Below are 48,978 nucleotides of genomic sequence, written 5' to 3' on the forward strand. Positions count from 1 at the left end.
GGTGCACGCCGTGCTGCCGCACATGATCGAAAAGCAGAGCGGCGACATCATCGTCACCAGTTCGGTGGCCGGCTTCGTTCCGGTGGTCTGGGAGCCGATCTACACCGCTTCGAAATTCGCCGTGCAGGCGTTCGTCCATACGGTCCGGCGCCAGGTGCTGAAGCACGGCATTCGCGTCGGTGCGGTCGCTCCCGGTCCGGTGGTGACGGCGTTACTCAGCGACTGGCCAAAGGCCAAGATGGAAGAAGCGCTCGCCGCCGGCAGCCTGATGGAGGCGAAGGAAGTGGCGGACGCCGTGCTGTTCATGCTGACGCGACCGCGCAACATCACCATTCGCGACCTGGTCATCCTGCCGCAGAGCGTGGACATCTGAGCGCCTCGCCCCTCGCAGAACGGAACCGCCGCCCTGATCTTCGACCGCTTCCGACTGGACGACAAGGTCGCGCTGGTGACCGGCGGCACGCGCGGCATCGGCCTCGCCATCGCGAAGGCGCTCGGCGAAGCCGGCGCACGCGTCGTCGTTGCGGGCCGGACGATGAAGGATGATGCGCGGCAGGAACTCGCGGGCCTCGCCTTCGACTTTCACGCCGCCGAGATGCTGGACGAGAAAGCGCCGGACAGGCTGGTCGCCGACACGCTCGCCAAGGCCGGCCGCCTCGACATCCTGGTCAACAGCGCCGGCATCGCCATCCATGGCGACAGCGGCGACTATCCGGAGGGCATCTGGCGGCAGACGATGGCGATCAATGTCGATGCCGTCTTCCGCTGCTGCCGGGCGGCGCTGGCGCCGATGCGGCGCCGGGGAGGGGACGCGATCCTCAATGTCGGCTCGATTTCCGGCATCGTCTCCAACATTCCCCAGAACCAGGTTGCCTACAACAGTTCCAAGGCGGCGGTGCATATGATGACCAAGAGCCTCGCCAGCGAGGTGGCGGTCGATAACATTCGCGTCAACGCCGTCGCGCCCGGATATATCGAAACGGACCTTTCGCGCGGCGGCATCGAGAATCCGGAATGGTTCCCGATCTGGCGCGGCATGACGCCGATGGGCCGCGTCGGCCAGCCGGAAGAAGTTGCGGCGGCCGCACTTTTCCTGTGCTCTCCCGCCTCGAGCTACGTCACCGGCGAGGTGCTGGTCATCGACGGCGGCTATACCACACGCTGAGATGGCGCTGAGCCAGGGCGCTGAGACAGGAGAATTGCCATGAAACTCAAGGACAAGGTCGCCGTCGTCACCGGCGGCGCGCAAGGGATCGGCGCAGCCATCGTGCGCGGTTTCGCCGCCGAAGGCGCCCATGTCGTGATCGCCGATATGGCACTAGGCAAGGCGGAAGCGCTTGCGCGCGAGCTCGAAGGCAAAGCTACCGCTCTGCAACTCGACGTGCGCGACCTCGCCTCGATCGAGGCGATGGTCGCTTCGGTGACGAGGACGCATGGCGGGATCGACATCCTGGTCAACAATGCCGCCGTCTTCGACATGGGGCCGCTTCTCGAGATTTCGGAGAAAAGCTTCGACCTGCAATTCTCGGTCAATGTGAAAGGGCTGTTGTTCACTCTGCAGGCGGTGGCCAAGCGTATGGTCGCCCAGGGGCGCAAGGGGAAGATCATCAACATGGCCTCGCAGGCGGGTCGGCGCGGCGAGGCGCTGGTCGCCGTCTATTGCGCCACCAAGGCCGCCGTAATCAGCATCACGCAATCGGCCGGCCTTGCGCTGATCAAGCACGGCATCAACGTCAACGGCATCGCGCCGGGTGTGGTCGACACACCGATGTGGGACCAGGTCGACGCCCTGTTCGCGCGCTACGAGAACCTGCCGATCGGCGAGAAGAAGCGGCAGGTCGGGCTGGCGGTGCCGGCGGGGCGCATGGGTGATCCCGACGATTACCGGGGTGCGGCCGTCTTCCTGGCATCGAGCGAGGCCGACTACGTCGTGGCGCAGACGCTCAATGTGGACGGCGGCAACTGGATGAGTTGATTGGCCGAAGCTCGAGGCCTCGCCTGCGACAATCGGGCAGGAACGATCTGGCGGCTGACGCATTTTGGTTCCCATCAACCGTTTGAGGGAACCATGCGCATCGCTCATGTCGCGCCGCTCTACGAATCCGTGCCGCCGAAACTATATGGCGGCACCGAGCGGATCGTGTCCTATCTCACCGAAGCGCTGGTGGAAGTCAGGCACGAAGTAACCCTGTTCGCCAGCGGCGACAGTGAGACCTCGGCGCGGCTGGTGCCCGGCCGCGACCAGGCGATCCGTCTCGATCCGCGGCCGAAAAAGTCCGAGATTGCGGCGCATATGGCGATGCTTTGCCAGGTGCGCGAGCGGGCGGACGAGTTCGACGTCATACACTTCCATCTCAGCCATTTCGTGCATTTTCCATTCTTCGAACACATGGCGGGGCGAACTGTGACGACCCCGCATGGCCGGCTCGACTATGTCGACCTGGCGCCGGCCTACAAGCGCTTCCCGCGCTTTCCGATGATCTCCATCTCGCACAGCCAGAAGCGCGGATTGCCCGACGCCAACTGGCTGGCGACGATCCATCACGGGATTCCGGTCGATGCGTATCAGCCCACCTACAATCCCTCGGCCGAGGAACCCTATTTGGCTTTCCTGGGCCGGCTGTCTCGCGACAAGCGCCCGGATCGAGCGATCGAGATCGCGCGGCGTTCCGGTTTGAGGCTTAAGCTGGCGGCCAAGATCGGCGATGACGATCGCGCCTATTTTCAAGACGAGATCGAGGCGCTCATCGACGGCGACCGGGTCGACTATGTCGGCGAGATCGCGGAACACGAGAAGGCCGAGTTTCTCGGCAATGCCGCGGGCCTGCTGTTTCCCATCGACTGGCCGGAGCCGTTCGGCCTGGCGCCGATCGAGGCGATGGCTTGTGGCACGCCGGTAATCGCCTGGAACTGCGGCGCCCTGCCGGAGCTCATCGACCAGGGCGTGACCGGCTTTGTCGTGGATTCTGTCGATGATGCGGTCGCTGCAACGCCGGCCCTGCTCGAACTTGACCGACGGCAGGTGAGGACGGTCTTCGAAAAGCGGTTTTCAGCCACCAGGATGGCGCGCGACTATCTTGCCGCCTATATGCGCCTGATCGGCATCCAGGAGGCGAGAGCCTCCTGACCGGCATTCTCTTTGGGCGGGGCAAGCGAAGAGGTGACGAATGACGCAGCTCGACGAGCGCAAGCTCGATCCCGCCGTAGCCCTTGCCTCGCTCGACGAAACAGCGCCGCGGGAGCCTCACCGGCTGTTCGCGCTCAAACAGGGCGATTGTTTCGCGGTCACCGACGCCTATGGTGACATCAGGGGCGCCGGCGACGGTTTCTTTCGCGACGACACGCGCGTTCTTTCCGAGTTCCGCCTGACGATCGGCGGCAGGCCGATGTCGCTGCTCGGCGCCTCGCTCAGCCAGGACAATGTTCTCTTCACCAGCAACCTTACCAACTTGCCGATACAGAGCGCCGCCGGCCGCGACATTCCGCAAGGCGCGATCCATATCGAGCGCGTCAGGCTGATCTGGCAGGACAGGCTATTCGATCGCATCACGCTTTCCAACTACAGCCGCGAGCATTCGACCATCGCCATCTCCTTGCATTTCGCCGCCGACTTTCGCGACATGTTCGAGGTGCGCGGCTCGACACGGCCGAAACGTGGAACGGTCCATCTGGCGAAGACCGACAAGGCGTCCGTTATGCTCGGCTATGACGGTCTCGACGGCCTGCCGCGCCAGTCGGCAATCTCCTTCTCGCAAGCTCCCGACCAACTGAGCGACAGTCGTGCCGACTTCCTGATCGCGGTGACCAAGCGCAGCAGCAAGGTGCTTTATGTCGAAGTGGGACCGGAAGTTGCCGAAACGCCCAATCGCGACCGGTTCCGGGCCGCTGCCGCACGCGCGCGTTTTGCCATGCGCGCCAAGCGCCGGCATGGCGCCACCGTCCACAGCTCCGGTCGCGTCTTCAACGATTGGGTCGAGCGCGCCCGCGCGGATGTCGCGTTGCTTACCACCGAGCTTCCTACCGGGCCTTATCCTTATGCCGGCATCCCGTGGTTCTCCACGGCCTTCGGCCGCGACGGCGTGATCTCCGGCTTGCAGATGCTGTGGCTCAATCCGGGTCTCGCGCGCGGCGTGCTGGCGTTCCTTGCCGAACATCAGGCGACGGAGACGTCGCCCTTCATCGATTCCCAGCCAGGCAAGATCATGCACGAGACGCGCAAGGGCGAAATGGCGGCGCTGCGCGAACTTCCCTTCGGCCGCTATTATGGCGGCGTCGACACGACCCCGCTCTACATTCATCTCGCCTGCGCCTATGCCGACCGCACCGGCGACATGGCCTTCATCGACACGCTCTGGCCATCGCTCACGGCGGCGGCCGAGTGGACGGAAGAGGCAAGCCGGGCAACGGGTTTCGTCACCTACCAACGCGCAGCGGAGTCCGGCCTCGCCAACCAGGGCTGGAAAGACAGCGTCGACTCGGTCTTCCATGCCGACGGCCGCATGCCCAAGGGACCGATCGCGCTGGTCGAGGTGCAAGGCTATGTCTTTGCCGCCTATCGCGGCCTTGCCGCGCTCGCACGCCGCCGCGGCGAGTTTGCCGATGCCGAACATTGGGAGAACCGCGCCGAGGAAATGCGGATCGCCGTCGAGCGTGACTTCTGGATCGAGGATCTAAACTTCTACGCCATCGCGATCGACGGCGAAGGCCAGCCCTGCAAGGTGCGAACGTCAAATGCGGGGCATCTGCTCTATGCCGGGCTGCCGCAGCCGGAGCGTGCCAAGATTGTCGCCGATCAATTGCTGTCGGCTTCCTTCCATTCCGGCTGGGGACTGAGGACGCTTGCAGACGACGCGATCTTCTTCAACCCAATGTCCTACCATAACGGCTCGATCTGGCCGCACGACACGGCGCTCTGCGGTGTCGGCCTGTCACGCTATGGAGAGCGGGAAAGTGTCGTGCGGCTGATGAGCGGCACGTTCGAGTCGGCCGTGCACTTCAACATGCGGCTGCCGGAATTGTTCTGCGGCTTCACCCGGGCGCCAGGCGAGGCGCCGATCGCCTATCCTGTCGCCTGTCTGCCGCAGGCGTGGTCGGCAGGCTCCACCTTCATGCTGATGCAGGCCTGCCTCGGTCTGGAAATCGACGGCTGGAAAGGCGAGTTGCGCGTCACCCGCCCACGGATGCCTATCGGTATCGACACGCTCACGCTCAGGCATCTGTCCGTCGGCGATAAGACTATCGACCTCACCTTCCAGCGTGTCGGGGACCGCGTCGTTGCCTTCCTCGCCGATCGGCATGAGGGCCTGGTGCCGCTGATTGTGCGGACTTAGGCGGGTCGTTTGGGCAATTGCGGGCGGAAAACCGTTACGAGAGCGGAGTTCCGCAAATGCATCCGGCAGTCGAAAAATGTCGGAACCGACGAGCGCCCTATGCGTTTGCAAACCGGAACCGGCACACCTCTCCGCAGCCGGCAAGAACGAAAACAAAATAGCGGACAGCCGGAGGCAACCTGGCATCAATGGCACAGTATGGCGTCGGCCTCTTGTGGGTCCTTATCCTAGCTAGTCTCGGACTCAGCGCTCTCGCGATCTTCGTCTCAATAACCAGGCACCGTCACCAGCATGCAACGGCTGTGAACACGCCCGGTGCGGGCGAGGACGTCGCATCGGAAGCCGCACGCAAGGTGTTGCGCGAATTCGAGAAGAACGGGCAGTCGGTCGACGCCGCCCTCGTCACCTGGTCACCGGAGACGCTGCGCAAGATCCTTGCCGAGGATCTGCCGGACGCACAGGTCATCGTCGTCTCCAACCGCGAGCCCTACATCCACAATGAGGACGAGAACGGCGATGTCGAGCTCGTCGTGCCGGCGAGCGGACTGGTCTCGGCACTGGAGCCGATCACGCGCGCCTGCGCCGGCACTTGGATCGCCTATGGCGGCGGAAGCGCGGATCGTCAGGTCGTCGACCGCCACGACCGGGTACAGGTGCCGCCCGAAAATCCATCTTATGCCCTGCGCCGGGTCTGGCTGACCGATGAGGAATATCAGGGCTATTATCTCGGCTTCGCCAATGAAGGGCTTTGGCCGCTCTGCCATATAGCCTTTACCCGACCGATCTTCCGCGAGTCGGACTGGGCGGCCTACGAGGCCGTCAACCGCAAATTCGCCGAAACGGTGGTTGCCGAGGCGCGCAACGAGAGGCCGATCGTGCTGGTCCAGGATTATCATTTCGCGCTGCTGCCGCGCATGATCCGCGAGCGCCTGCCCGAGGCCATCGTCATCACCTTCTGGCACATCCCGTGGCCGAACTCGGAAGTGTTCAGCATCTGTCCGTGGCGCGAGCGCATCCTGGATGGGCTGCTGGGCAGCTCGATCATCGGCTTCCACACCCAGTTCCATGCCAACAACTTCACCGAGAGCGTCGACCGCTTCATGGAGAGCCGGATCGAACGGGCGGATGCCGCGGTGTCCTATGGCGGCCAGACGACTTTGGTCCACGCCTACCCGATCTCTATCGAATGGCCTGTGCAGCTCCTGAAGAGCCTGCCGCCGGTCGAGGAATGCCGCGCGCAAATCCGCGAGCGGTTCGGGATTCCAGCCGACGCCAAGCTGTGCGTCGGTGTCGAGCGCCTCGACTACACCAAGGGCATTCTCGACCGCTTCCATGCGCTGGAGGAACTGTTCATCCGCTACCCTGAAATGATCGGCAAGGCGGTGTTCCTGCAGGTCGCCGCACCGAGCCGGGGCACATTGCCGGCCTACAAGCACCTGCATGAGGAATGCCAGCGGCTCGCCGAGGGACTCAACGAGCGCTACGGCAACGGCAGCTATCGTCCGGTCGTGCTCGTGGCCGAGCATCACTCGCAGAGGGACGTCTACAAGATCTACCGCGCGGCCGACATCTGCCTCGTCACCAGCCTGCATGACGGCATGAACCTCGTGGCCAAGGAGTTCGTTGCCGCGCGCGACGACGAAGAGGGCGTGCTCCTGCTCAGCACGTTTGCCGGCGCCTCGCGCGAACTGCTCGAGGCGCTGATCGTCAATCCTTACGACGCGGCGATGATGAGCGAAGCCATGCGGCAGGCGCTGGTCATGGGGCCCGACGAGCAGCGCGAGCGCATGCGCCGCATGCGCGAGATCGTACGCGACAACAATGTCTATCGCTGGGCCGGCAGCATGCTGCTCGACGCGGCGCGATTGAGGAAGCGCGGCGAGCTCGACCGCGTCACGGCCTTGTCCGACCGCTCGGCAAACACCAACGGCGACAATGTCGTCTCTATCTTCGAACGCAAACAGGCAGTCGGATTCCGATGAACATCCAAGCAGATTTGACCCCACCGCTCCCCGAAGGCCGGTGGGCGCTCTTCCTCGATATCGATGGCACCTTGCTCGAGCACGCCGCCCATCCAGATAGCGTCGCGGTCAGCACGGACTTGCGTTCGCTGCTGCAAGCGGTCGAGCACCGGCTGGATGGAGCGCTCGCCTTCATCACCGGCCGCTCTATCGCGGCCGTCGACCGGCTGTTCGAGCCTTTGAAGCTGCGGATCGCCGGCCTCTACGGGCTGGAGCACAGGCTGACACCGGACGGACAAATCGAGGCCGCCGACGAGCCGGCGGATATGGCCGCACTTGCCGACGAAATCGAGCTGGAGTTGGCAAGCAAGGCCGTCTATGTGGAGCGCAAGGGGCCGGTGCTCGCCATCCACACGCGGGCAGCGCCGCAATTGCTGGCCCGCGCGACGGAGCTGGTCGAGACAGCACTTGCCCGGCTGCCGAAAGGCTACCGCGTAATTGCCGGCAATGCCGGTGTCGAACTGATGCCGCTAGAGGCGGCCAAGGGCGCCGCAATCCGGCGCTTCATGCAGCTTGAACCTTTCACCGGACGGCGTCCGGTATTCCTCGGCGACGACACGTCCGACGAAAACGGTTTTGAGACCGTCAATGCCGCGGGCGGGATCTCGATCCGCGTGAGGCCGCAGGGCGAGACCGCGGCGCGTTTCGCCATCGCCGATGTCGCCAGCGCGATCGCCTGGCTCGCGGCGAATTTCAATGACGGCTTCGAACAGACGGACCGCAGCGATCTGGTTGCCTGATCAATCTGGGAAAAGTGCGTCACGGTCCTTCGTCTGGGATCGCAAAAACGGCCCCACAACGGGGCCGTTTTGCCGGTAGCTGCACTGACTGGTTACTTGCTGCCGCCGTTCTCCTTGACGCTGCTGCAGAACTCCGGATGGCTGTTGGCTGCATTGGCGTTCTTGGCCTCGTCCTCACAAGCCGTCATCATCGCGGTCTGGTCCTCCGGCGACATTGCCTTCCACGCCTTCACGAAGGCGTCCTTGCTGACCATCGTCTTCATGCTGGAGTCGGTGTAGAAGGGCTGCATCTTGGCCGGGTCATCCAGCGCCGACGTGCCGGTTTCGCTAGCGGCGAGAGCCGAGCCGGCAACCATCGAAAGGGTCATTGCGCCAAGGCAGATCATCTTGATGTTCATGACATAACCTCCTGTTTCTCCGGATCGTTCGAGAAACGATCGTGTCATCAACGGAAGGTCCGGATCAAAGTTCCTCTATTCCCGTGAAATGCAGAAAAAAATTCTGAAGAAAAAATGGTACCGAGAGGGCCGAAAACTCTCCGTGGTCCGGCCGTTAAGTTTGGTTGCACTACACCACGGGCGGCAATCATTAGCAGGAATGTTACGTTCCAGGCGACGAGGCGCGATCAGTTCCTGTCGACCGGCTTGGAGCGCATCCGTGAAACGGTCTCGCGCTCGGCGCGCTTGGAGCGCAGCGGCGGCAGACCGCGGTCGACGAGGTCCATGTCCTCCAGCACCATGTCGCCCATGCGCTTGAAGGCAACGTCGAGCGCGCCGGCGCGGTGGGCTGAGCGCAGAAAGCCGGAAAGCGAGCGCACCGGATGGTCCTTCGCCAGCGGCTCCTCGGGAAACACGTCGCTGGCCGCCACGACATGGCCGCTTTTGACCGCTTCCATCAGCGCCGGGAAATCGACGACGCCGGCGCGGCTGAGCAGGATGAAAGCGGCGCCCTGGCGCATCTTGGCGAAAGCGTCGGCGCCGAGAAAACCCTGGTTCTCGCTGGTCACCGAGGCGACGACGAAAACGAAATCGCTTTCCGACAGCACCCTTTCGAGCGAGGCCGGCTCGACGCCATGCTCCACCAGCACGGAAGGCGGTAGCCAGGGATCGAAGACCCTAGTGCGCGTTCGGAAGCCGGTCAGCAGCCGATTGAGAGCGCGGCCAAGATCGCCGAAGCCGATGATGCCGACATCCGAACCTGAGAGGAGTCGGGCCGTCTGGTTGCCGTCACCGCCCCATAGTTCCTTGCCTTGCCGGAAGGCGAGGTCGGCATCGACGATGCCGCGCGCCAGGTTTAGCGCCATGGCAAGGCCGAGTTCCGCCACCGGCTCCGCGAACACCAGGCCGGTGGTGACGACGTGAATGCCGCGGGCAAACAGCGTCTCATAGGGCATGTTGTTGATGAGATTGGTCTCGACGTTGAAGATGCAGCGCAGCGCTTTCAACCTCTCCAGCGTCTGAGGGGTGATCGGCGGCTGGCCGACGATGTAGCGGGCTTCGGCCAGCACATCTGTCGGCAACTCCGAGACGCCTTCCGGCGTTGTCTCGACGATGCGATATCTTTTGCGGAAAAGCGCCAGCTGCGGCGGCGTGAAGATCAGGTCGAGCGTGCGCGGTTCGGGTGCGCTGATCACCAGCGGCGAGGCTTTGTTGGACATGACGTTTCTCCCGGCGCGATTGGATCGCACCAATCATATCAGCGTTTTTACTCCCGATGAAACGATTTACAACAGCGAAAAATCGATTTATCGATTATGTTAACGAGAGGGCGACCACTCGCCTCCGGGAGAAGATTAATGGCGCAACAGCAGGCCCAGCAGCGGCGCGCGTCGATCCACGATGTGGCAAGCCAGGCGGGCGTGTCGGCGGCCACTGTTTCCAAGGTTCTTTCCGGCGTCACCACGGTAAAACCGGAAAACGCGCAGCGCGTCCTCGATGCCGTCGAGCTTCTGGGCTACCGCGTCGATCCGCTCGCCTCGGATATGCGCAGGGCCAAGCGTCGCATCATCGGCGCCATCATGCCGGAGTTCGAAAGCGAGTTCTTCGGCCAGATGGTGAGCGAGCTCGAAGGCCTCGCCGAGCAACGCGGCTATACGCTGGTCGCCGCCTCCAGCCGGGAATCGGAGCAACGTGAGAAGGAGATCCTCGCCCGCATGCACGACTGGCGCGTTGCCGGCGTCGTACTGGCGCCGGTGCGAAACGAGCACGGACCGGCGGCTGGTTTCATGAAAGCGAACGGCATGACAGGGGTGCTGATTGACCGCGTGCTTGCCGATGACGCCTTCGACACGGTTTCGGCCGACAGCGCGGCGGCAAGCGCCGAGGTGGCGCGCGCGCTGGTCAGCCAGGGCCATCGCCATGTTCTTGTGGTCGGTCTCGGCCAGCAGGCGGCGACCGTGCGCGCCCGGCTCGAAGGGTTTCGCAAGACGGCACTTGAGCTTGCGCCCGACATCAGGGTCGACGTCGTACTCTGCGAAAGCGATGTCGGGCCCTTGCGGACGCTGCTTCGCGATTATTTCAGCCAGCGGGAAGACGGCGGCGACAGGCCTACGGCGGTCTATTCGCTCTTCCTGAAGGGCACGCTGGTGGCGCTTTCGGAGTTTCGGCGGCGCGGCTGGCACTGCCCAAACGACATCTCGCTGGTCGGCTTCGACGACGCCGAATGGATGCAGGTGACGTGGCCGGCGATCGCCGCGGTGGTGCAGCCGGTGCGCGAGATCGCCGCCAACGCAATGGAGGTTTTGTTTCGCAGGATCGAAGGCGAGCGCGGCCCGCCGAGGGCGCGGCTCGAACCTTGCAAGGTGTTCATGCGGGAATCCGTTGGCTCGCCAGGCAGCGTCCCGCATTCCGGGGGAGGAGACCGACAATAACCCCCATTGTCGAAAACGGAAGAAGAGTGCCGGCCCTGGCCGAGGCATCCGGCGCAAACAAACGGAGGACGGAATGACATCGCTTTCCACAAAGATAAATCGATTTACTCTCGCATTGGGCGTGGCGCTTACCTTTGCCGCGGTCGGCACTGCTAAGGCCGAGGACGGCGAATATGGCGTGCTGATGAAGACCTTGGCCAATCCGTTCTGGGGCGCGATGGCGCAGGGCGTCGCCGACGGCGCCAAGGAAGCCGGCGTGAAATACTTCCAGCAGGCGGCCGAAAGCGACCAGGCGGCCGAGCCGCAGCTCAACCTCTGCAACACGATGCTCGAGCGCAAGCCGGTGGCGATGATCACCGCCGCCATCAACTCGACCAACCTCTTGCCCTGCCTGAAATCGGCGCAGGATGCCGGCATCAAGATCGTCGATCTCGACAACAATCTCGACCAGGCGGTTCTCGACAAGGAAGGCGTCAAGGTCACCTTCCATATCGGTTCCGACAACGTCGCCGCGGGTGCGCAAGGGGCCGAATATCTCGTCTCCAAGCTTGGCAAGGACGCCAAGGGTCCGGTGCTGGTGATCGAGGGTCTCTCAGGCAACATCACCGGCGAGAAGCGCGCCAAGGGCTTTGCCGACAAGCTCAAGGAACTGGCGCCGGGGCTCGAGGTGGTCGCCTCGCTGCCGGGCGATTGGGATCGCGGCAAGGCCGCCTCGATCGCCACCGACACACTGACGGCGCATCCCGATCTGGTTGCCATCTTCTGCGCCAACGACGGCATGGCGTTGGGCGCCGTGGAATCGGTCTACGCCGCCGGCAAGGGCGAGCAGGTGACGATCATCGGCGTGGACGGCAATGTCGACGCGGTGAAGTCGATCAAGGAAGGCCGCCTGAACGCTTCCGTCGCCCAGCTTCCCTATTTCGTCGGCAAGCAGGCGGTCGAGAACGTCAAGAAGGCGCTGGCTGGCGAGAAGGTCGAGGAAAGCATCGCGGTGCCCACCCTGGTGCTGACCAAGGACGTGCTCGACGCCGGCAAGGAGCCGATGCTGCAATATGTGAAGTAAGAGAAGGGAGTAGGGGAGTAGGTCCGTAGGGGAGTAGGAGGAGGAAGGTTTGCACTTCCAAGACCCGGCTCTCTCCCGTTCACTTCCCTATTCCCCTACTTCCCTACCCAGAAGGGTGAAAACCATGGCTTCCGAAACGGCGCAGCCCGGGTTTTGGGCTCGGGTGCAGCGCGCATCCGTCGAGAGGCTCCACATCAGGCTGGAGTCGCTGCTGGTGCTTGTGCTGCTGAGCGCGGCGATGGCGCTTCTGTCGCCTTTCTTCCTGTCGCTCAGCAATTTTCTCAACATCCTGCTCGCGACATCGACGATCGGCGTGCTGGCGATCGCCGCGACCTTCGTCATCGGTTCCGGTGGGCTCGATCTGTCGCTTGGATCGGTCATGGGCCTTGCTGGCGTGGCGGGAGCCTTCGTCGCCGTCAACCTCGGCTGGCCATCGGTGTTCGCGGTGATCGCCTGCATTCTGGCAGGAAGTATCGCCGGCTACATCAACGGCCAACTGGTCACCCGCGCCTTCGTGCCCGCCTTCATCGTCACGCTCGGCATGCTGGGCCTTGCGCGCGGGCTGGCGCTCGTCATCTCACAGGGCAGGGCGATCTACGGCCTGCCGCCGGAGATCGTCTATATCGGACAAGGGAGGCCGCTCGGCATTCCGATGCCCGTCATCATCTTCGTGCTGACGGCGATCGTCGCGCATACGGTGCTTGCCTATACGCGCTTCGGTCGCCACACGTTGGCGCTCGGCGACAGCGAAGGCGCGGCGCGCGCCGCCGGCATCCGCGTCGAGCAGCATCGCCGCATCATCTACACGCTCTCCGGCGCGCTTGCCGGGCTTGCAGGTCTCTTGTTCACCGCCCGCGTCAATGCGGGCGACCCGACCGCAGGCATCAACTATGAGCTCACCGCGATCACCGCGGCGATCATCGGCGGCACCAACCTGTTCGGCGGCCGTGCCTCGATCCTCGGCACCATGATCGGCGCTCTGATCATGGGCGTGCTGCAGAACGGGCTGACGCTGCTTGCCGTGCAATCCTATTACCAGCAGATGGCGATCGGCGCGGTTCTCATCCTCGCGGTCTTCATCGACCAGTATCAGGTGCGGAAGGAGTCGCGCGTATGACCCTGCTTTCGCTCCACAAGATCCGCAAAAGCTTCGGGGCGGTCGACGTGCTGCATGGCGTCGACCTGTCGGTCGCGGCCGGCGAGGTGGTCGGGCTGGTCGGCGACAACGGCGCCGGCAAGTCGACGCTGATGAAGACCATCACCGGCATCTACCGCGCCGACACCGGCTCGATCGAGTTCGACGGCAAGGACATCCTCGCCCTCGACCCCGGCCAGCGGCGCCGGCTCGGCATCGAGATGATCTATCAGGATCTGTCCTTGGCCAAGCAGCAGGACGTGGCCTCCAACATTTTCCTTGGCCGCGAGCCGACGAAAAGGCTGCTCGGCCTCTTCCCCGGCTTTGTCGACAAGACCGAGATGGATCGGCAGGCGGCGCGGATGATCGAGCGGCTCGGGGCGCACTTGCCGTCGATCAGTCGTTCCGTCGGCTCCTTCTCCGGCGGCCAGCAGCAGACGGTGGCGATCGCGCGGGCGCTCACCTTCAACCCGAAGCTCGTCATCATGGACGAGCCGACGGCGGCGCTCGCCGTGCGCGAGGTGCAGAGCGTGCTCGATCTCATCCGGCGGCTGAAGTCTGAAGGCATCGCCGTCATTTTGATTTCGCACCGGCTGAATGACGTGCTGTCGGTCACCGACCGCATCGTCGTGCTGCGCCACGGCAGGGCGGATGCCGATCTCGTCACCGCCAAAACCAACATGAACGAAGTCGTCAGCCGCATCGTCGGCGGCGGCGACACGGCCGCCGCGGCGGCGCACGAGCAACGAGGCTGATATGAATGTTTTCGGACTGCACACTTTCGCCATCGCTCCGGTCTGGGATCTGGCCCGCATCGAGCCGCAGATGGACCGGCTGAAGGAGCTCGGCATTGGCCTGATGGAGATCCCGCTGCTCAGACCTGAGGAGATCGACACCAAGCGCACGCGCGGTTTTGCAAACCATTATGGCGTGCAGCTCATTCCGTCGCTCGGCTTGCCGCGCGCACTCGACGTGGTGGAGCGGCCGGAAGAGGCGCTCGATTTCCTGCAGCCGGCCTTCAACGTCTGCAACGAGGTGGGCGCCGAGGCGCTCGGCGGCGTCACCTATGGCACGATCGGCAAGACCACCGGCCGGGCGCCGACGCAGCGGGAGATCGACGGCATGTGCCGCTTCCTCGAACGGGCGGCAAAGTCGGCGAAGGCCCGCAGCCTGAAGCTCGGCATCGAACCCTGCAACCGCTACGAGACGCATCTGATCAACCGCGGCATCGACGCGGCGCGCATCATCGAGCGCATCGGCGCCGACAACATCTTCATCCATCTCGACACCTACCACATGCATATCGAGGAAGAGAGCTTCGCGGCCGGCTTCGAGGCGGCGGCGCCCTTCCTCGGCTATGTCCATGTGTCGGAGGCCAATCGCGGCGTGCCGGGGCGCGGCATGCTGAACTGGGCAGCCTGCATGAAGGCGATCGCCGACATCGGCTATGAGGGCCCGATCACGCTCGAAAGCATGAACCATGTCGACGTCGACATCGCCGGCGGGCTCGCGGTATGGCGCCCGGTGGCGGAAGACCCGCGCGACGTCATTGAGGTTGGGCTGCCCTTCCTGCGCGAGGAAGCGAAGAAGGCAGGGCTGACACTCGGGTAACGAATCTACTTGCCCCGGCGCGTCAGCCAGCGGCGACGCGCCTCCTGCTGTTCGGCGAGTTCGGCCTCGTCCCAGTAGCCGATGAGCACGCCGGAGCCGATGATCGGGTCGAAATGCCCGACCTTGCCGTCGATCTCCGTCAGCCACTCGTCGGGGACGGTAATGCGGTTGTTGGGCAGCGCCAGCCAGCGCATCAGCATTTTGCGCAGCCGCTCGATATCGCCGGCGGCCGACGGCTCGCGGCCGAGGTCGCGCAATTCGCCGGGGTCGTTCTGGAGATCGAAGAACATCGGCTCGACACCTTCACCATGGACGAGTTTGAAGCGGCCGTCGGTGATCATGTAGAGCTTGCAGCCCGAAACCGGCATGGCGAGCTTCAGCCGCGCCGCATCGCCGCTGTAGTCATATTCGCTAACGGCATAGTTGCGCAGGCTCTTCCGCTCACCCGAAGTCAGCGACAGCAGCGAGCGGCCTTCGAGGACATGCGGCTTGGGCCTGCCGCCGAAATAATCGAGGAAGGTGGGCGCGAGATCGATCATCTCGACCAGCGCGTCCGACGTGGTTCCTCTTGTGACGTCGGCTTCCGAACGAGGATCGTAGACGATCATCGGCACCTTCACCGCGACGTCGTGGAACAGGTATTTCTCGCCGAGCCAATGGTCGCCGAGATAGTCGCCGTGGTCAGAAGTGAAGACGACAAGCGTGTTCTTGAATAGGCCGCGCTTCTCCATGAAGTCGAACAAATGGCCGAGCTGATCGTCGATCTGCTTGATCAGGCCCATGTAGCAGGGAACAACCGTTTCGCGGACCTCATCGCGCGAGAAGTTCTTCGAATACCGCTCCTGCTGGAAGGCTTCGAAGATCGGGTTTGGCGAGAAGCGCTCGGCTTCGCTGCGAACGGGCGGCTGGATCTCCGCCTTGCCGTACATGGCATGGTAGGGCGCCGGCACGATATAGGGCCAGTGCGGCTTGATGTAGGAAAGATGCGCGCACCAGGCTTCGCCCTTGGCCTCGGCGTCCTCGATGAAGCGCATGGCGCGGCGCGTCATGTAAGGCGTCTCGGAATGCTCCTCCGGAATGCGCGCCGCCTTGTCGGCATGGACGAGCAGCCAGCCGTTGAAATTCTCGCCATTCTCGCCTTCGCCGGAATTCGCCCAATGCTCCCAAGGATTTTCGGCCTCGAAGCCGTGCTGGCGCAGATAGGAGTCGTAGGCCGGATCGGGGTCGTAGCTGGTCGAGGGGTGCAGGCCGTCATCGCGCTCGAACGGCTCGAAGCCGCATTCCGCGACACGCACGCCGATGACGGAATCCTTGGCGATGCCGAGGCGCTCCATGCCTTCCTCGTCGGCCTTCATATGTGTCTTGCCGATGAGCGCACAACGCACGCCGACCTCGCGCAGATGGTCGCCCAGCGTAGGCTCGCCGACTCTGAGCGGCACGCCGTTATGCGTCGAGCCGTGCGAGCGGACGTAGCGGCCGGTATAGGCGCTCATGCGGGAGGGGCCACAGACCGTCGATTGCACATAGGCATTGGTGAAACGCACGCCGCGGCTGGCGAGCCGGTCGATGTTCGGCGTCGTCAGACTCTTGTGCCCGGCGCAGCTCAGATAATCGAACCGCAGCTGGTCGCACATGATGAAAAGGACGTTGCGTTTCGAGGTCATTGCTGCCCGTCGGAATGATTCTCGAACCCGGTAATGCCAGAACAATCAGCGCATGCCAACCAGGGCAACCAGCCTGTACAGCTCACCAGAGAACTTTACAAAATCATTTTTCCATGTGAAGTCTCAGGCATCCCAAGGATCCCAAATGACATCCCACCGTTTTGCCACCCGTCTCAATTCCTTCGCCTCGCGGCCTGAGGCGGAGTGGGCCGGGCTCACCGGGAAGCCCTCGGTGCTGCAGATGGCGGCGCGGGCGGCCAAGGTCGAGGGGCTCACCGATCTCGATCTCAACTATCCCGACCATATCGGTGAAAACCCCAGGGAAATCGCACGGAGGCTTGGTGATCTTGGGCTTTCCATCAATGGCTTCGCGATGCGCTACTATTCCAATCCCGCCTTCAAGCTCGGCGCGTTCACCAATCCCGATCCGGCAGTGCGGCGTGAAGCCATCGACCTCACCAAGGCTGGCATCGACGCGGCGCGAGAGGCCGGCGCCGGTCTCATGACGTTGTGGCTGGGGCAGGATGGTTTCGACTACGCTTTCCAAGCCGACTACGCGACACTTTGGCAACACGAAATCGACGGTATTCGTGAAGTTGCGGCGCATGACCCCGATTGCGCCATCAGTCTCGAATATAAGCCGAACGAGCCGCGCTCCTATTCGCTGATTCCGGATGCCGCGACCACGTTGCTGGCGATCCGCGAGGCCGGCCTGCCCAATCTGGGCGTCACTCTCGACTTCGCGCATGTTCTTTATGCCGACGAGCAACCGGCCTTTGCCGCCGCTCTTGTCGCCCGTCACAGCAGGTTGCTCGGCGTTCATCTCAACGATGGCTACGCCAAGCGCGACGACGGCCTGATGGTCGGCGCCGTGCACACGCTGCAGACCATCGAGCTGCTGCGCCAGATACGCAGGGACGGCTACGCCGGTGCCATCTATTTCGACACCTTTCCGGACATGACCGGTCTCGACCCGGTGCGCGAATGCGAGGTCAACATCGCCACCGTCAAGCGCATGTTGCGGGTCGTCGAGCGGCTGGAGCGGGACAATCGGTTGGCGGCTGCCCTCGATGGGCAGGACGCGGTTGCCTCGCAGGCTATCGTCCAGGAAATTCTGCTCGGAGCTGCAGGATGACGTCCGCGGATCTCCGGGCCGTGGGGCCGCGCATCCGCATGATGATGCCGCATCTGACACCGCTGGAGGCAAAGGTGGTGGAAACCGTGTTCGGCCGCCGCGGGTTCGACGAGACGATCCCTTTGAAGGAGATCGCTGACGAGGCCGGCGTCTCCGAGGCGATGGTGGTGAAGATTGCCAAGAAGCTGGGCTTCTCCGGCTATCGCGACTTCCGGACGGCAGTCTGCGAATACAGCCGCTCGCCGACCGCGGAGATGCACCGGGAACTGTCCGTCGACGACAGTTCGGCCGATATCGTGCAAAAGGTCTTCCGCACTTCCATACAGGCGCTGGAGGAAACGCTGGTGATCCTTGACATCGGCAATTTCGACCGGGCCGCCGACCTCATTTATCGATCCAGAAATCGCGACTTCTACGGCGTCGGCGGCTCAGCTCAGATCGCCCGGGACGTCTCGCACAAGTTCCTGCGCATCGGCATCCGCGCGGCGGTTTACGACGATTCCCACATGATGCTTATGTCGGCCTCGCTCCTCGGCGCCGAAGACATTGCCGTCGGCTTTTCCCATTCCGGCAACAGCAGCGCGGTGATTGATGCCGTTCAGCTCGCCAAGAAGAACGGCGCCCGCACGCTTGCCATAACCAACTACGCCAACTCGCCGCTGGCAGCCGAGGCGGATGTCGTGCTCTGCTCGACCGCGCGGGGGTCGCCGCTGATGGGCGAGAATGCGGCCGCCCGTATCGCCCAGCTCAACATCCTGGATGCGCTGTTCGTCGCGGTGGCGCAGCGCGACTACCAGGCGGCGGAGCACAATCTCGGCCGCACCATGTCGGCAGTGACGTCGAAACGGCGAGACAAGTACAGATGAAAGATCGTCGCGGATGAGCGTTGCTTCAGCGGGGCTGGTGGCCGTGTTCGGCAGCCTGCATTACGACATCCTGGTCGACGCACCGGATCGTCCGCGCAAGGGCGAGACGGTGACCGGTTTCGGCTGGCAGCCGAAATGCGGCGGCAAGGGCGGCAATCAGGCTCTGTCGGCGGCGCGCGCGGGGGCGAGGTCGGCGATGATCGGCGCCGTCGGCGACGACGATTTCGGCCGTGCGCTGCTCGCCAATCTCAGCCGCAGCAATGTCGATCACCGCTTCGTGCGAGTAGAACCGGGGACCCGATCAGGCATGAGCGTGGCCATCTTCGACGACGATGGCGACTACGGCGCGGTGATCGTTTCCGGCAGCAATCTGATACTCGGCCAAAAGGGTGTCGCGGGGGCGGCCGGTGTGCTCGCGCAGGCTGAGGTGCTGTTGCTGCAGAACGAAGTTCCGGAAATCGCCAACATCGCTGCCGCGCGCGCGGCGAAGGCTCATGGCTGCTGCGTCGTGCTCAACGCGGCGCCGGCCCGGCCGCTGCCCGCCGAACTCACCGGGCTCGTCGACATCGTGATCACCAACGCCATAGAGGCGGAGTTCCTGGCCGGCATTCCGGTCGTCGACACGCTTGAAGGCGCAGCTGAGGCAGCGCGGCAATTGGCAATCGTTTATCCGGCTGCAATCGTCACCGCCGGCGGCGATGGCGTCGCCTATCACGATCGCGATGGCCGCGCCTTTGCGCTTGCTGCCATTCCGGTGAAGGTGGTCAGCACCCATGGCGCAGGTGACGAATTCGTCGGTGCCTTTGCGGCTGCGCTTGCTCGCGGCGAGCCCACCGAGGCCGCCATCGCCGCCGCGAATGCCGCCGCCGCCCTGCTGGTCTCGACGCCGGAGGCGGATCGCCAGACGCCCCCTCAAAAGATCCAAGGCGGCGTGCACCGTCCAGAGTAGCCCTCGGTTTACCGATCTAGACAACTGGTGCAATGTTGGTTTGGAGGATCGAGATCGTGCCATTCGTCAGTATCGGCGGCGTTGCGTTGCACCATCGCCTTATCGTCGGGACGGCTGCTGCGCGCCCGATCATCTTCATCAATTCGCTCGGCACCGACTTGCGGATCTGGGACGATGTCGTCGCACGGCTTGCCGGTGAGATGCCGATGCTCGTCTATGACAAGCGCGGCCACGGACTTTCCGACATCGGCAGCGGCGTGCGCTCGATCGACGACCATGTCGACGATCTGAGCGCGCTCATCGATTGCTTCGGCTTCCAGAAGGTCGTGCTTTTTGGCCTGTCGGTCGGCGGCATGGTCTCGCAGGGGTTCTATGCACGGCGGCCCGAACTCGTCGAAGCGCTGATCCTCAGCGACACCGCGCACAAAATAGGTACCGCCGAGAGCTGGAACAGCCGCATCGCAACGGTCGAGCGTGACGGTATCGAGGCGATTGCCGATGGCATCATGAAGGTGTGGTTCACGCCGGATTTTCATGCCAACCGCGCCGCCGAGCTTGCCGGTTGCCGCAACATGCTGACCAGGCAGGCGCTGCCAGGTTACATCGGCACGTGTATGGCGGTTCGCGACGTGGATTTCACCGACAGCGCGCGCCGCATCGCGGTGCCGACGCTCTGCATCGGCGGCGACCAGGACGGTTCGACGCCGCCCAATCTCGTGCGCTCGCTTGCCGACCTGATCCCCGGCGCGCGCTTCGAGCTGATCCGCGGCGCCGGGCACATTCCCTGCATCGAGCAGCCCGACGCGGTCGTCGCCCTGATCCGCGCCTTCGTCGCGTCGTTGCCTGAGGGAAAGCATCTCCATGGGCGATGACGCAAACAATACCAACCGATACCGGACCGGGCTCGAGGACGACGCATCGCAATCGATTGCGAGGCGGTGCGCTTCTCCTGGTGGATGACGACGATCCTCCACCGCTTCCCCGAGGGGGGTGAGTTCGGTCAGCGCATCCAGGAAGCCGAGCTCAATTATCTCGTACACTCCAACGCCGCCTCGACCGCGCTGGCGGAGAACTATGTCGGCCTGCCTTACTGAGCGGGCCGAGCGTCAGACCCGTTCCAGTGCAATCGCAATGCCCTGGCCGACGCCGATGCACATGGTGGCCAAAGCGCAGCGTCCGCTGCGCTCGCGCAGCTCCAGCGCCGCCGTGCCGGTGATGCGCGCGCCCGACATGCCAAGCGGATGACCGAGCGCGATCGCGCCGCCGTTGGGGTTCACATGCTCCGCCTGCTCGGAAATTCCGAGTTCGCGCAGCACGGCAATGCCTTGCGAGGCGAAGGCTTCGTTCAACTCGACGACGTCGAATTGGTCAGGCCTCAAGCCGAGACGGGCGCAGAGCTTTTTGGTTGCCGGCGCGGGACCGATACCCATGATGCGCGGCGCGACGCCGGCAACAGCACCGCCGAGAATGCGGGCGATCGGCGTCAGGCCATGTTTCCTGGCCGCCGCTTCGGAGGCGATGATCAGCGCGGCAGCACCGTCATTGACGCCGGAGGCGTTGCCGGCGGTCACGGTGCCGCCCTGGCGGAACGGCGTCGGCAGCTTGGCCAGCGCCTCGATGGTCGTGCCGGCGCGGGGATGCTCGTCCTTCGAGACGACGATTGGCTCGCCTTTTCTTTGCGGGATCGCCACCGGCGTGATCTCCTTCGCCAGCCGGCCATTGGCCTGCGCCGCAACAGCCTTGTCCTGGCTGCGCGCGGCAAAGGCGTCCTGGTCGGCTCTGCTGACCGAAAACTCCTCGGCGACGTTCTCGCCGGTCTCCGGCATGGAATCGACGCCGTACTGCTTCCTCATCAGCGGGTTGACGAAGCGCCAGCCGATGGTGGTGTCGTAGATTTCGGCATTGCGCGAGAAGGCGGTGTCGGCCTTCGGCATGACGAAGGGCGCGCGGCTCATCGATTCCACCCCGCCGGCAATCATCAGCTCGGCCTCGCCGGCCCTGATGGCCCGGGCGGCGATGGTGACGGCATCCATGCCCGAGCCGCACAGCCGATTGACCGTCGAACCCGGAATGTCCTGGGGAAGGCCGGCCAGCAGCAGCGCCATGCGGGCGACGTTGCGGTTGTCCTCGCCGGCCTGGTTGGCGCAGCCAAAGACGACGTCGTCGACGGCGGCCCAGTCGACGCCCAGGTTGCGCTCGACCAACGCCTTCAGCGGAATGGCGGCGAGATCGTCGGCTCGCACCGAGGATAGCGCGCCGCCAAAACGGCCGATCGGCGTCCGGATGTAGTCGCAGATGAAGGCATCAGTCATTATGCAGCTTTCCCTTTGGCGGTACCCGCATGCGCGGCCTTGCTGCGCGCCTGCAAATCGCGCAATGTCTTCAGCTCGAGTTCCGTCGGCACCGGCGTCTCGTCAAGCGCCTCGGCAAACTTTGCTTCCCAGCCACAGGTCGCCTGCACCTCTTCGCGGGCGACGCCGGGATGCAGCGACACGACGGTGAATTCCTTGGTGACACGGTCCGGCTTCCAGACGGCGAGGTCGGTGATCAGCAAGGTCGGACCGGCGGTGTCGATGCCGAGCCGCTTGCGGTGGTCACCGCCTTCGCCATGGCCGAAGGAGGTGAAGAAGTCGATCTTTTCGACCATGCCGCGCTTCGACTGCGCCATGGTGATGTAGACCTCTCGCGAGGAGGTGGCGATTTCCGGCGCGCCGCCGCCGCCGGGCAGCCGCGTCTTGGGATGCGCATAGTCGCCGATGACCGTAGTGTTGATGTTGCCGAATTTGTCGAGCTGGGCGGCGCCTAGGAAGCCTATCGAGATGCGGCCGCCTTGCAGCCAATAGCGGAACATCTCCGGCACCGCGACGGTGGTGACCGCCGTCTCGCACAATTCGCCGTCGCCGATCGACAGCGGCAAAATGTGGGGCGCGGAGCCGATGGTGCCGCTCTCGTAGATCAGCGTGATGTCCGGCGCATGGGTCAGCCGCGCGACATTGCAGGCGGCCGACGGCGCCCCGATGCCGACAAAGCAGACATCGTCGTTCTTCAGCGCACGGCTGGCGGCGATCGTCATCATCTCGTTGGGGGTGAAGCACAGATCATTCTCGCTCATGCGGCTTTCCTCAGATGCTCGACGCGAGCCGCGAAGTCGTCTGCGCTGCTCTCGATGACGTTCTTCTGCATCCATGCCTGGAAGCGGTCGCGGTCGGCGGCGATCTCGTCCCATTCGAGATAGGCGGAGTTGTCGCGCTCGTAATAGCCATGCGTGTAGGACGGATGGGAGCCGCCCGGCACGATCGAGATTGCCGCGATCGTCCAATTCGGCAGCACCGTCAGATTGGGGTGGAGATCGTCGAAACTGTCGACCACTTCCTCGACGGTCACCACCGCGCGTTTGGCGGCGAGCACGGCCTCTTTCTGGATGCCGATGATGCCTTCGACCAGCACATTGCCTTTGCGGTCGGCCTTCTGCGCGTGGATGAAGGTGACGTCGGGCCGGATCGCCGGAACGGCGGCCAGCACCTCGCCGGTAAACGGGCAGGTTATGGACTTGATGTTTGCATTGACGGCGGCAAGGCCTGCGCCGCGATAGCCGCGGAACACCGCGCAGGGCAGGCCGGCGGCCCCCGCCTCATAGGCGTTGGCCATGCCGGCATGGCTGTGCTCCTCGACCTCGATCGGCCGCGGAAAGCCGTTCTCGATGGCGTCGCGAACGCGCCTGAGCAGGCCGACGCCGGGATTGCCGAGATAGGAGAAGACGATCTTCTTGGCCATGCCCATGCCGATCATCTGATCGTAGATCAGGTCGGGCGTCATGCGGATCAGCGTCAGGTCGCGAAAGCCCTGGCGGATTGCCTCATGCGCCGCGGCGGTCGGAATCAAATGGGTGAAGCCCTCGAAGGCGACCGTATCGCCATCGTGCAGAGTCTCCGCAACGGCCTTTTTCAGCGGCAGGAAGTTGACCATCGTCCATTGCTCCGGAGATCAAGGTTCATATCGGAGCATATGAGAGCGCCCCTCTCGCGTCACTATGAGGATGCCTGCAGTCAGATGAGGTGCAGCGCAAAACATCCGGACATGCACGACGTGGCCGTTGACGCTTCGTCTCAGATACGCTAATGAACAGGATTATACAGGTTCATTGAACAGGTATCTATATGGCCCGTCGCGCGACGCAACTCACTCCCGGCACGGGCAAGCCCGAGCAGATCGCGACGGTTCTGGAGCACGAGATCCGCTCAGGCGTGCTCGGCTTCGGCGATCGCCTGCAGAGCGAGAACGAGCTCGTCCAGCGCTTCTCGGTCAGCCGCAACACGGTTCGCAAAGGGCTGGAAGAGCTTTCAAGCCGCGGCCTCATCACCACCAAGGTCGGCATCGGGTCCTTCGTCACTTTCGACGGCATGCCGGTCGATGACGCGATCGGCTGGTCGCGCGCGCTCGCCAATGCGGGCGCCAATGCCGAAACCCGGACGCTTAGGCTCGAGATCATCGAGGATGCCGAGCTCGCGGCAAAGCTCGGTGTCGAGAGCTCGTCTTTCATCGCCGTCGATCGCGTCCGTACCAATGCCGATGACGGCCATGCGATCTCGATCGAACGCAGCCGCCTGCCACTGTCGCCCGAGCTGGAAGACGTGCCGCTGCGCGGGCTTCGCGAAGGCTCGCTGCACCAGACGCTGCGCGGGGCAGGGCTGGTGTCCGACCATGGCGAGGAGTGGGTCGACATCGAGATGCTCAGCGCTGCTGATGCCGCCATCCTCGATTGCGCGCCGGGCACGCCGTTCCTCAGGACGCGGCGGCTGACGCGCGCCGCCGACGGCCGCGCCATCGAATTCGTCACCAGCCTGCTCAACCCGGCGCATTTCGCGCTGCATCTGGAGTTCTGAGCATGGCGGCCGACGCGATCGACCGGGCGATGGGCGCGCTGATCGGCGGCGCGCTTGGCGATGCGCTGGGCATGCCGACACAGCTTCTGTCGCCCGCCCGCATCGCCGAGCTCTATGGCCATGTCGAGGGTTTCGTTGCGCCCGCCGTCGACCATCCGGTGTCGAAGGGGCTGCCGGCAGGTGCCATCACCGACGACACCGAGCAGGCCCTGCTGCTCGGCCGCATCCTGGTCAGCTCCGGCAATCGCTTCGACCATGCGCGATGGGTCAACGCGCTGCTCGACTGGGAGCGCGACGTCAAGGCGCGTGGCAGTTACGACCTGCTTGGACCGTCGACCAAGCGGGCCATCGACGCCATCAATAACGGCGTGCCGGCGGAAGAAGCGGGGCGAACTGGCGACACCAACGGCGCCGCGATGCGGATTGCGCCGGTCGGCATTATGATCCGCCCGGAGCCGCTCGATGCCCTGGTTGCGAAAGTCGCGGAAACCTGCCGGGCTACGCACAATACGTCGATTGCGATTGCCTCCGCAGCCGCAGTTGCTGCCGCGGTCAGTCTCGGTGTTTCGGGCGCCGACTGGCGCGCTGCTTCCGGCCATGCCGTCGCGGCGGCAAAGCTTGGTGCCGCGCTCGGTCACTGGGTCACCGGCGGCGACATCGCCGAACGCATCCTCTGGGCGCAGGAACTTGTGCGCGGGAAGCGCGACAAAGAGGCGATCCGGTTGATCGTTGACCTGATCGGCACGGGGGTCGCCAGCCAGGAGTCGATTCCTGCAGCATTCGCCGTGCTGGAGGTTGCCAACGGGGATGCGTGGCGAGCGGCAGTGATCAGCGCCAATCTCGGCGGCGACACCGACACCATAGGCGCCATCGCCGCCGGCATGGCGGGCGCCTGTTCGGGCCTGTCGGGCCTGCCGCAAGATCAAATCGCGGGACTGAAGGGCATCGATCTCGCGGAGGTCGAGCCGTTGGCCAATGATCTTGTCGCGGCGCGCATGGCGAAGGCCCGTGGCGGCAAGGAGGACGCCGCATGAGCGGGCGCCTCGTTCATGTCGGCAGCGCGGTGGTCGACTATGTCTATCGCATCGACGCTCTCCCGGCGGCGGGCAGCGAAAAGACCGCGACGAGCTATTCGCGCGTCGCCGGCGGCGGCTTCAACATGATGGTCGCGGCGAGCCGCACCGGCATGAAGGTGGTGTTCGGCGGACAGCTTGGCATCGGGGCAGACGGCGACTTCCTGCGCGCGGCTTTCGCCGCTGAAGGCATCGAGACGCTGACGCCGCCGTCACCCTTGATGGACAGCGGCAATTGCGTCGCCATGATCAGCAGCGATGCGGAACGCACCTTCGTCTCATGGCCGGGCGCGGAGAGCGTGCTGACACCGGACATGATGGTGCCCGTCCAAGTCATTCCGGGCGATTGGGTTTTCACCTCCGGCTATACGTTGAGCTACCCTGGCAGCCGCGAAGCGCTCGTCGACTGGATCGAGGCGCTGCCGGAGGAAGTTCCCGTAGTCTTCGATCCGACGCCTGTGATCGGGGAGATTCCGCGCCCGATCCTGGAAAGGGTGCTTGCCCGCACCGACTGGCTGAGCTGCAACGCCGACGAGGCCGCCGCAATAGCCGGCCGTGGCGACGCGCAGACCGTCGCGATCCGGCTTCTGGCCGAACACTGCCCAAAAGCCGCGGGCGTCGTGATCCGCGCCGGCGCGCATGGCTGCCTTGTGCGGCTGGCAGAAGGCGGCACGCACGCGATCCCCGGCTTCGCGGTCAGCGCCGTCGACACCAATGGTGCCGGCGATACGCATATCGGCGCCTTCGTCAGCGCATTGTCGCGCGGCCTGTCGCCCTGCGAAGCGGCGCGCTACGCGAACGCCGCGGCGGCCGTTTCCGTCACCCGTAATGGCGGCTCGTCCGCGCCGACCGACAGTGAGATCCAGGAATTCCTAAGTCATCGCGATCAAGGAACGATAGCGCATGGCCGGGAGGACGCGACTGCAACTTAACAAGCCCATCAACTGGGCCAACAATGAGAGGAAAAAACATGCGCATGCCCAGACTCACCGCTTTTCTGACGGCGACCGCCGTCTTCGTCTCAGCATTCACGTTTGCCGCCCAGGCCGCCGAAGAAGTGCATGTGCTCAACTGGAAGGGCTACGGCGCCGACGAGCCATGGGCGGTCGCCAACTTCGAGAAGGCGACCGGCTACAAGGTCGTCAATGATTTCTTCAACTCCGAACAGGAGATGCTGACCAAGCTGAGGACCAATCCCGGCCTCTACGACGTCGTCATGATCAATGCCGCCTTCAACGATCAGGCGATGGCCGGCAAGCTGATCCAGCCGATCGATACATCGAAGCTCTCCAACTATGCCGATATCGCCAAGGACAAGGCCGGCTCGCCGATGCTGAACCATGACGGCAAGGTCTATGGCGTGCCGTGGGTATGGGGCCTGACCGCTCTAGCCATCAACGAGAAGTCGTTCGACAAGCCGCCGACGAGCATCGCCGAGATGTGGGATCCGGCCCATAAGGGCCGCGTCATCATCCGCGACGACGCCGTCGAGGCGGTGCAGTTCGGCGCCATCGCATCGGGGCAGAACATCAACGACATCAAGGATATGGGCGCGGTCAAGGCGAAGCTCACCTCGCTGATGCCGCAGATCAAGACCTTCTGGAGTTCGGAGAACGACTGGAACCAGATGGTTGCCTCCAACCAGATCGATATCGGCACCTACTGGAGCGGCTCCGCCGACCGCGCCAAGACGCATTTCAAGCTGCCGGTCTCGCTGGTCATCCCGCAGGAAGGCGCCGTCGCCTGGCTGGACGCCTTCTCCATCCCGGCCGGTTCCAAGAATGTCGCCGGCGCCGAGGCCTTCATAAACTACATGATCGACCCGAAATTCTATGTCGAATGGGTCACCAAGGTCGGCGCGCCGGTTTCGGCCAACACCAAGGCGGTCGAGGCGCTGCCCGAGGACGCCTTCAACCGAAAGGTCATGGGCAGCCCAGAGGTCGCCAAACGTATCCAGTTTCAGGCGCCGGTCACCGATGAGCAGCGCGAGAAATACCTGGCACTTTGGCAGGAGCTGAAGGTCAACGTGAAATAGTTGGCGTCTTACGGGGAGGAGAGGCATCATGGCTGAGCAGCTCGCGACCGGTTCGCGCCGCGGACTGCGGCCAGCCCTGCCGCTTCTGCTTCCCGCTTATCTGTGGCTGACGGTGGCGATCTTTCTGCCGCTGTCGGCCATGGTGTTCTTCTCCTTCATGACCGACCTGCCGCTGGCCGGGAAGGAATGGTCGTTCACGCTTGGCAACTACGCCGCCTTCTTCTCGCAAAGCCTTTATCTGACGCTTCTTCTGGCCTCGCTGCGGCTCGGGCTCGAGGTCACGCTTTGGTGCGTCGTCATCGGCTATCCGGCGGCTTACGTGCTGGCGAAGGTTCTTAAAGGCCGCAGCCGCGAGGCGATCTTCCTGCTGGTCATCCTGCCTTTCTGGTCGAACGGGCTGGTGCGCATCTTCTCCTGGGCCATGGTGCTGCGTGAGGGCGGCATTCTCGACACCACGCTCAATGCCGTCTTGCCGTTCAAGATCAATATCGATCTCATGTATTCCTACCCGGCGGTCATCATCGGCCTGGTGCACTCCTACGTGCCCTATATGGTGCTCACCTGTTACCTCACGCTGCAGGCGATCGACGACTCGCTGATCGAGGCGGGCCGCTCGCTCGGGGCTTCGCGGCTGCAGGTGCTCAAGCGGGTGATCATCCCGCTGTCGATGCCCGGCCTGATCGCGGGTGCGGCGCTGATCTTCGTGCCGGTCGTGGGTTCTTTCATGGAGCCGCGCATCCTCGGCGGCCGCACCGGCACTTTCTACGGCACCGTCATCGAGGACCAGTTTGTTGCCGTCTTCAACTGGCCGCTGGGCGCGGCGCTCTCCTTCATCCTGCTTGCCGTCGTGCTGGTCATCCTGGCGCTCGCGGCACCGGTCTTGCGGAGGGCCGGCTGATGGCGACGACGCGCATTCTGGAGTGGGTCGGGCGCCTCTACATCTTCCTGTTGCTCGGCTTCCTCTATCTGCCGATCATCATCATGGCGCTGATGTCGTTCAACGCCTCGCCTTTTTACCAGCTGCCGTTCGAGTGGACGACGGACTGGTATGCTTCGCTCGCGCAAAACGACCAGCTGATCGCGGCGACCTGGAACAGCATCGAGATCGCGATCATCACGACCATCCTTTCAACGCTGCTTGGTTCGATGGCGTCGCTGGCGCTCTATCGCTACGAATTCCGCGGCAAGAAATTCCTGCAGGCGCTGCTGTTTCCGCCGATCGCCATCCCGTGGCTTATTACCGGCACCGCGATGCTGATCTTCTTCTTCGGCATCGGCATCGGCCGCGGGCTCATCGCGATCCTGCTCGGCCATGTCGCGCTGGCGCTGCCCTACGTCATCGTCGTCGTGTCCGCCCGCCTGCAAACCTTCGCGCCGGAGCTGGAAGAAGCGGCGCGTTCGCTCGGCGCCGATCAGTGGCAGGTTACCGTGCGCGTAACTTTGCCCTGGATCATGCCTGGCGTGATCGCCGGCGGACTGTTCGCATTCGCTGTCTCCTTCGACCAGTTCGTGGTCTCGTATTTCCTGTCGACGCCAGGCCAGACGACGCTGCCGGTCGAAATCTACGCCGCGATCCGCAAGGGATTCACGCCCGAGATCAACGCGGTGTCGACCATCATCATCGTGGTGTCGATGGCGCTCATGCTGCTGACGGCGCGCTTCTTCAAATTCGGCGGAGAGAAATAATGGCCGGCGTCCAGGTATCGAACGTCTCCCGCAGTTTCGGCGCGCACAAGGCGCTGGACCATGTCTCGATCGACTTTCCCGACGGTGGCTTCTATGCGCTGCTCGGGCCTTCGGGCAGCGGCAAGACCACGCTGCTCAGGCAGATCGCCGGCTTCGACTTTCCCGATACCGGCCGCATCGCCATCGGCGGCGAAAGCGTCGAGCGCGTGCCGGTGGAAAAGCGCCGCATCGGCATGGTGTTCCAGAACTACGCGCTCTTTCCCAATATGAGCGTCGCCGACAATGTCGCCTTCGGGCTGTCGGTGCGCGGCGAGCCGAAGGCGACGATCGCTACGGAAGTGCAGCGGGCGCTGGATCTCGTTCAGCTCGGCAAGCTCGGCGGCCGGCGGCCGCACCAGCTCTCGGGCGGCCAGCGGCAGCGTGTGGCGCTGGCGCGCGCCATTGTCACCAGGCCGCGCGTGCTTTTGCTCGACGAGCCGCTCGGCGCGCTCGACAAGGCGCTGCGCGTCGACATGCAGATCGAACTGAAGCGCATCCAGCGCGAGATCGGCATCACCACCATCTTCGTCACTCACGACCAGGAAGAGGCGCTGACGATGAGCGACCGCATCGGCATATTGCGCGACGGCAGGCTGGTGCAGGAAGGGCCGCCGGAGGAGATCTACGACCGGCCGCAAAGCGAGTTCGCCGCGACCTTCCTCGGCGACGCCAACATCTTTCGCGGCGATGCGACCGGCAACGGCATCAGGCTGCCCGACGGTACAGCAATCGCCGCTGCGTCGGGTGCGTCTCTCTCGGCCGGCGCCAAGGCAAGCTGCGCCGTGCGGCCCGAGCGCATCCAGATTTCAACCGGCTCTGCAACGTCCGAGGCGGGATATGCCAACACGGTCAGGGGCCAGGTTTCAAAACGCATCTTCGCCGGCAACAACAGCACCTATTTCGTCGACCGCGATGGACAGACGGTGAAGGTCATTGTCCAGAACACCGGCGCCGAGCGGCTGGCCGAAGGCCAAGAAGTGATGCTCAGCTGGTCGCCGGAGAGCACGGTGCTGATCGCCGCGTAAGCCGGATCCCCGGTCCCTGATGGGAAATGATGGCGCGGCCCTTGGCTGACCGCCTGATCCTGGCGTTATATCCAGTCCTCGACGGGAGGAATGGATGGCGAGCATGGATTTCGAGCCGGACGTGAAAGTCCGGGTCAAGGACTATCGGATCGGCTGCATCGGCGCCGGCATGATCATGGCCGAGTGCCATCTCGCCGCCTACGCGCAAGCCGGCTTTCCGGTGGTGGCGATCGCCTCACGAACCAGGGCTAATGCCGAAAAGGTCGCCGGCCGCTGGGGCATTCCGACCGTCTGCGATACGCCGGAGCGGCTGATCGAAGATAGCCGCGTCGAGATCGTCGACCTTGCCTTCCCGCCGGACCAGCAGCCCGCGCTGATCCGCCATGCACTGAAGCAGCCGCATATCAAAGCGATCCTTGCGCAGAAGCCGCTGGCGCTCTCGGTCGAGGAAGCGGTGAAGCTGCGCGACGAGGCGGCGGCTTCCGGCAAGATCCTCTCGGTCAACCAGAACATGCGCTACGACCAGTCGATGCGCGTCTTGAAGCAGATCATCGATAGCGGCGCGCTGGGCGAGATCGTCTTCGCCGAGATCGACATGCATGCCATCCCGCACTGGCAGACCTTCCTCGCCGGATATGACCGGCTGACGCTCGCCAATATGAGTGTGCACCACCTCGACGTGCTGCGCTTCCTGTTCGGCGACCCTGACGAAATCACGACGCTGACGCGCAAGGATCCGCGCACCAAGTTCGAACATTCCGACGGCATCACCGTCTCGACGCTGCGCTTTCCCTCCGGCGTGCTCGCGGTGTCGCTGGAGGACGTCTGGTCCGGCCCGCGTCAGGAAGGCTATTCCGACGACCAGCACATCGACTGGCGCGTCGATGGCACCAAGGGTGTCGCCAAGGGCACGATCGGTTGGCCGAAGGGCGTCGCCTCGACGCTGACCTACGCCTCGACAGAGACGACCGGCGGCAAATGGGTCAGCCCCAGCTGGGAGACGATGTGGTTTCCGCATGCCTTCATCGGCGTCATGGAGCAGCTGCAATATGCGCTGAAGACCGGCACGCCGCCGGCGCTTTCCGTTGCTGACAACGTCAACACCATGGCGCTGGTGGAGGCCGGTTACCGGTCGATGGCGGAGGGCCGCACCATCAGGCTGTCCGAAATCCCTGTCGACCAGGCGACTAAGAAACAGGGCAATTGAATCGCTTATCGGGAGGACTTCACCTCATGATGCAGGCAGGTATCTTCACAGGCTATTTTCCGTATGAGCTCGAGGAGGTCGCCAGGCGCATCCGGGCGCTCGATTTCAACACCGTGCAGCTCGACCTGCATTTCAAGGATATCGACCTCTCGGCCGGACAGATCACCAGGGACAAGGCGAGGCGGGTGCGCGATACGTTCCGCGACCACAACCTCCCGGTTTGCTGCGTGTCCGGCTACACGAACATCATCCACCCGGACAGGGCCGAGCGCGAGCGGCGGCTTGCCTACCTGAAGGAGATCATCCGGAACGCACGCGATTTCGGCTCGCCTTACGTGATCTCGGAAACCGGTACCTACAACACCGAATCCGACTGGGTGCATCATCCGAAGAACAAGACCGAGGAGGGTTTTGAGGAGTGCCGCAAGGTGATCTCGGATCTTGCCCAGACCGCCTACGACCACGGCGCGGTGTTCCTGCTTGAAACCTACGTCAACAACGTTGTCGGCTCGGTCGAGGAGACGGTCAGGATGTTCGCTCAGGTCGACCATCCCGGCCTCGGCCTGTTGATGGACCCGACGAACTATTTCGAGGCGCACAACATCGACCGCATGGATCAGGTGCTGAACCAGGTGTTCGACACGCTGACGGACAAGATCAAAATCGCGCATGCCAAGGACGTGAAGCGTTCGGGCGGCGACAAGACGGAGAAGCATGCCGACATCGGCGACGCGGAGGCGCATGAGGGGCTGACCTTCCGCGGCGTCGGCGAGATCGAACTGCCGGCGCCGGGGCTCGGCGTGCTGAATTACGATCTCTATCTCAAGCGTCTCAGCGAAAAGCACCCGAACATCCCGGTGATCATCGAGCATCTCGACGAGGAGGACGTGCCGCGCGCCAAGAAATTCCTCGACGGGAAATTCCGCGCCAACGGGCTTTAATGACGATGACGACCACCGGTACGAAGCGCGACTACAGCCTTGTCGGCGAGAGCACGCGGCTTGCGATAGAGACCGGACTTGCATCGGCCGAGTGGTACCACACCGACGTGCCGCGCAAGGTGATGAAGGAGCTGATGCAGCGTTGCGATGGGCCGGCGATCCGCGATAGCGTCATCTGGATCTCGGCGATCCTGGGCTCAGCCGCCGGCATTATCTGGTTCTGGGGCACGTGGTGGGTCGTGCCATTCATGTTCGTCTATGGCGTGCTCTATGGCTCGTCGAGCGACTCGCGCTGGCACGAATGCGGGCACGGCACCGCGTTTCGCACGCGCTGGATGAACGATGTCGTTTATCACATCGCCTCGTTCATGCTGATGCGAAACCCGGTGCAGTGGCGCTGGAGCCATGCCCGTCACCACACCGACACGATCATTGTCGGCCGCGATGCCGAGATCGCCGTTATGCGGCCCCCGGACCTCATAAAGGCTGCGCTCGCCTTCACGGGCATTCTCGACTTCCGCTATTCGCTGCCCACGCTGGTGCGCCAGGCCTTCGGCAAGCTGTCGGACGACGAGAAGAGCTACATTCCGGAGATGGAGCAGCACAAGGCGGTGATCGCGGCGCGCTGGCACATAGCGGTATACGTCGCGACGATCGCTGTCGCGATCGCGCTTAGGTCATGGATACCGCTGGTGCTGATCGGCTTGCCGCGGCTCTACGGCACCTGGCACATGGTGACGACCGGCCTGCTGCAGCATATCGGGCTGGCCGATAACGTCACCGACCATCGGCTCAACACGCGCACGGTTTATATAAACCCGATCAGCCGGTTCATCTACTGGAACATGAACTACCATGTGGAGCATCACATGTTCCCGATGGTGCCCTATCATGCGCTGCCCAGGCTGCATGAGCTGATCAAGCACGATTTGCCGGAGCCGAACCCGTCGATGTGGCATGCCTATCGCGAGGTCTGGCCGGTGCTGGTCAGGCAGCTGAAATACGAGGACTACTTCCTCAAGCGCGAATTGCCGCCGACGGCCAAGCCTTACTGCGGCGATTCCACGATCTCGACATAACGGCTGCGGCTGCCGAATAAGGTCGGTGCGCGCGGCAGTTGTGCGAACCCAATCAGGAGAAGGACGATGGCGGAGTGGGTCGAAGCTTGCGCGGTCGACGAGGTGGATGAGGAGGACGTGATCCGCTTCGACCATGGCGGCCGCACCTTCGCGATCTACCGTTCGCCTGACGAAGAGTTCTTCGCCACCGACGGGTTCTGCACGCATGAAAAGGCGCATCTGGCCGACGGGCTGGTGATGGACGACATCATCGAATGCCCGAAGCACAATGGCCGCTTCAACTATAAGACCGGTCAGGCCAAGGGCGCGCCGGTCTGCGTCAACCTCAAAACCTATCCGGTCAAGGTCGAGGCCGGCAAGGTGATGATCGATATCGGTTGAAGGCAAGCGGAGCGCAATCGCGGTGTTCTCGGAATATGTCGGCGACGTCAACAGCGGCGCCTATCCGGAAGACCGGCACATCGTGCATATGGATCCGGACGAGCTCACGCTTTTCATGAAGAAAGTGGACGCAAGAGCCTGAGCGGGCACTGCGATGGGTCTGCCTGGTTCGCCGCCAAGTGCGGCAGGTATTGGGCCGGCCTCGCGGCCCGAGCCGGTAAGCTTTCGTCGAGAGATCGGCGCCTATTTCCGTGCCTTGACCACGCCCATCAGGACCTCCGGATAGGTTGCGGCCATCATCCCCTGGTCGGCCTGCGCGGCAAAGATGGCGGTGCACCGTTCGGCGTTGAAGCGGAAACGGCGTCTGTATTTTTCCTTATTGAGAATAATCCCGGAGAGGCCGTCGAATTTGCGGAGCAATCGCTTGCGCAGACCTCTCGTCCAGAGCGGACGCTTGAACCGATCGAGCCAGGGCGTATCTTTCGCCAGGTTGCGATAGATCGCCATCGCGGCGAGTTCCACTCCTTCAGGGCTTGGCCACCACGGCTTTCCAAAGGTGAAATGACGCGCGAAGGCTCTACTGAAGGGTATCTAGCTGGAATAGTTGGTCTGCAGATTCCAGAGCGGATGCATCGTTTGCCAGCGTCCGGCAAACGCTATGTTGAGCGCTCCCTGATCGAGCTTCGGTACGCGCCGCAGCGCCAGTTCGCGCGCCCGCTCCAAGAGCCCCTCGGCGCGGATCATTGGCATGTTCAGCACCAGTATGCCGGCGTTGAAATGCGATGAGCCGGGCTCCATCTCAAGAGACACACGGCAGCTCGGATCGAAATAGGTCTGTTCGTCATGGGCCGCCAAGAGTGGGGCATTCAGTTCAACATCGGCCAAGTCGGTGATCGACCGGTTGAAGATAACATCGGTGTCCACATAGACGAGCCTGTCGTAGGGCTCGAATACCGCCAGCTTGTCGGCAAGCAGGCGAATGTAGGTTGCTACGCTGAGGTGACCGGGATCGAAATCGAATTCCTTCATGAGATCGGACACGTCGACGATCTTCACGGCAGCGCCGAGCAATCGGTCCGCGACCGGCAAATCCTCAGTTCCGGCGCCGATATGAAGGATGAAACCGTCGATAGGCGCAGATACGTCCAGTATGCGTCGCGCGCCCAGAACGGCGTATGGGAAATTTTTTGCGTCTGCCGCCAAGACGAAGCAGGAACGATGCAATTGAGCCACCCCTTATATGCCCTTGGCTCTTCATATCCGAACTCATCGTGCAACCCAAGAGGGTGCCGAGGGGCGCGGCCGGCGGGCCCATAAGCGGCGGAGCCCGGCCATCCGATTCGGGGCGAGCGGCCAGTTGGCCTGAGGGTTGGCTTGGGCGGGTGGTGATCTCGATCTGTCGTTGGTGGTCCGCAACGATGCGGTGCCCTGATCTCGTCTAATCGAGCAGTATTTGGTGCACCGCAGGGAGCCAATACCCGTCGGCGAGCACCGCGTGGAGCGCATCGGCATGGGATCCGAGCGGCCGGTCTTCCTTAAGCGTCGGCACATGGGCGCGGACGGCCGCGTGGATCGCGCTGGTGGCCGGTGCAAGAATGAGCCCTTCGCGAAGATCGACGGCCTGTGCGGCGGCCATAAGCTCCAGGGCGATCAGCCGCCGCCACAGCACGATCATCTCGACGCATTTGGCGACGGCGAGGGGAGTCTGCGTCGCATGATCCTCGACGCCCTCGGACACGGGCAGGAAGTCGAGCATCACCGGATTGGCCTTGTGGCGGATGGCGGCCAGGATCGCCGTCACCGTCTTCTGCAGCGGCACGAAGCCGGCGGACGCGCCGCCGATTGGCGACAGGTATTTCGGCAAGCCGTGGCGGGTTGAGCCGGTGAGCTGGATGAAGCGCGCGGCCGACGCCGCCGCGCATTGCGCAACTGCCAGACCTAGCGTCTCGAAGGCCAGCGACAGCGAGGCGGTGTGGAAATTTCCGGTCGACAGCACGAGTGAATCATCGGCGAGCACCAGCGGGTTGTCGGCGGACGCGTTGAGTTCGATCTCGACGGCGAGCCGGGCATGGTCGATCGCCTGGATGAGCGCGCCGTGGATCGAGGGCATGCAGCGGATCGACAGCGGGTCCTGAAGGGTGGTCGGCGCGGGCGTCCCGTCGCGGGTGAGCAGGTCGCGCAACGCCTTTGCCGCTACCTGCTGGCAGGCGGCTGGACGCGCCAGATGCAGGCGCGGCTCAAGGAGGGTGCGGTTGGCCCCGAACGCTTCCATGGTGAGCGCGCCGGCCTGCTCCTGCTGTTCGAGTGCCGACAGCGCGTCGATGAGCGCCAGGGCGCCGGCGCCGGTGGAAACCGCGGAAGCGTTGATCAGCGACAGACCATCCTTCGGTGCCAGGCTGACCGGCGCAAGCCGCGCCATCATCAGCGCCTTTGCCGAAGGCATGCGCCTGCCCTGATAGTCGGCATCGCCTTCGCCGATCAGCGTGTGGGCTATCGCGGTCATCAGCACCAGATCGCCGGCGCCGATCGAGCCCAGCGACGGCATCACCGGATGGATGCCGGCGTTGAGCAGATCGACAAGCGCGGTGAGGACATGCGGCGACAGGCCGGAGCCGCCGGCGGAAAGCATGGCGATGCGGGCAAACATTGCGGCGCGCACGAGCTGGGCGGGCAATGGGTTTCCCACCGCAGCGCCGCGTCCGTCGAGAAGCTGGCGCTGGAAGGCACCGGCATCGCCTTCGACAGCGGTGCCGAGATTGGCGCCCAGCCCGGTGTTCAGCCCATAGATCTGCTGGCCGCCGGCAGCGGCGTCATCGAGGACCTGGCGGGCCTTGCCGAGTTTCTCGATGACCGCCGGCGTGATCTCGACCTTGCCTGCACTGCGCGCCACGGCGGCCACGTCCTCGATGCTGACGCCGGCGCCGGTGAGAACGAGCGGGGTCATGCGAAACGCAGCCTCTGGCCGATGCCTTGTTCCGCGGCTTTGGCCAGCATCGCCTTGCCGAGCGCGATGTCGGAGAGCGACAGACCCCGATGCCAGAACAGGATCGTCTCGCCGTCGCTTTGCCGGCCCGCTTTGTGCCCGGCAGCGATCTGGCCGAGCTCGGCATGCAGCGTCGCCTCGCTCAGCCGTCCCGTCTCGACATGGGCGCGCAGCGAGCCGAACTTGCCGCCCTTGCACTGACCCCAGTCGTCGACGACGATCTTTTGCATGATGTCGGTAAGCGAAAGCTCCACCGCGCTCATTGTGCCGTAGGGCACGACCAGCGCGCCGCGCTTGATCCAGGCGGTCTTGAGCAGGGGTTGCGGTTCCGGCAGCCGCGAGGCCTCGACAACGATGTCGGCGCCTTCCACGCAGCTCTTCCAGTCGGCAACGGCGATAACCGGCTTGCCGAGGTCGGCGGCAAGCTTCGCGGCGAAAGCGTCGCGGCTTTCGGGGCGGCGCGAATGTACGCGGATCTCGTCGAAGTCGAACAGGTGATCGAGCAGTCGCACGTTCCAATAGGCGGTGCCGCGCGCGCCGATATGACCGAGCACCCTGGATGATTTCTTGGCCAGATGCTTGGCGCCGATGGCGGTGACCGCGCCGGTGCGCATATCGGTGATGACGGTGGCGTCGAGGATGGCGCGTGGCGCGCCGGTGCGCGGGTCGAACAGGTTGAGTATGCCGAATTCGGACGGCAGGGCGTGCAGGTAGTTGTCGACATAATCGCCGACGATCTTGACGCCGGCCGCATCGAGCGGCGCCACATAGCCGCGCAGCACGTTGAAATGACCGCGGAAGGACGGATCCGGCTCGAGATGGACGCGCGGCTCGATCACCGTCTGGCCCTTGCCCTGGGCGACGAGCCCGGCTTCGACGGCGTCGATGATGTCGGCATCGCTCAGGGCAAGGGCTTCAATGTCGAGAGCATTGAGGTAGTCGATATAGATCGGCTTCATGCATTTCCCTCGTCCGGCCCGCGCTCATCCATAACAGGCGGCGGGCCGACACGAAAGTTTGTTGGATAAACTCTGGACTGGTTCAGCCTTATGCTGTTCAACCGGCGCGTCATGACCAGCATCCCCGACAATGAGGCCGTATCCCCGCTCGTGCCGACTGCGGCGCGCCAGGCGCGGCGCGTCGCGCTGATCGTTGCCGTCGCCTTCTTCATGCAGTTGCTGGATTCGACGATCATCTCGACGTCGCTGCCGCAGATGGGCAGTCTTTCGGCGTGCCGGCAGTGGCGATGAGCATCGGGATCACCGCTTACATGTTGACCATGGCGGTGTTCGTGCCGTTGTCGGCCTGGCTTGCCGACCGGTTTGGCGCGCGCAACATTTTCCTGGTCGCGATCGGGCTGTTCACGCTGGCGTCGATCGCCTGCGGCTACTCACAGAGCCTGACGCAATTCGTTGCCGCCCGCATCGTTCAGGGCCTCGGCAGCGCCTTGATGACGCCGGTCGGCCGCATCCTGGTGCTGCGCAACGCCGCCAAGTCCGAATTGCTCGCCGCCACGGCGCTGATCACCTGGCCGGCCTTGTTCGCGCCGGTGATCGGGCCGATGCTCGGCGGCTTCATCACCACCTATCTGTCCTGGCACTGGAACTTCTTCATCAACGTTCCGCTCGGCCTCGCCGGGCTGCTGCTTGTCGCGCGCTTCGTTCCGGGCGATCGCGAATCCGAGATCAGGCCGCTCGACTGGCCGGGATTCTTCCTCACCGCGCTCGGCCTCGCCGCGATGCTCTATGGGCTGGAACGGCTTGCGCATCCCGAGGATGGCATGCTGCCGACAGTGGGCCTGGTTGCCGCCGGCGTCGCGGTCGGCTGGTTCGCCGTGCGGCACGTGCGGCGGGTGACGCATCCGCTGCTCGACCTGTCCCCCTTCAAAGTGCCGACCTTCGCCATCTCCACGCTCTCGGCGGGCACGATCTTTCGCGTCGCCATCAACGCCACGCCGTTCCTGCTGCCGCTGCTCTTCCAGGTCGGCTTTGGCATGCGGCCGGTGGACGCCGGCCTTCTGATCCTGGCCTACTTCCTCGGCAACCTCGCGATGAAAGCGGTGACCACGCCGACGCTCAGACTCTTTGGCTTCCGCCGGGTGCTGGTGGTCAACGGGGTGATTGCCTCGCTTGCAATCGCGGCGTGCGGCGTGATTTCGCCCAAGACGCCGCTGGCACTTGTCGTGGCGTTGATGCTGGTCGCCGGTCTGACGCGCTCGATGCAGTTCACGGCGCTCAACACGCTTGCCTTTGCGGATATCGGCGCGCCGCAGCGCAGCTCGGCCGCGACTTTGTCCAGCATGCTGCAGCAGGTGGCGATGCTGTTTGGCGTGGCCGTGGCCGCGGCGATCCTCAACCTGTCGCAGATCGTGCGCAGCGGCGCGGCGCCCAACCTGATGGACTTCAGGATCGCCTTTTTCGCGATCGGCCTGCTCGGGCTGGTGGCAGCGATGCGTTTCCTGATCCTGCCGGCCCATGCGGGGGCCGAGGTTTCCGGTCACGCCCAAAAAAAGCGATGTCGAACGTGTCTGACGCGCATATTCCCAGCGCGGTTTGGCCGAAGAGTGTCTTGCAGCAGCTGAATAGCAAAAAGCGCGGAATCCATAATCGGTGACGGCGATGCGGATACCGGTCGATGAGCAGTTCGAGTGAAGTGAACGGCGGCTTCGTGGGATGTGCCGTCTAAGCGCCACTTGTTCTGGCTAAAAATGTAAGCGCAGTCGCCGCCAAGTTTTAAGAAATTGACCCTAGGCTGCTACGGAGGATGCTAGGGGCCGACAATGTCAGCGATACTCAATAGAAGCGTTCTTCTGGCGATGGCAGTCGCTGTGCTGACTGTAGTGGGCTTCTGGCTGTGGACCGAACGCGAGCAGCCAGCACGACTTCCGACCTTTGGCGGCAGTGTCGCGAAATCGCTTGACGAAGGGATCGCACGCTACGGTGCCGAGGGTTTTCGCAAAAAGAACGAACAGGAATTTCGGGACGCTCTAGAAAACTTTCAAAAGAACGGACCTAAAGCACCCGCTACGCCGCAATAGATGCGGCTTCATTGGTATGTTTGGCAAAGTTTTCACACCAGCCGATATACTTTCTCCGCCGTGTTCCAGAGAATATCCGCTCCCGCCGCCGCCCGTGCTTGGCCACCGCCACACGGTGCGCCTTGATCAACTCCGTGTGGCTGGTCCACAACTTTTCGATCGGGGAAATGCGCTCGCAGACATTGGCCTTTATCAGCTGGATTGCCTTGCGGACGCAGAAATCCAGCATCGTGTTGATGCGAGCGCGCGCCGCCTGCGGCGCCGACGCATCGGCGGCGTCGAGCATGCTGTCGATGAAGCGCTCGATCTCGTAGTTGGCGACGTCGTCGATGCTCTCATTGTCGGTCGGTGATCGTCAGTCGCTGCGCCGGAAGTTGCGGATGCGGTCGAACAGCACCGCCAGGATGATCGCGCCCCCGATGAAAGTGCCTTGCCAAAAGGCATTGATGCCAAGCAGGCCGAGGCTGTTGCGGATGACCTCGATCAGGGCGGCGCCGACGATGGCGCCGAACGCGGTGCCGACGCCGCCGGCGAGGTCGGCGCCGCCGATGACGGTCGCAGCAATCACCTGCAGCTCCATACCGTTGCCGAGATTGGTGGTGACAGCGCCTAGCCAGCCGGTCTGGATGATGCCGGCCAGACCCGCCGAGAGCGCTGAGATCATGTAGACTGCGACCTTGATCTGGCGCACCGGAACACCGGTCAGCGTGGCCGCATGCTCATTGCCGCCGATGGCGAAGATATGCCGGCCGAACTTGGTCCAGCGCAGGATGAAGCCGGTGATCAACGCCAAAAGGATCATGTAAAGCACCGGATTGGCAATGCCGAACACCCAGGCGCCGCCGCCCAGCGCCAGAAGCTTGTCGTGGTCCGGCCCGAACTGGAAGACGACGGTGTTGTTGGAGGCGACCATGGCGAGGCTGCGCGCCACCGACAGCATGCCGAGCGTCACCACGAAGGGTGGGAAACCGAGATAGGCGATGAGCACCCCGTTGAAGGCGCCGATGGCTAAAGCGGTGACGATCGAGGCCAGGATGCCGATTTCGATCGAATAGCCGGCATGCATGGTGACGGCCAGCACCATCGAGCACAGGCACAGCACCGAGCCGACCGACAGGTCGATGCCGCCGGTGATGATGACGAAAGTCATGCCGAGCGCCACGATGGCGACGAAGGTGATGTTGCGGGTGATGTTGAAGAGGTTCTTCTGCGTGGCGAAAGCGTCGGTCGCGAAGGACAGGAACAGGCAGGCGAGGATAACCGCGATCACCACCCAGAAGGTCTGGTTGGCAAAGAGCCGTGAGAAGAATGTGTGCTGCTTCTGCGCGATCGTCTGGTCAAGGGTGACTGCCATTATCGACCTTTCCTGAGGCGTTGGACGCCCGATCCACGCGATTACGCAACCTGTTCGATGGCGCCGGTGATCAGCCCGGTGACTTCCTCGGGCGAGCTCGAGGCGATCTTCTTGTCGGCGACTTTCCTGCCGCGCCGCATGACGATGACGCGGTCGGCGACATCGAAGACGTCGGGCATGCGGTGGCTGATCAGCACGACGGCGATGCCCTGGTCGCGCAAGTGGCGGATCAGGTTCAGTACCTCCGCGACCTGCCTGACCGAGATCGCCGCCGTCGGCTCGTCCATCAGCACGATCTTGGCTTGCGACAGCATGGTGCGGGCGATCGCCACCGCCTGGCGCTGGCCGCCGGACATCTGCTTGACGAGGTCGCGCGGCCGCGTCTCGGATTTCAGTTCGGCAAAGAGCTGGCCGGCGCGCTTGTACATCGCGGCGTAGTCGAGAATGCGGAAGGGGCCGATGCCGCGGCGCAGTTCCCGGCCGAGATAGACATTGGCGGCGGCCGTCAGATTGTTGCAAAGCGCCAGGTCCTGATGGACGATCTCGATGCCGTGCTGGCGGGCCTCGGCCGGCTTGTGCAGGATCAGCTCCTTGCCGTCCATGTGCATCGTGCCGTGACTGGGGCGGAAATTGCCGGCGATCATCTTGACCAGCGTCGACTTGCCGGCGCCGTTGTCGCCCATCAGGCCGACGACCTCGCCGGCCTCGAGCGTGAACGAGACGTCGTTCACCGCCTGGATGGCGCCGAAATGCTTCGAGATGTTGGCGAGTTCGAGAACCGACACCAGCCTTAAGCCTCCCCGTTTTCGTCCCTCGACTGCCTTGCCATAATTGCCGGCGCCGCAGGGGCCTCGCGCCTCCAACTCCTCCCGAGCAGGTGCGATAGACTCATTTAGGCAAATGCGGCCGTGGGCGTCAATCAATTGTCGGGCGATTAATTTCGAGTCCCGTCGAAAAATCGGTTTTGTAGGACAAATAGCAATTGACGTTGGCAGCGAGCCGTTATTAGCTAGCTTTGGAGGAAGAATTTTTCCGTCGCGAAATCGCTGCTCGGCGTGACGCGATGGGCAAGATTCAGGATCCGGCCGGCGCCCATTCGAGCTGAACGGATCGGCAAATGCTTGTCGGCCCGGCTTGAGACACGAACTTTCGAGCCTATTCCGCGTGTTGCTTGCATCCGGGCCGATCGGTGTGGCGGGCACGTCGTGTCCGTCTGTTTTCAAGGGAGGACTGATATGAGGAAATCACTTTTGCTCGCCGCCGTCGCCGCCATGGCGCTGGGCGCCGGGCCGGCTTTGGCCAAGAAACAGCTCGTCATTGTCGTAAAGGGCCTCGACAACCCGTTCTTCGAAGCCATCCATCAGGGCTGCGAGAAGTGGAACAAGGAGAACGCGAGCTCCGAGTATGAATGCTTCTACACCGGCCCGGCATCGACATCGGACGAGGCCGGCGAAGCACAGATCGTGCAGGACATGCTGAGCAAGCCGGACACGGCCGCGATGGCGATCTCGCCGTCCAACGCGCCGCTGATCGCGCAGACGATCAAGAGCGCCAATCCATCGATCCCGATCATGACGGTCGATGCCGATCTCGCCAAGGAAGACGCCGCGCTTCGCAAGACCTATCTCGGCACCGACAACTATCTGATGGGCAAGCGGATCGGCGAATACATCAAGAAGGCCAAGCCGAATGGCGGCACGATCTGCACGATCGAGGGCAATCCGGCCGCCGACAACATCCTGCGCCGTGCGCAGGGCATGCGCGATGCGCTGTCGGGCAAGGAAGGCCTGCCGGCGCTCGCCGGCGAAGGCGGCTGGACGGAAGTGGCGGGCTGCCCGGTGTTCACCAATGACGACGGCGCCAAAGGCGTGCAGGCGATGACCGACATCCTGGCCGCCAATCCGAAGCTCGACGCTTTCGGCATCATGGGCGGCTGGCCGCTGTTCGGCGCTCCGCAGCCCTATCGCGACCTGTTCAAGCCGATGGCCGACAAGATCGCCAAGAACGAGTTCGTCATCGGCGCCGCCGACACGATCGGCGACGAGGTGGCGATCGCCAGGGAAGGCCTTGTGACCGCACTGGTCGGCCAGCGGCCGTTCGAAATGGGCTACAAGGCGCCATCGGTGATGCTCGACCTCATCCAGGGCAAGAAGGTCGACGATCCGGTCTTCACCGGCCTCGACGAATGCACCAAGGATACGGTCGACACCTGCATCCAGAAGTAGGCTTCGATCCCGGGGCGCCCTTCGAAGGGCGCCCCTCCACCTTTCGCCAGGACTATGGACGCGGCCTTGCCGGGGCAGCGGAGCCAAGAGTTTTGCGCCCAGAATCTTCTTATGCGGCAGAGTTTTTGCGGGCGTCTTGGAGCCCGCGACAGGAGGCACCGGAACGCGGATGCCACGGGAAAAGTCTGGGAAGCGCTTAGCCGAGCCTGCACAGGCGGCCACGATACGACGACCCGAGGCGACGCGGATCGCCGGCCTCAGCGTGCACGCGTCGCTCGCCGGCGAGATCGGCCTCAGGATCGTGCGCGGCGACTATCCGCCCGGAACTGTCCTGCCCAACGAAGCCAAATGGTCGGAAACGTTCAATGTCAGCCGCTCGGCGGTGCGCGAGGCCATCAAAATGCTGATGGCCAAGAGCCTGCTCGCGTCCCGCCCCAAGATCGGCAGTTGGGTCGAGCCGAGGGAGCGCTGGAACCTGCTCGACCGCGACGTGCTCGCCTGGTACGCGACCTCGCCTGACCGCGAGGTGTTTCTCAGAACGGTGCAGGAGTTCCGCCATATCATCGAGCCTGAGGCGGCCGCCTTCGCGGCGCTGCGGCGCTCCGACGAGCAGATGGTCGAAATCAGCCAGGCGTGCCGCGAAATGGGAGAGGCGGCGCATATCCAGGAGCGCACGCGCGCCGATACGCGGTTCCATCTCGCCATACTGCGCGCTTCGGGCAATGAGCTGCTGGTGCCGCTTGGCGTACTGATCGAATCGGCGCTCGATCATCTCTTCGTCTTCGTCACGCGCGAGCACAGCGACCAGCGGCGGGCCCAGTCCCTGCACGAGGCGATCGAGCGGAACATCCGCCTGCAGCGCCCGGCCGCGGCGAGAAGCGCGGTGCACAGGCTTCTGGCCAATACCGACGAGGTGATCGAGCTCTCAAGACGCTGAGAGGCTTGGTCGCGGCTTTCAGATCGTCTGCTTTTTGCCGTCCTTCGACGGCATCAGGTCGACGCCGTTGAGCTTGCCGATATGGGTGGCCAGCATCGGCACATACTGCTCGGCCGGCCCCGCCGCGAAGGCGGTCGCGAACGAATTCTTGGTGGCGTTGCCAAGCGGATTGGCGATGCCGGCAGCGCCGGCCATCGATTCCAGATAGGTCAAATCCTTGAAGGCATTGGCGATGGAGAATTTGTGGGCGTCGCGGTCGCCTTCCAGCGTCCAGCGCATGAAGGTCTGGTAGAAGCCGCAATCCATGCGGCCGTTGCGGATCACGCTGTCGAAGCGGGGCGGCGAGATGCCGACCTTCTGCGCCAGCGCCAAGGCTTCCGAATAGATCGCCGCGTAGCCGAGCGAGATGAAGTTGTTGAGCAGCTTCATGCGGTGGCCGTCGCCGGTGTCACCGATATGGACGATGCGGCCGGCCCAGGTGTCGATCACCGGCTTCAACCGTGCGAACACCGCGTCGGGCGCGCCGACCATGGCGTCGAGCGTGCCTTCCCAGGCCTCCTTCGGCGTGCGACTGAGCGGCGCGTCGACATAGTCGACGCCGAGCGCCCTGAGTTCGGCTGCCAGCGCGACGGTGGAGACGGGATCGGATGTCGAGCAATCCACGACCACGCAGCCTTGCTTCAGACCTTCCTTCAGCCCGCCGGGACCGCGGATGATCGCCTCGACCTCACGCGAGCCGGTGACGCAGATGAAGACGATGTCGGAGGCCGCTGCCACTTCTTTGGACGTGGCCACTTCCTTTGCGCCGCGGCCGAGCAGGTCATCCGCCGGCTTGCGGTTCTTGCGGCCGAGGAAGGTGAGCGGATAGCCCTTGTCGACGATGTTCTTGGCGATGCCATGCCCCATCAGGCCGAGGCCGATGAAACCGATGTTTTCGCGGGCAGCGGTGGTGGTCATGTCGTTTCGTCCCTGTCTTTCCTGATGGTCGGCGCCGGCGCGACCGGCCGGCGAGCATTGCTGGAGAAGGTTTTCGCGGATCGCGGTTGGCAGGCCGTTGCTGAATGCCATATTGTCTGACAATACACACAATCCTTGAGAAATGTGGAGAGCAAAATGACGAAGCGCATCATGTTCACCGGCGGCAGCGGCAAGGCCGGCCGCCATGTCGTGCAGTATCTGGTCGAGCATGGCTGCCAGGTGCTCAACATCGACACCAAGCCGCTCGACAACCCGAAGGTGCGCACGCTGATCACCGACATTACCGACAGCGGCCAGGTGTTCAACGCGCTGTCGAGCTATGCCGGGCTGCATGAATTCGATCCATCGCTGCGCGCACAGCCGGTCGACGCCGTGGTGCATTTTGCCGCCATCCCGCGGATCATGATCACCCCGGACAACGAGGTGTACCGCATCAACGCGATGGGCACCTACAACGTCATCGAAGCGGCGGTGAAACTCGGCATCCGCAAGGTGATCATCGCCTCCAGCGAGACGACCTACGGCCTGGTCTTCGCCAACGAGCCGCGCAACCCGACGCATTTCCCGCTCGACGAGGACTATGACGTCGATCCGATGGACAGCTACGCCCTGTCCAAGATCGTCAACGAAAAGACGGCGCGCGCCTTCGCGCTGCGCAGCGGTTTCGACATCTATGCGCTGCGCATCGGCAACGTCATCGAGCCGCATGAATATGCGCTGTTCCCGAAATGGTTTGCCGATCCCGGTTTCCGCAAGCGCATTGCCTGGAGCTATATCGACGCCCGCGATCTCGGCCAGATCGCCTTGCGCGCCATCGAGAAGGATGGGCTGGGCTACCAGGTGTTCAACGCCGCCAATGACGAGACCTCGTCCGATCTGCCGACGGCCGAGCTCCTGAAGCGTTTCTATCCAGGCGTGCCGGTGAAAGCCGAGCTCGGTGAATTCGAGACGCTGCTGTCCAACCGCAAGGCGCGGGACGTGCTCGGCTTCCGCCCCGAACACAGCTGGCGCAAATACGTCAAAACAGCGTGAGGGCCGACAAACATAGGTTGAGCTGTGCACAGCGCGGCGTCTGGCGGCAAAGCCGGCCTTGCCGCGCTTGACAGCTTCTGAAAACCGGACTTTCTGGGCATATGCGGGACGCAAAGCCGAACAACGAAAAAAGGCCGACGAAAGCGGCATCCGCCGAGCGTATGGCTGGCCTTCGCCGGCCGGACGCGCCGCGCATCCCTGGCGCCAGCGTGCATACCTCGCTGGCCAGCGAAATCGGCCTTCGGATCGTGCGCGGCGACTATCCCCCGGGCACCATCCTGCCCAACGAAGCCAAATGGTCGGAGACTTTCGACGTCAGCCGCTCGGCGGTGCGCGAGGCGATCAAGATGCTGATGGCCAAGAGCCTTCTGGCATCACGTCCGAAGATCGGCAGCTGGGTTGAGCCGAAGGAGCGCTGGAATCTGCTCGACCGCGACGTGCTATCCTGGTACGCGACGTCGCCGGATCGCGAGGTGTTCCTGAAGACGGTGCAGGAATTCCGCCACATCATCGAGCCCGAGGCGACGGCTTTTGCCGCAATGCGGCGCACCGATGAGCAGATGGCCGAGATCAGCCAGGCCTGCCGCGAGATGGGCGAGGCGACCAATCTGCAGGAGCGGACGCGCGCCGACACCCGCTTCCACCTGGCCATTCTCCGGGCCTCCGGCAACGATCTCCTGGTGCCCCTGGGCGTCCTGATCGAATCCGCCTTCAATCATCTCTTCGCCTATACGACACGCGAGCTGGACGACCTGCAGCACGCCCAGAAACTGCACGAAGCGATCGAGAGGAACATCCGGCTGCAGCGGCCGGATGCTGCGCGCAACGCCGTGCGCAAGCTGCTCGCGAATACCGACGACGTCATCCGCTCGCGCTAAGGCCTACCGATACCCGGGTGAGGCCCGGTCCGACCTCGACAAGTCCTTAGTCTTCCTTCTCGCGCCCGAAAGCGACGCGCAACTCGTCCTTGGCCTTTTCCAGAACTCGCTTGCGCTTCTCCGGCAGGTTCCTGCCGGCGCGGTTGATGTAGAAATTCAGCATCGACATCGCGGATCGGAACGGCTCAGCCTTGCGGCGATGGCTGTGCTCAGCCGAGCGCTTCAGCGAGGTGGCGATCCTCTTGGCATCGTCGGATTCGAAAATGTGCTCCTCGAGATCCAGCGCATCGCTGTGCGCGGTCACTTCGGCCGACCATTTTTTTCTGGCGGTCATGGCGAACTTCCTTCCTGGGGCACAACTCCCCTTGGCCACACGCTCTCCTGGGGCAAGAACTCTGGGCGGCATGGCCGGTTCCCGATTTCTGGAGCCACGGATTTGTCCCTTGTGGCGCTGCTCGGCACCGGGAATGCGCCGATACTTGGTGGTTTGAAACCGCCCGATCACCAACAAGCGCGGACAGGAAAGGTGTGACGACAACCGTCTCCAGCCGGGCAGATGGCCCCAGCATCGACAGCGCCTATGCATGGATACGGCTCGGCGTCTCGATGCTTTTGTCGACGATCGGCGGCGCCGGCATGTGGGCGGTGGTCGTCGTTCTGCCCGCTGTGCAGGCCGAATTCGGCGTCGACAGGGCCGCGGCTTCGATGCCTTATACCGCGACCATGGTCGGCTTCGCCGCCGGCAATATGCTGGTCGGACGCGCCATCGACCGCATGGGTTACTGGATCCCGGCGCTCGTCTCTGCGATTGCGCTCGGCGCGGGCTTCCTGCTCGCCTCGCTGACCAGCTCGATCCTTGCGTTCACCCTTGTCCAGGGGCTTCTGATCGGACTCGGCACATCGGCGATCTTCGGCCCGTTGATCGCCGACATCTCGCACTGGTTCAACCGGCGCCGCGGCGTCGCGGTGACCGCGGCCGCATCCGGCAGCTATCTTGCCGGAGCAGTCTGGCCGACGGTGATGCCCTATGTCATGCAAGGCGAAGGCTGGCGGTTCACCTATGCCGCGATCGGCATCTTCTGCCTCGCCACCATGGTGCCGCTAGTGCTGATGCTGCGCCGCGGCGCGCCGCGCGAAGCCACCCATGGCTCGCCGGGAAGCCGGCCGACGCAGCCAATCTCGCTGTCGCCGGCGGCGTTGCAGATGTTGCTGGTGATTGCCGGCTTCGGCTGCTGCATGGCAATGTCGATGCCGCAGGTGCATATCGTCGCCTATTGCATGGATCTCGGCTACGGCGTCGCGCGCGGCGCCGACATGCTGTCGATCATGCTGGCGGCGGGCGTTGTCAGCCGCATTGGCTCAGGTTTCCTCGCCGATCGCATCGGCGCGGTGAAAACCTTGATCATCGGCTCGGCGCTGCAATGCCTGTCGCTGCTTTTCTACATTCCCTTCGACGGGCTGGCTTCGCTCTATGTGGTGTCGCTGGTGTTCGGCCTCTCGCAAGGCGGCATCGTTCCCTGCTATGCGATCATCGTGCGCGACTACATGCCGGCCAAGGAAGCCGGCCGGCGCGTCGGCATCGTCCTGATGGCGACGATCTTCGGCATGGCCGCCGGCGGCTGGATGTCGGGCTGGATCTACGATCTAACCGGCTCCTATGCCGCCGCCTTCCTCAACGGCATCGCCTGGAACCTGGTCAATCTCGCGGCGATTTTGCTGCTTGTGTGGAAGGCGAGGCGAGGCGCGGAAGCGCCGGCCTGATTTCCGCCGGCAACTCTGGCCATTGCAGCTTGTCTACCGGCGCAAAGGGAGGGGTCGGGTG

At 63.8% G+C, this 48,978-nt stretch carries 46 protein-coding genes and 4 pseudogenes (1 of these 50 running past the window's edge); 35 read left to right on the forward strand and 15 right to left on the reverse strand.

Annotated features, from left to right (window positions below; genetic code table 11):
- The 7 genes from A9K71_RS06755 to otsB all read left to right on the forward strand — a co-directional run.
- Nucleotides 1–373, forward strand: the 3' portion of a protein-coding gene (locus A9K71_RS06755) for an SDR family oxidoreductase (protein ID WP_066992165.1). The gene continues 356 nt to the left of window position 1, outside the view; 373 of the gene's 729 nt are visible here — the last part of the coding sequence; its start codon lies beyond the left edge, outside the window; it ends in the stop codon at nucleotides 371–373.
- Nucleotides 374–406: 33 nt separating this feature from the next.
- Nucleotides 407–1,165 (forward strand): glucose 1-dehydrogenase, encoded by a 759-nt coding sequence (locus A9K71_RS06760; protein WP_066992168.1) that lies wholly within the window; start codon nucleotides 407–409, stop codon nucleotides 1,163–1,165.
- A gap of 39 nt (nucleotides 1,166–1,204) precedes the next feature.
- A complete protein-coding gene (locus A9K71_RS06765) occupies nucleotides 1,205–1,975 on the forward strand; it encodes an L-iditol 2-dehydrogenase (RefSeq protein WP_066992171.1) in 771 nt (256 codons plus the stop codon).
- Nucleotides 1,976–2,068: 93 nt separating this feature from the next.
- Nucleotides 2,069–3,127, forward strand: coding sequence for a glycosyltransferase family 4 protein (locus tag A9K71_RS06770; RefSeq protein ID WP_066992174.1), 1,059 nt, complete (start codon nucleotides 2,069–2,071; stop codon nucleotides 3,125–3,127).
- Nucleotides 3,128–3,167: 40 nt separating this feature from the next.
- On the forward strand, nucleotides 3,168–5,330 hold the full coding sequence (locus A9K71_RS06775) for an amylo-alpha-1,6-glucosidase (protein WP_066992177.1): 2,163 nt from the start codon (nucleotides 3,168–3,170) through the stop codon (nucleotides 5,328–5,330).
- 188 nt (nucleotides 5,331–5,518) lie between these two features.
- Entirely contained in the window at nucleotides 5,519–7,312 is a 1,794-nt protein-coding gene (locus A9K71_RS06780; RefSeq protein ID WP_066992180.1) for a trehalose-6-phosphate synthase, read from the forward strand.
- Nucleotides 7,309–8,091: a trehalose-phosphatase gene (otsB, locus tag A9K71_RS06785; RefSeq protein WP_066992182.1), complete on the forward strand. Its 783-nt coding sequence runs from the start codon at nucleotides 7,309–7,311 to the stop codon at nucleotides 8,089–8,091. Before A9K71_RS06780 ends, otsB begins: the two co-directional genes overlap by 4 nt.
- Before the next feature lie 92 nt (nucleotides 8,092–8,183).
- Here otsB and A9K71_RS06790 read toward each other — a convergent pair whose 3' ends face one another.
- Nucleotides 8,184–8,489, reverse strand: a complete 306-nt coding sequence (locus A9K71_RS06790) for a hypothetical protein (protein WP_066992184.1) — start codon at nucleotides 8,487–8,489, stop codon at nucleotides 8,184–8,186.
- Between the two features lie 227 nt (nucleotides 8,490–8,716).
- A complete protein-coding gene (locus tag A9K71_RS06795; protein WP_066992186.1) occupies nucleotides 8,717–9,748 on the reverse strand; it encodes a hydroxyacid dehydrogenase in 1,032 nt (343 codons plus the stop codon).
- 138 nt (nucleotides 9,749–9,886) lie between these two features.
- Here A9K71_RS06795 and A9K71_RS06800 point away from each other — a divergent pair, with 138 nt between their 5' ends.
- The 5 genes from A9K71_RS06800 to A9K71_RS06820 all read left to right on the forward strand — a co-directional run bounded on the left by A9K71_RS06800 (nucleotide 9,887) and on the right by A9K71_RS06820 (nucleotide 14,769).
- Nucleotides 9,887–10,960, forward strand: coding sequence for a LacI family DNA-binding transcriptional regulator (locus A9K71_RS06800; protein WP_066992189.1), 1,074 nt, complete (start codon nucleotides 9,887–9,889; stop codon nucleotides 10,958–10,960).
- Nucleotides 10,961–11,033: 73 nt separating this feature from the next.
- The gene (locus tag A9K71_RS06805; protein ID WP_245299546.1) at nucleotides 11,034–12,023 is read left to right on the forward strand and encodes a substrate-binding domain-containing protein; all 990 of its coding nucleotides are present in this window, start codon (nucleotides 11,034–11,036) and stop codon (nucleotides 12,021–12,023) included.
- A 124-nt stretch (nucleotides 12,024–12,147) separates the two neighbouring features.
- Entirely contained in the window at nucleotides 12,148–13,140 is a 993-nt protein-coding gene (locus A9K71_RS06810; protein WP_066992192.1) for an ABC transporter permease, read from the forward strand.
- Nucleotides 13,137–13,913 carry an ATP-binding cassette domain-containing protein gene (locus A9K71_RS06815; RefSeq protein ID WP_066992195.1) on the forward strand — a complete coding sequence of 259 codons (777 nt, stop codon included), beginning with the start codon at nucleotides 13,137–13,139 and terminating at the stop codon, nucleotides 13,911–13,913. The genes A9K71_RS06810 and A9K71_RS06815 overlap by 4 nt, the downstream gene beginning before the upstream one ends.
- Nucleotide 13,914: 1 nt before the next feature.
- Entirely contained in the window at nucleotides 13,915–14,769 is an 855-nt protein-coding gene (locus tag A9K71_RS06820; RefSeq protein ID WP_066992198.1) for a sugar phosphate isomerase/epimerase family protein, read from the forward strand.
- A gap of 5 nt (nucleotides 14,770–14,774) precedes the next feature.
- Here A9K71_RS06820 and A9K71_RS06825 read toward each other — a convergent pair whose 3' ends face one another.
- Nucleotides 14,775–16,433: a sulfatase-like hydrolase/transferase gene (locus A9K71_RS06825; RefSeq protein WP_066992201.1), complete on the reverse strand. Its 1,659-nt coding sequence runs from the start codon at nucleotides 16,431–16,433 to the stop codon at nucleotides 14,775–14,777.
- A 145-nt stretch (nucleotides 16,434–16,578) separates the two neighbouring features.
- On the opposite strand from A9K71_RS06825, the gene A9K71_RS06830 reads away from it, so the two are divergent.
- The 5 genes and pseudogenes from A9K71_RS06830 to A9K71_RS29985 all read left to right on the forward strand — a co-directional run.
- Nucleotides 16,579–17,568, forward strand: coding sequence for a sugar phosphate isomerase/epimerase family protein (locus A9K71_RS06830; protein WP_066992204.1), 990 nt, complete (start codon nucleotides 16,579–16,581; stop codon nucleotides 17,566–17,568).
- A complete protein-coding gene (locus tag A9K71_RS06835; RefSeq protein WP_066992207.1) occupies nucleotides 17,565–18,434 on the forward strand; it encodes a MurR/RpiR family transcriptional regulator in 870 nt (289 codons plus the stop codon). Before A9K71_RS06830 ends, A9K71_RS06835 begins: the two co-directional genes overlap by 4 nt.
- Nucleotides 18,435–18,447: 13 nt before the next feature.
- Nucleotides 18,448–19,383 carry a PfkB family carbohydrate kinase gene (locus tag A9K71_RS06840; protein WP_066992209.1) on the forward strand — a complete coding sequence of 312 codons (936 nt, stop codon included), beginning with the start codon at nucleotides 18,448–18,450 and terminating at the stop codon, nucleotides 19,381–19,383.
- A 56-nt stretch (nucleotides 19,384–19,439) separates the two neighbouring features.
- Nucleotides 19,440–20,255 carry a 3-oxoadipate enol-lactonase gene (pcaD, locus tag A9K71_RS06845; RefSeq protein WP_066992360.1) on the forward strand — a complete coding sequence of 272 codons (816 nt, stop codon included), beginning with the start codon at nucleotides 19,440–19,442 and terminating at the stop codon, nucleotides 20,253–20,255.
- Nucleotides 20,256–20,315: 60 nt separating this feature from the next.
- Nucleotides 20,316–20,477 (forward strand): annotated as a pseudogene (locus A9K71_RS29985) (4-hydroxybenzoate 3-monooxygenase); the annotation flags it as partial.
- A gap of 12 nt (nucleotides 20,478–20,489) precedes the next feature.
- Here A9K71_RS29985 and pcaF read toward each other — a convergent pair.
- From pcaF to A9K71_RS06860, 3 genes are read right to left on the reverse strand one after another with little or no spacing between them, the layout of a single operon-like run.
- The gene (pcaF, locus tag A9K71_RS06850; RefSeq protein WP_066992212.1) at nucleotides 20,490–21,695 is read right to left on the reverse strand and encodes a 3-oxoadipyl-CoA thiolase; all 1,206 of its coding nucleotides are present in this window, start codon (nucleotides 21,693–21,695) and stop codon (nucleotides 20,490–20,492) included.
- Entirely contained in the window at nucleotides 21,695–22,495 is an 801-nt protein-coding gene (locus A9K71_RS06855; protein WP_066992215.1) for a CoA-transferase subunit beta, read from the reverse strand. Before A9K71_RS06855 ends, pcaF begins: the two co-directional genes overlap by 1 nt.
- The gene (locus A9K71_RS06860) at nucleotides 22,492–23,349 is read right to left on the reverse strand and encodes a CoA transferase subunit A (protein ID WP_066992218.1); all 858 of its coding nucleotides are present in this window, start codon (nucleotides 23,347–23,349) and stop codon (nucleotides 22,492–22,494) included. The genes A9K71_RS06855 and A9K71_RS06860 overlap by 4 nt, the downstream gene beginning before the upstream one ends.
- Before the next feature lie 191 nt (nucleotides 23,350–23,540).
- On the opposite strand from A9K71_RS06860, the gene A9K71_RS06865 reads away from it, so the two are divergent.
- From A9K71_RS06865 to A9K71_RS06915, 11 genes and pseudogenes are all read left to right on the forward strand, one after another.
- Nucleotides 23,541–24,266, forward strand: a complete 726-nt coding sequence (locus A9K71_RS06865; RefSeq protein ID WP_066992221.1) for a GntR family transcriptional regulator — start codon at nucleotides 23,541–23,543, stop codon at nucleotides 24,264–24,266.
- Between the two features lie 2 nt (nucleotides 24,267–24,268).
- Nucleotides 24,269–25,300 (forward strand): ADP-ribosylglycohydrolase family protein, encoded by a 1,032-nt coding sequence (locus tag A9K71_RS06870; RefSeq protein ID WP_066992224.1) that lies wholly within the window; start codon nucleotides 24,269–24,271, stop codon nucleotides 25,298–25,300.
- Entirely contained in the window at nucleotides 25,297–26,271 is a 975-nt protein-coding gene (locus A9K71_RS06875; RefSeq protein WP_066992227.1) for a PfkB family carbohydrate kinase, read from the forward strand. The genes A9K71_RS06870 and A9K71_RS06875 overlap by 4 nt, the downstream gene beginning before the upstream one ends.
- A 38-nt stretch (nucleotides 26,272–26,309) precedes the next feature.
- Nucleotides 26,310–27,374: an ABC transporter substrate-binding protein gene (locus tag A9K71_RS06880; protein ID WP_066992230.1), complete on the forward strand. Its 1,065-nt coding sequence runs from the start codon at nucleotides 26,310–26,312 to the stop codon at nucleotides 27,372–27,374.
- Nucleotides 27,375–27,402: 28 nt separating this feature from the next.
- Entirely contained in the window at nucleotides 27,403–28,272 is an 870-nt protein-coding gene (locus A9K71_RS06885) for an ABC transporter permease (protein ID WP_066992233.1), read from the forward strand.
- Nucleotides 28,272–29,060, forward strand: a complete 789-nt coding sequence (locus A9K71_RS06890; protein ID WP_066992236.1) for an ABC transporter permease — start codon at nucleotides 28,272–28,274, stop codon at nucleotides 29,058–29,060. Before A9K71_RS06885 ends, A9K71_RS06890 begins: the two co-directional genes overlap by 1 nt.
- A complete protein-coding gene (locus A9K71_RS06895; protein WP_066992239.1) occupies nucleotides 29,060–30,124 on the forward strand; it encodes an ABC transporter ATP-binding protein in 1,065 nt (354 codons plus the stop codon). The genes A9K71_RS06890 and A9K71_RS06895 overlap by 1 nt, the downstream gene beginning before the upstream one ends.
- A 94-nt stretch (nucleotides 30,125–30,218) precedes the next feature.
- Entirely contained in the window at nucleotides 30,219–31,331 is a 1,113-nt protein-coding gene (locus tag A9K71_RS06900) for a Gfo/Idh/MocA family oxidoreductase (RefSeq protein ID WP_066992242.1), read from the forward strand.
- A 26-nt stretch (nucleotides 31,332–31,357) separates the two neighbouring features.
- The gene (locus A9K71_RS06905) at nucleotides 31,358–32,272 is read left to right on the forward strand and encodes a sugar phosphate isomerase/epimerase (protein ID WP_066992244.1); all 915 of its coding nucleotides are present in this window, start codon (nucleotides 31,358–31,360) and stop codon (nucleotides 32,270–32,272) included.
- A 5-nt stretch (nucleotides 32,273–32,277) separates the two neighbouring features.
- Nucleotides 32,278–33,371: pseudogene (locus tag A9K71_RS06910) on the forward strand (fatty acid desaturase family protein).
- Between the two features lie 46 nt (nucleotides 33,372–33,417).
- Nucleotides 33,418–33,732 carry a MocE family 2Fe-2S type ferredoxin gene (locus A9K71_RS06915; RefSeq protein WP_066992247.1) on the forward strand — a complete coding sequence of 105 codons (315 nt, stop codon included), beginning with the start codon at nucleotides 33,418–33,420 and terminating at the stop codon, nucleotides 33,730–33,732.
- Nucleotides 33,733–33,975: 243 nt separating this feature from the next.
- Here the strand turns inward: A9K71_RS06915 and A9K71_RS06920 are convergent, their stop codons facing one another.
- The 4 genes from A9K71_RS06920 to A9K71_RS06935 form a co-directional block, all read right to left on the reverse strand.
- Nucleotides 33,976–34,239: a hypothetical protein gene (locus A9K71_RS06920; RefSeq protein ID WP_156752603.1), complete on the reverse strand. Its 264-nt coding sequence runs from the start codon at nucleotides 34,237–34,239 to the stop codon at nucleotides 33,976–33,978.
- An 84-nt stretch (nucleotides 34,240–34,323) separates the two neighbouring features.
- Nucleotides 34,324–34,788: a glycosyltransferase gene (locus A9K71_RS06925; RefSeq protein WP_156752604.1), complete on the reverse strand. Its 465-nt coding sequence runs from the start codon at nucleotides 34,786–34,788 to the stop codon at nucleotides 34,324–34,326.
- Nucleotides 34,789–35,170: 382 nt separating this feature from the next.
- Entirely contained in the window at nucleotides 35,171–36,676 is a 1,506-nt protein-coding gene (gene hutH, locus A9K71_RS06930; protein WP_066992257.1) for a histidine ammonia-lyase, read from the reverse strand.
- On the reverse strand, nucleotides 36,673–37,674 hold the full coding sequence (locus A9K71_RS06935) for an ornithine cyclodeaminase family protein (protein WP_066992260.1): 1,002 nt from the start codon (nucleotides 37,672–37,674) through the stop codon (nucleotides 36,673–36,675). Before A9K71_RS06935 ends, hutH begins: the two co-directional genes overlap by 4 nt.
- A 111-nt stretch (nucleotides 37,675–37,785) precedes the next feature.
- Between A9K71_RS06935 and A9K71_RS06940 the strand changes: the two are divergent.
- Nucleotides 37,786–39,296: pseudogene (locus A9K71_RS06940) on the forward strand (MFS transporter).
- A 198-nt stretch (nucleotides 39,297–39,494) separates the two neighbouring features.
- The gene (locus A9K71_RS31220; protein WP_095829444.1) at nucleotides 39,495–39,752 is read left to right on the forward strand and encodes a hypothetical protein; all 258 of its coding nucleotides are present in this window, start codon (nucleotides 39,495–39,497) and stop codon (nucleotides 39,750–39,752) included.
- Nucleotides 39,753–39,784: 32 nt separating this feature from the next.
- On the opposite strand, the pseudogene A9K71_RS32400 reads toward A9K71_RS31220, so the two are convergent.
- From A9K71_RS32400 to A9K71_RS06955, 3 genes and pseudogenes are all read right to left on the reverse strand, one after another.
- Nucleotides 39,785–40,098: pseudogene (locus A9K71_RS32400) on the reverse strand (AraC family transcriptional regulator); the annotation flags it as partial.
- Between the two features lie 9 nt (nucleotides 40,099–40,107).
- The gene (locus tag A9K71_RS06950; protein ID WP_066992267.1) at nucleotides 40,108–41,106 is read right to left on the reverse strand and encodes an ABC transporter permease; all 999 of its coding nucleotides are present in this window, start codon (nucleotides 41,104–41,106) and stop codon (nucleotides 40,108–40,110) included.
- Nucleotides 41,107–41,147: 41 nt separating this feature from the next.
- A complete protein-coding gene (locus A9K71_RS06955) occupies nucleotides 41,148–41,891 on the reverse strand; it encodes an ATP-binding cassette domain-containing protein (RefSeq protein WP_066992363.1) in 744 nt (247 codons plus the stop codon).
- Between the two features lie 450 nt (nucleotides 41,892–42,341).
- On the opposite strand from A9K71_RS06955, the gene A9K71_RS06960 reads away from it, so the two are divergent.
- Entirely contained in the window at nucleotides 42,342–43,331 is a 990-nt protein-coding gene (locus A9K71_RS06960) for a sugar-binding protein (RefSeq protein WP_066992270.1), read from the forward strand.
- Nucleotides 43,332–43,500: 169 nt separating this feature from the next.
- Entirely contained in the window at nucleotides 43,501–44,268 is a 768-nt protein-coding gene (locus A9K71_RS06965) for a FadR/GntR family transcriptional regulator (protein ID WP_066992273.1), read from the forward strand.
- 18 nt (nucleotides 44,269–44,286) lie between these two features.
- Here the strand turns inward: A9K71_RS06965 and A9K71_RS06970 are convergent, their stop codons facing one another.
- Nucleotides 44,287–45,225, reverse strand: a complete 939-nt coding sequence (locus A9K71_RS06970) for an NAD(P)-dependent oxidoreductase (protein WP_066992365.1) — start codon at nucleotides 45,223–45,225, stop codon at nucleotides 44,287–44,289.
- A gap of 156 nt (nucleotides 45,226–45,381) precedes the next feature.
- Between A9K71_RS06970 and A9K71_RS06975 the strand changes: the two genes are divergently transcribed.
- Together A9K71_RS06975 and A9K71_RS06980 are read left to right on the forward strand one after the other, a co-directional pair.
- Complete coding sequence (locus A9K71_RS06975) at nucleotides 45,382–46,278, forward strand: NAD(P)-dependent oxidoreductase (RefSeq protein ID WP_066992368.1); 897 nt, start codon at nucleotides 45,382–45,384, stop codon at nucleotides 46,276–46,278.
- A gap of 101 nt (nucleotides 46,279–46,379) precedes the next feature.
- Nucleotides 46,380–47,156: a FadR/GntR family transcriptional regulator gene (locus A9K71_RS06980; RefSeq protein WP_066992276.1), complete on the forward strand. Its 777-nt coding sequence runs from the start codon at nucleotides 46,380–46,382 to the stop codon at nucleotides 47,154–47,156.
- Between the two features lie 46 nt (nucleotides 47,157–47,202).
- On the opposite strand, the gene A9K71_RS06985 is transcribed toward A9K71_RS06980, so the two are convergent.
- Nucleotides 47,203–47,490: a DUF3175 domain-containing protein gene (locus tag A9K71_RS06985; protein ID WP_066992279.1), complete on the reverse strand. Its 288-nt coding sequence runs from the start codon at nucleotides 47,488–47,490 to the stop codon at nucleotides 47,203–47,205.
- Between the two features lie 194 nt (nucleotides 47,491–47,684).
- On the opposite strand from A9K71_RS06985, the gene A9K71_RS06990 reads away from it, so the two are divergent.
- Nucleotides 47,685–48,917 carry an MFS transporter gene (locus A9K71_RS06990; RefSeq protein ID WP_066992282.1) on the forward strand — a complete coding sequence of 411 codons (1,233 nt, stop codon included), beginning with the start codon at nucleotides 47,685–47,687 and terminating at the stop codon, nucleotides 48,915–48,917.
- The last annotated feature ends 61 nt before the right edge of the window (nucleotides 48,918–48,978 follow it).

This window comes from Mesorhizobium sp. WSM3873, assembly GCF_001672445.1.
Lineage (GTDB): Bacteria > Pseudomonadota > Alphaproteobacteria > Rhizobiales > Rhizobiaceae > Mesorhizobium.

Coding starts and splice junctions, on each gene's coding strand:
- A9K71_RS06765 (WP_066992171.1), top strand. CDS start 1,205: ATGAAACTCAAGGACAAGGTCGCCGTCGTCACCGGCGGCGCGCAAGGG.
- A9K71_RS06770 (WP_066992174.1), top strand. CDS start 2,069: ATGCGCATCGCTCATGTCGCGCCGCTCTACGAATCCGTGCCGCCGAAA.
- A9K71_RS06775 (WP_066992177.1), top strand. CDS start 3,168: ATGACGCAGCTCGACGAGCGCAAGCTCGATCCCGCCGTAGCCCTTGCC.
- A9K71_RS06780 (WP_066992180.1), top strand. CDS start 5,519: ATGGCACAGTATGGCGTCGGCCTCTTGTGGGTCCTTATCCTAGCTAGT.
- otsB (WP_066992182.1), top strand. CDS start 7,309: ATGAACATCCAAGCAGATTTGACCCCACCGCTCCCCGAAGGCCGGTGG.
- A9K71_RS06790 (WP_066992184.1), bottom strand. CDS start 8,489: ATGAACATCAAGATGATCTGCCTTGGCGCAATGACCCTTTCGATGGTT.
- A9K71_RS06795 (WP_066992186.1), bottom strand. CDS start 9,748: ATGTCCAACAAAGCCTCGCCGCTGGTGATCAGCGCACCCGAACCGCGC.
- A9K71_RS06800 (WP_066992189.1), top strand. CDS start 9,887: ATGGCGCAACAGCAGGCCCAGCAGCGGCGCGCGTCGATCCACGATGTG.
- A9K71_RS06805 (WP_245299546.1), top strand. CDS start 11,034: ATGACATCGCTTTCCACAAAGATAAATCGATTTACTCTCGCATTGGGC.
- A9K71_RS06810 (WP_066992192.1), top strand. CDS start 12,148: ATGGCTTCCGAAACGGCGCAGCCCGGGTTTTGGGCTCGGGTGCAGCGC.
- A9K71_RS06815 (WP_066992195.1), top strand. CDS start 13,137: ATGACCCTGCTTTCGCTCCACAAGATCCGCAAAAGCTTCGGGGCGGTC.
- A9K71_RS06820 (WP_066992198.1), top strand. CDS start 13,915: ATGAATGTTTTCGGACTGCACACTTTCGCCATCGCTCCGGTCTGGGAT.
- A9K71_RS06825 (WP_066992201.1), bottom strand. CDS start 16,433: ATGACCTCGAAACGCAACGTCCTTTTCATCATGTGCGACCAGCTGCGG.
- A9K71_RS06830 (WP_066992204.1), top strand. CDS start 16,579: ATGACATCCCACCGTTTTGCCACCCGTCTCAATTCCTTCGCCTCGCGG.
- A9K71_RS06835 (WP_066992207.1), top strand. CDS start 17,565: ATGACGTCCGCGGATCTCCGGGCCGTGGGGCCGCGCATCCGCATGATG.
- A9K71_RS06840 (WP_066992209.1), top strand. CDS start 18,448: ATGAGCGTTGCTTCAGCGGGGCTGGTGGCCGTGTTCGGCAGCCTGCAT.
- pcaF (WP_066992212.1), bottom strand. CDS start 21,695: ATGACTGATGCCTTCATCTGCGACTACATCCGGACGCCGATCGGCCGT.
- A9K71_RS06855 (WP_066992215.1), bottom strand. CDS start 22,495: ATGAGCGAGAATGATCTGTGCTTCACCCCCAACGAGATGATGACGATC.
- A9K71_RS06860 (WP_066992218.1), bottom strand. CDS start 23,349: ATGGTCAACTTCCTGCCGCTGAAAAAGGCCGTTGCGGAGACTCTGCAC.
- A9K71_RS06865 (WP_066992221.1), top strand. CDS start 23,541: ATGGCCCGTCGCGCGACGCAACTCACTCCCGGCACGGGCAAGCCCGAG.
- A9K71_RS06870 (WP_066992224.1), top strand. CDS start 24,269: ATGGCGGCCGACGCGATCGACCGGGCGATGGGCGCGCTGATCGGCGGC.
- A9K71_RS06875 (WP_066992227.1), top strand. CDS start 25,297: ATGAGCGGGCGCCTCGTTCATGTCGGCAGCGCGGTGGTCGACTATGTC.
- A9K71_RS06880 (WP_066992230.1), top strand. CDS start 26,310: ATGCGCATGCCCAGACTCACCGCTTTTCTGACGGCGACCGCCGTCTTC.
- A9K71_RS06885 (WP_066992233.1), top strand. CDS start 27,403: ATGGCTGAGCAGCTCGCGACCGGTTCGCGCCGCGGACTGCGGCCAGCC.
- A9K71_RS06890 (WP_066992236.1), top strand. CDS start 28,272: ATGGCGACGACGCGCATTCTGGAGTGGGTCGGGCGCCTCTACATCTTC.
- A9K71_RS06895 (WP_066992239.1), top strand. CDS start 29,060: ATGGCCGGCGTCCAGGTATCGAACGTCTCCCGCAGTTTCGGCGCGCAC.
- A9K71_RS06900 (WP_066992242.1), top strand. CDS start 30,219: ATGGCGAGCATGGATTTCGAGCCGGACGTGAAAGTCCGGGTCAAGGAC.
- A9K71_RS06905 (WP_066992244.1), top strand. CDS start 31,358: ATGATGCAGGCAGGTATCTTCACAGGCTATTTTCCGTATGAGCTCGAG.
- A9K71_RS06915 (WP_066992247.1), top strand. CDS start 33,418: ATGGCGGAGTGGGTCGAAGCTTGCGCGGTCGACGAGGTGGATGAGGAG.
- A9K71_RS06920 (WP_156752603.1), bottom strand. CDS start 34,239: ATGGCGATCTATCGCAACCTGGCGAAAGATACGCCCTGGCTCGATCGG.
- hutH (WP_066992257.1), bottom strand. CDS start 36,676: ATGACCCCGCTCGTTCTCACCGGCGCCGGCGTCAGCATCGAGGACGTG.
- A9K71_RS06935 (WP_066992260.1), bottom strand. CDS start 37,674: ATGAAGCCGATCTATATCGACTACCTCAATGCTCTCGACATTGAAGCC.
- A9K71_RS31220 (WP_095829444.1), top strand. CDS start 39,495: ATGTCAGCGATACTCAATAGAAGCGTTCTTCTGGCGATGGCAGTCGCT.
- A9K71_RS06950 (WP_066992267.1), bottom strand. CDS start 41,106: ATGGCAGTCACCCTTGACCAGACGATCGCGCAGAAGCAGCACACATTC.
- A9K71_RS06960 (WP_066992270.1), top strand. CDS start 42,342: ATGAGGAAATCACTTTTGCTCGCCGCCGTCGCCGCCATGGCGCTGGGC.
- A9K71_RS06965 (WP_066992273.1), top strand. CDS start 43,501: ATGCCACGGGAAAAGTCTGGGAAGCGCTTAGCCGAGCCTGCACAGGCG.
- A9K71_RS06970 (WP_066992365.1), bottom strand. CDS start 45,225: ATGACCACCACCGCTGCCCGCGAAAACATCGGTTTCATCGGCCTCGGC.
- A9K71_RS06975 (WP_066992368.1), top strand. CDS start 45,382: ATGACGAAGCGCATCATGTTCACCGGCGGCAGCGGCAAGGCCGGCCGC.
- A9K71_RS06980 (WP_066992276.1), top strand. CDS start 46,380: ATGCGGGACGCAAAGCCGAACAACGAAAAAAGGCCGACGAAAGCGGCA.
- A9K71_RS06985 (WP_066992279.1), bottom strand. CDS start 47,490: ATGACCGCCAGAAAAAAATGGTCGGCCGAAGTGACCGCGCACAGCGAT.